The organism is Streptomyces sp. NPDC047974 (assembly GCF_040653375.1).
In the GTDB taxonomy this organism is placed as follows: Bacteria; Actinomycetota; Actinomycetes; order Streptomycetales; family Streptomycetaceae; genus Streptomyces.
The window spans coordinates 6,731-63,384 of sequence record NZ_JBEZNU010000011.1 but is presented as its reverse complement, the minus strand read 5'-3'; the positions used below and the strand labels follow the sequence as shown (position 1 = coordinate 63,384).

Annotated in this window: 52 protein-coding genes and 1 riboswitch (1 of these 53 cut by a window edge); of the genes, 21 read left to right on the top strand and 31 right to left on the bottom strand. The window is 72.4% G+C overall.

Features of this window, described 5'->3' with window-relative positions; translation table 11 throughout:
• A protein-coding gene (locus AB0E19_RS17700; RefSeq protein ID WP_362180692.1) for a globin domain-containing protein crosses the window boundary here: on the top strand, positions 1–1,097 show its 3' portion. 133 nt of this gene lie to the left of the window's left edge; 1,097 of the gene's 1,230 nt are visible here — the last part of the coding sequence; its start codon lies off the left edge, out of view; the stop codon is at positions 1,095–1,097.
• Here AB0E19_RS17700 and AB0E19_RS17695 read toward each other — a convergent pair.
• From AB0E19_RS17695 to AB0E19_RS17680, 4 genes are all read right to left on the bottom strand, one after another.
• Positions 1,029–1,508, bottom strand: coding sequence for an NUDIX hydrolase (locus tag AB0E19_RS17695; protein WP_362180306.1), 480 nt, complete (start codon positions 1,506–1,508; stop codon positions 1,029–1,031). The genes AB0E19_RS17700 and AB0E19_RS17695 overlap by 69 nt on opposite strands.
• Before the next feature lie 126 nt (positions 1,509–1,634).
• A complete protein-coding gene (locus AB0E19_RS17690) occupies positions 1,635–2,807 on the bottom strand; it encodes a cystathionine gamma-lyase (RefSeq protein WP_362180303.1) in 1,173 nt (390 codons plus the stop codon).
• Positions 2,804–3,322 carry a low molecular weight protein-tyrosine-phosphatase gene (locus AB0E19_RS17685; protein WP_362180300.1) on the bottom strand — a complete coding sequence of 173 codons (519 nt, stop codon included), beginning with the start codon at positions 3,320–3,322 and terminating at the stop codon, positions 2,804–2,806. Before AB0E19_RS17685 ends, AB0E19_RS17690 begins: the two co-directional genes overlap by 4 nt.
• Before the next feature lie 9 nt (positions 3,323–3,331).
• Positions 3,332–3,715: a phage holin family protein gene (locus tag AB0E19_RS17680; protein WP_362180297.1), complete on the bottom strand. Its 384-nt coding sequence runs from the start codon at positions 3,713–3,715 to the stop codon at positions 3,332–3,334.
• Between the two features lie 50 nt (positions 3,716–3,765).
• Here AB0E19_RS17680 and AB0E19_RS17675 point away from each other — a divergent pair, with 50 nt between their 5' ends.
• The 4 genes from AB0E19_RS17675 to AB0E19_RS17660 all read left to right on the top strand — a co-directional run bounded on the left by AB0E19_RS17675 (position 3,766) and on the right by AB0E19_RS17660 (position 6,102).
• Positions 3,766–4,083 carry a cupin domain-containing protein gene (locus tag AB0E19_RS17675; protein WP_362180294.1) on the top strand — a complete coding sequence of 106 codons (318 nt, stop codon included), beginning with the start codon at positions 3,766–3,768 and terminating at the stop codon, positions 4,081–4,083.
• 170 nt (positions 4,084–4,253) lie between these two features.
• On the top strand, positions 4,254–4,472 hold the full coding sequence (locus tag AB0E19_RS17670; protein ID WP_360604272.1) for a DUF5326 family protein: 219 nt from the start codon (positions 4,254–4,256) through the stop codon (positions 4,470–4,472).
• A 286-nt stretch (positions 4,473–4,758) separates the two neighbouring features.
• Entirely contained in the window at positions 4,759–5,523 is a 765-nt protein-coding gene (locus tag AB0E19_RS17665; RefSeq protein WP_362180291.1) for a helix-turn-helix domain-containing protein, read from the top strand.
• Between the two features lie 138 nt (positions 5,524–5,661).
• Complete coding sequence (locus AB0E19_RS17660) at positions 5,662–6,102, top strand: SsgA family sporulation/cell division regulator (RefSeq protein WP_360604671.1); 441 nt, start codon at positions 5,662–5,664, stop codon at positions 6,100–6,102.
• Between the two features lie 166 nt (positions 6,103–6,268).
• On the opposite strand, the gene AB0E19_RS17655 is transcribed toward AB0E19_RS17660, so the two are convergent.
• Positions 6,269–7,651 (bottom strand): YibE/F family protein, encoded by a 1,383-nt coding sequence (locus AB0E19_RS17655; RefSeq protein ID WP_362180288.1) that lies wholly within the window; start codon positions 7,649–7,651, stop codon positions 6,269–6,271.
• 71 nt (positions 7,652–7,722) lie between these two features.
• Positions 7,723–7,859, top strand: a riboswitch (TPP riboswitch).
• Between AB0E19_RS17655 and thiC the strand changes: the two genes are divergently transcribed.
• On the top strand, positions 7,854–9,629 hold the full coding sequence (gene thiC / locus AB0E19_RS17650) for a phosphomethylpyrimidine synthase ThiC (RefSeq protein ID WP_362180285.1): 1,776 nt from the start codon (positions 7,854–7,856) through the stop codon (positions 9,627–9,629). (Overlaps the previous riboswitch by 6 nt.)
• A 66-nt stretch (positions 9,630–9,695) precedes the next feature.
• Here the strand turns inward: thiC and AB0E19_RS17645 are convergent, their stop codons facing one another.
• The 3 genes from AB0E19_RS17645 to AB0E19_RS17635 form a co-directional block, all read right to left on the bottom strand.
• Positions 9,696–10,334, bottom strand: a complete 639-nt coding sequence (locus AB0E19_RS17645; RefSeq protein ID WP_362180282.1) for a hypothetical protein — start codon at positions 10,332–10,334, stop codon at positions 9,696–9,698.
• Positions 10,335–10,495: 161 nt separating this feature from the next.
• A complete protein-coding gene (locus tag AB0E19_RS17640) occupies positions 10,496–11,854 on the bottom strand; it encodes a metallophosphoesterase (protein ID WP_362180687.1) in 1,359 nt (452 codons plus the stop codon).
• A 448-nt stretch (positions 11,855–12,302) separates the two neighbouring features.
• Entirely contained in the window at positions 12,303–13,409 is a 1,107-nt protein-coding gene (locus tag AB0E19_RS17635; RefSeq protein ID WP_362180279.1) for a LacI family DNA-binding transcriptional regulator, read from the bottom strand.
• 393 nt (positions 13,410–13,802) lie between these two features.
• On the opposite strand from AB0E19_RS17635, the gene hisC reads away from it, so the two are divergent.
• Entirely contained in the window at positions 13,803–14,900 is a 1,098-nt protein-coding gene (gene hisC, locus AB0E19_RS17630) for a histidinol-phosphate transaminase (RefSeq protein WP_362180276.1), read from the top strand.
• 48 nt (positions 14,901–14,948) lie between these two features.
• On the opposite strand, the gene AB0E19_RS17625 is transcribed toward hisC, so the two are convergent.
• On the bottom strand, positions 14,949–15,323 hold the full coding sequence (locus tag AB0E19_RS17625) for a cyclophilin-like fold protein (protein ID WP_169094032.1): 375 nt from the start codon (positions 15,321–15,323) through the stop codon (positions 14,949–14,951).
• 202 nt (positions 15,324–15,525) lie between these two features.
• Between AB0E19_RS17625 and AB0E19_RS17620 the strand changes: the two genes are divergently transcribed.
• The 4 genes from AB0E19_RS17620 (at position 15,526) to AB0E19_RS17605 (ending at position 23,423) form a co-directional block, all read left to right on the top strand.
• Positions 15,526–17,043, top strand: coding sequence for a cytochrome ubiquinol oxidase subunit I (locus AB0E19_RS17620; protein WP_362180272.1), 1,518 nt, complete (start codon positions 15,526–15,528; stop codon positions 17,041–17,043).
• An 18-nt stretch (positions 17,044–17,061) separates the two neighbouring features.
• A complete protein-coding gene (cydB, locus tag AB0E19_RS17615; RefSeq protein ID WP_362180269.1) occupies positions 17,062–18,063 on the top strand; it encodes a cytochrome d ubiquinol oxidase subunit II in 1,002 nt (333 codons plus the stop codon).
• Between the two features lie 81 nt (positions 18,064–18,144).
• Positions 18,145–21,690: a thiol reductant ABC exporter subunit CydD gene (gene cydD / locus AB0E19_RS17610; protein WP_362180266.1), complete on the top strand. Its 3,546-nt coding sequence runs from the start codon at positions 18,145–18,147 to the stop codon at positions 21,688–21,690.
• Positions 21,691–21,710: 20 nt separating this feature from the next.
• Positions 21,711–23,423, top strand: coding sequence for a GAF domain-containing protein (locus tag AB0E19_RS17605; RefSeq protein ID WP_362180263.1), 1,713 nt, complete (start codon positions 21,711–21,713; stop codon positions 23,421–23,423).
• Here AB0E19_RS17605 and AB0E19_RS17600 read toward each other — a convergent pair.
• On the bottom strand, positions 23,420–24,301 hold the full coding sequence (locus AB0E19_RS17600) for an HAD hydrolase family protein (protein WP_362180260.1): 882 nt from the start codon (positions 24,299–24,301) through the stop codon (positions 23,420–23,422). The genes AB0E19_RS17605 and AB0E19_RS17600 overlap by 4 nt on opposite strands.
• A gap of 169 nt (positions 24,302–24,470) precedes the next feature.
• On the opposite strand from AB0E19_RS17600, the gene AB0E19_RS17595 reads away from it, so the two are divergent.
• Positions 24,471–25,373 (top strand): LLM class flavin-dependent oxidoreductase, encoded by a 903-nt coding sequence (locus AB0E19_RS17595; protein ID WP_362180257.1) that lies wholly within the window; start codon positions 24,471–24,473, stop codon positions 25,371–25,373.
• Positions 25,374–25,389: 16 nt separating this feature from the next.
• Here AB0E19_RS17595 and AB0E19_RS17590 read toward each other — a convergent pair whose 3' ends face one another.
• The 5 genes from AB0E19_RS17590 to AB0E19_RS17570 form a co-directional block, all read right to left on the bottom strand.
• Complete coding sequence (locus tag AB0E19_RS17590; RefSeq protein ID WP_362180254.1) at positions 25,390–25,842, bottom strand: hypothetical protein; 453 nt, start codon at positions 25,840–25,842, stop codon at positions 25,390–25,392.
• 67 nt (positions 25,843–25,909) lie between these two features.
• Positions 25,910–26,452 carry an RNA 2'-phosphotransferase gene (locus tag AB0E19_RS17585; protein ID WP_362180251.1) on the bottom strand — a complete coding sequence of 181 codons (543 nt, stop codon included), beginning with the start codon at positions 26,450–26,452 and terminating at the stop codon, positions 25,910–25,912.
• 96 nt (positions 26,453–26,548) lie between these two features.
• On the bottom strand, positions 26,549–27,490 hold the full coding sequence (locus AB0E19_RS17580; RefSeq protein WP_362180248.1) for a MerR family transcriptional regulator: 942 nt from the start codon (positions 27,488–27,490) through the stop codon (positions 26,549–26,551).
• A gap of 88 nt (positions 27,491–27,578) precedes the next feature.
• Positions 27,579–29,378: an SDR family oxidoreductase gene (locus tag AB0E19_RS17575; RefSeq protein WP_362180245.1), complete on the bottom strand. Its 1,800-nt coding sequence runs from the start codon at positions 29,376–29,378 to the stop codon at positions 27,579–27,581.
• Positions 29,378–30,223: a M24 family metallopeptidase gene (locus tag AB0E19_RS17570; protein WP_362180242.1), complete on the bottom strand. Its 846-nt coding sequence runs from the start codon at positions 30,221–30,223 to the stop codon at positions 29,378–29,380. Before AB0E19_RS17570 ends, AB0E19_RS17575 begins: the two co-directional genes overlap by 1 nt.
• Positions 30,224–30,471: 248 nt before the next feature.
• On the opposite strand from AB0E19_RS17570, the gene AB0E19_RS17565 reads away from it, so the two are divergent.
• From AB0E19_RS17565 to AB0E19_RS17550, 4 genes are read left to right on the top strand one after another with little or no spacing between them, the layout of a single operon-like run.
• A complete protein-coding gene (locus AB0E19_RS17565; RefSeq protein ID WP_360604675.1) occupies positions 30,472–31,437 on the top strand; it encodes an ABC transporter ATP-binding protein in 966 nt (321 codons plus the stop codon).
• Entirely contained in the window at positions 31,434–32,336 is a 903-nt protein-coding gene (locus tag AB0E19_RS17560; RefSeq protein WP_362180239.1) for an ABC transporter permease, read from the top strand. Before AB0E19_RS17565 ends, AB0E19_RS17560 begins: the two co-directional genes overlap by 4 nt.
• Positions 32,333–33,244, top strand: a complete 912-nt coding sequence (locus AB0E19_RS17555; protein WP_362180236.1) for an ABC transporter ATP-binding protein — start codon at positions 32,333–32,335, stop codon at positions 33,242–33,244. Before AB0E19_RS17560 ends, AB0E19_RS17555 begins: the two co-directional genes overlap by 4 nt.
• Before the next feature lie 16 nt (positions 33,245–33,260).
• Complete coding sequence (locus AB0E19_RS17550) at positions 33,261–33,980, top strand: ABC transporter permease (protein ID WP_360604312.1); 720 nt, start codon at positions 33,261–33,263, stop codon at positions 33,978–33,980.
• A 19-nt stretch (positions 33,981–33,999) separates the two neighbouring features.
• Here AB0E19_RS17550 and AB0E19_RS17545 read toward each other — a convergent pair whose 3' ends face one another.
• Entirely contained in the window at positions 34,000–35,271 is a 1,272-nt protein-coding gene (locus AB0E19_RS17545) for an MFS transporter (RefSeq protein ID WP_362180232.1), read from the bottom strand.
• On the bottom strand, positions 35,268–35,966 hold the full coding sequence (locus AB0E19_RS17540; RefSeq protein WP_362180229.1) for a GntR family transcriptional regulator: 699 nt from the start codon (positions 35,964–35,966) through the stop codon (positions 35,268–35,270). The genes AB0E19_RS17545 and AB0E19_RS17540 overlap by 4 nt, the downstream gene beginning before the upstream one ends.
• Positions 35,967–36,123: 157 nt before the next feature.
• Between AB0E19_RS17540 and lpdA the strand changes: the two genes are divergently transcribed.
• Positions 36,124–37,527 carry a dihydrolipoyl dehydrogenase gene (gene lpdA, locus AB0E19_RS17535; RefSeq protein ID WP_360604318.1) on the top strand — a complete coding sequence of 468 codons (1,404 nt, stop codon included), beginning with the start codon at positions 36,124–36,126 and terminating at the stop codon, positions 37,525–37,527.
• 107 nt (positions 37,528–37,634) lie between these two features.
• Entirely contained in the window at positions 37,635–38,252 is a 618-nt protein-coding gene (locus tag AB0E19_RS17530; protein ID WP_362180225.1) for a rhomboid-like protein, read from the top strand.
• 144 nt (positions 38,253–38,396) lie between these two features.
• On the opposite strand, the gene AB0E19_RS17525 is transcribed toward AB0E19_RS17530, so the two are convergent.
• From AB0E19_RS17525 to AB0E19_RS17485, 9 genes are all read right to left on the bottom strand, one after another.
• Positions 38,397–39,203, bottom strand: a complete 807-nt coding sequence (locus AB0E19_RS17525) for an HAD family hydrolase (RefSeq protein WP_362180222.1) — start codon at positions 39,201–39,203, stop codon at positions 38,397–38,399.
• Positions 39,200–40,489 carry a serine--tRNA ligase gene (gene serS, locus AB0E19_RS17520; RefSeq protein ID WP_362180219.1) on the bottom strand — a complete coding sequence of 430 codons (1,290 nt, stop codon included), beginning with the start codon at positions 40,487–40,489 and terminating at the stop codon, positions 39,200–39,202. Before serS ends, AB0E19_RS17525 begins: the two co-directional genes overlap by 4 nt.
• A gap of 466 nt (positions 40,490–40,955) precedes the next feature.
• The gene (pheA, locus tag AB0E19_RS17515; RefSeq protein WP_360604326.1) at positions 40,956–41,891 is read right to left on the bottom strand and encodes a prephenate dehydratase; all 936 of its coding nucleotides are present in this window, start codon (positions 41,889–41,891) and stop codon (positions 40,956–40,958) included.
• 171 nt (positions 41,892–42,062) lie between these two features.
• Positions 42,063–43,385, bottom strand: a complete 1,323-nt coding sequence (gene efeB, locus AB0E19_RS17510) for an iron uptake transporter deferrochelatase/peroxidase subunit (protein ID WP_362180214.1) — start codon at positions 43,383–43,385, stop codon at positions 42,063–42,065.
• Positions 43,386–45,392 (bottom strand): copper resistance protein CopC, encoded by a 2,007-nt coding sequence (locus AB0E19_RS17505; RefSeq protein ID WP_362180683.1) that lies wholly within the window; start codon positions 45,390–45,392, stop codon positions 43,386–43,388. It lies immediately after the preceding gene.
• A 57-nt stretch (positions 45,393–45,449) separates the two neighbouring features.
• Complete coding sequence (locus tag AB0E19_RS17500) at positions 45,450–45,902, bottom strand: copper chaperone PCu(A)C (protein ID WP_362180211.1); 453 nt, start codon at positions 45,900–45,902, stop codon at positions 45,450–45,452.
• Entirely contained in the window at positions 45,899–46,633 is a 735-nt protein-coding gene (locus tag AB0E19_RS17495) for an SCO family protein (protein WP_362180208.1), read from the bottom strand. Before AB0E19_RS17495 ends, AB0E19_RS17500 begins: the two co-directional genes overlap by 4 nt.
• Positions 46,634–46,769: 136 nt before the next feature.
• A complete protein-coding gene (locus AB0E19_RS17490; RefSeq protein WP_362180205.1) occupies positions 46,770–47,522 on the bottom strand; it encodes a YcnI family protein in 753 nt (250 codons plus the stop codon).
• Between the two features lie 145 nt (positions 47,523–47,667).
• Complete coding sequence (locus AB0E19_RS17485) at positions 47,668–48,441, bottom strand: hypothetical protein (RefSeq protein ID WP_362180202.1); 774 nt, start codon at positions 48,439–48,441, stop codon at positions 47,668–47,670.
• A 204-nt stretch (positions 48,442–48,645) separates the two neighbouring features.
• Between AB0E19_RS17485 and AB0E19_RS17480 the strand changes: the two genes are divergently transcribed.
• The gene (locus AB0E19_RS17480) at positions 48,646–49,095 is read left to right on the top strand and encodes an ATP-binding protein (protein WP_362180199.1); all 450 of its coding nucleotides are present in this window, start codon (positions 48,646–48,648) and stop codon (positions 49,093–49,095) included.
• 48 nt (positions 49,096–49,143) lie between these two features.
• On the opposite strand, the gene AB0E19_RS17475 is transcribed toward AB0E19_RS17480, so the two are convergent.
• Together AB0E19_RS17475 and AB0E19_RS17470 are read right to left on the bottom strand one after the other, a co-directional pair.
• Entirely contained in the window at positions 49,144–50,601 is a 1,458-nt protein-coding gene (locus tag AB0E19_RS17475) for an aminopeptidase P family protein (protein WP_362180196.1), read from the bottom strand.
• Between the two features lie 124 nt (positions 50,602–50,725).
• The gene (locus tag AB0E19_RS17470) at positions 50,726–52,219 is read right to left on the bottom strand and encodes a PP2C family protein-serine/threonine phosphatase (protein ID WP_362180193.1); all 1,494 of its coding nucleotides are present in this window, start codon (positions 52,217–52,219) and stop codon (positions 50,726–50,728) included.
• A gap of 492 nt (positions 52,220–52,711) precedes the next feature.
• Here AB0E19_RS17470 and AB0E19_RS17465 point away from each other — a divergent pair, with 492 nt between their 5' ends.
• Positions 52,712–53,563 (top strand): bifunctional DNA primase/polymerase, encoded by an 852-nt coding sequence (locus tag AB0E19_RS17465; protein WP_362180190.1) that lies wholly within the window; start codon positions 52,712–52,714, stop codon positions 53,561–53,563.
• Between the two features lie 160 nt (positions 53,564–53,723).
• Positions 53,724–54,434: a hypothetical protein gene (locus tag AB0E19_RS17460; protein ID WP_362180680.1), complete on the top strand. Its 711-nt coding sequence runs from the start codon at positions 53,724–53,726 to the stop codon at positions 54,432–54,434.
• A 218-nt stretch (positions 54,435–54,652) separates the two neighbouring features.
• Here the strand turns inward: AB0E19_RS17460 and AB0E19_RS17455 are convergent, their stop codons facing one another.
• The 3 genes from AB0E19_RS17455 to AB0E19_RS17445 form a co-directional block, all read right to left on the bottom strand.
• On the bottom strand, positions 54,653–55,630 hold the full coding sequence (locus AB0E19_RS17455) for a DUF5926 family protein (RefSeq protein ID WP_362180186.1): 978 nt from the start codon (positions 55,628–55,630) through the stop codon (positions 54,653–54,655).
• Positions 55,631–55,847: 217 nt separating this feature from the next.
• The gene (locus tag AB0E19_RS17450) at positions 55,848–56,453 is read right to left on the bottom strand and encodes an ATP-binding protein (RefSeq protein ID WP_362180183.1); all 606 of its coding nucleotides are present in this window, start codon (positions 56,451–56,453) and stop codon (positions 55,848–55,850) included.
• A 77-nt stretch (positions 56,454–56,530) separates the two neighbouring features.
• A partial coding sequence (locus AB0E19_RS17445; RefSeq protein WP_362180677.1) for a glycerophosphodiester phosphodiesterase family protein occupies positions 56,531–56,654 on the bottom strand: 124 nt, incomplete at its 5' end.

Sequence of the window (56,654 nt, the reverse complement as noted above, 5' to 3'; positions counted from 1 at the left end):
CGCTGCTCTTCATCCGGACCCCGGCCCTGCGCGAGCTCTTCCCCGCCGCGATGGACACCCAGCGGGACCGGCTGCTCAAGGCCCTGCTCACGGTCGCCGAGCGGATGGACGACAGCGCCTTCCTCGTCGACTACCTGGGCCATCTCGGCCGGGGACACCGGAAGTACGGCGTCGAGGCGTCCCACTATCCGGCGGTCGGCGAGGCGCTGATCGGCGCGCTCGCGCGGTACGCGGAGCGGCGCTGGGACGCGGAGACCGAGGCGGCCTGGGTCCGGGCGTACACGGCGATCTCGCAGATCATGATCGACGCGGCTGCCGAGGACGGGACGAAGGCGCCGGCCTTCTGGCAGGCCGAGGTGGTCTCGCACGATCTGCGGACCCCGGACGTCGCCGTGCTCACCCTGCGGCCCGACGCGCCCTACCCGTTCCTCGCCGGGCAGTTCACCACGTTGGAGACGCCCTGGTGGCCGCGCGTCTGGCGGCACTACTCCTTCGCCTCGGCACCCCGGCCGGACGGACTGCTCACCCTCCATGTGAAGGCGGTCCCGGCGGGCTGGGTCTCCGGGGCGCTGGTCCACCGGGCCCGGCCCGGGGACGTGCTCCGGCTCGGCCCGCCGGCCGGTTCCATGACGGTCGACCACGCCACCGACACCGGGCTGCTCTGCCTGGGCGGCGGGACCGGCATCGCGCCGATCAAGGCGCTGGTCGAGGACGTCGCCGAGCACGGTGACCGCAGGAAGGTCGACGTGTTCTACGGCGCCCGCAGCGGCCACGACCTCTATGACATCGACACCCTGCTGCGGCTCCAGCGGACCTTTCCGTGGCTCGCCGTCCATCCCGTCACCGGGGCGCAGGGCCCGCTGCCGCGGGCCGTCCGCGCGGCGGGTCCCTGGACCGAGCGGGACGCGTATCTCTCGGGCCCGCTCGGCATGGTGCGGGAGGGCATCGACGTGCTCCGCGGCTCGGGGGTCCCCACCGAGCGGATCCGCCATGACTTCCTGGCGGAGCTCGCCACGGTGGGGGCCGGGTCAGCCGAGGTCGGGGGCGTGCATGGCGCGGACGCCCTCGATGTTCCCGTCGAGGTAGTGGCGCAGTGAGAGCGGCACCAGGTGGACGGCGGCGATCCCGACGCGGGTGAAGGGCACCCGGACGATCTCGTACTCGCCGACCGGTTCGTCCATCTCGGGGCCGTGCCGGAGGCCGAGGTCCATCGACTCCAGGCGGCAGACGAAGAAGTGCTGGACCTTCACGCCGGAGACCCCGCCGTCGACGATGTGCTCGACGGTGTCGACGAAACAGGGGACCACATCGACGATCTTGGCGCCGAGTTCCTCGTGCACCTCGCGGTGCAGGGCCTCGACGACGGTGGAATCGGAGGGCTCGACGCCGCCACCGGGCGTCACCCAGTAAGGATCCATCCCCGGTTTGGTGCGCTTGATGAGGATGAGGTCGTCTCCGTCGAGCAGGATGGCGCGTGCGGTGCGCTTGACCACGGGCCGTTCGGTCATGGGAAGAAAATGGCCCGTTCCCGTCGGGCTGAAACGCACCGCTCCCCCGCGATCCGGAACCGGCGCCGCACACCGTGACGCGGATGCGCGGCGGAGCCGGTCCCGGTTCCGCTTCCGGACACGCCGCTAACCGACGGCCTTGCGCGTCGCGTCGAGGGCGCGCAGCACGTCGGCGATCAGGTCCTCCGGGTCCTCGGCGCCCACGGAGAAGCGGATGAAGCCCTCCGCGACGGCGTCCCCGCCCCAGCGCCCGCGCCGCTCGGCCGAGGAGCGCACCCCGCCGAAGCTGGTGGCGTCGTCGACCAGGCGCAGTTCCTCCAGGAAGCGTTCGGCCCGCGCGCGGTCGGCGAGCTCGAAGGAGACGACCGAGCCGAAGCGGCGCATCTGCCGCGAGGCGATCGCGTGCGAGGGGTCCTCCGGGAGCCCGGGGTGGCGCAGACCGGTCACGTCGGGGTGCTCGGCGAGGACGCGGGCGAGCTCCAGGGCCGTGGCGCACTGGCGGTCGATCCGCAGGTGGAGCGTGGCCAGCGAGCGATGGGCGAGCCAGGTCTCCATGGGCCCGGGGATCGCGCCGACGACCTTGCGCCAGCGCCGTACCTCCGCGGCCCGCAGCGGGTCGCGGCAGCTGACGTGGCCGAGCAGCACATCGCCGTGGCCGGTCATGCCCTTGGTGTCGCTGGCCACGGAGAAGTCCGCGCCCAGTTCGAGCGGGCGCTGGCCGAGCGGCGTGGCGAGGGTGTTGTCGACGGCGACGAGCGCCCCGCCGGCGTGCGCCGCGGCGACGAGCCGGCGGATGTCGCAGACGTCGAGCCCGGGATTGGACGGGGTCTCGATCCACAGCAGCCGGGCGCCGTCGAGCACGTCGAGCTGGGCGTCGCCGCCGGTGGGCGCGGTGCGCACCTCGACCCCGAACGCGCGCAGCTGTTCGTGGAGGAGCGGCAGGGCCTGGTAGCCGTCGGACGGCAGGACGACGGCGTCGCCGGCGGAGAGCTGGGAGAGGAGAACGGCGGAGATGGCGGCCATGCCGGAGGCGAAGACCACGGTCTCGATGCCGGTCTCGCCGGGCGCCTCCAGGGTCCCGATGGCCCGCTCCAGATGGGTCCAGGTCGGGTTCTCGTCGCGGCCGTAGGTGTACGGGCCGGTGGGTTCGCCCGGCAGGTGGAAGTGGGCGGCGAAGACCGGACCCGGAAGGGTCGGCTCGTGCTTCACGGGCTCGGGCAGCCCGGCCCGCACGGCGAGCGTCCCGTCGCCGGGCCCCTCGTCGGGGTGGCGCCGGTCCTGAGGGATCAACGGGTTCACGTGGTCCTTTCCATGCTCTCGTCCCCCTGACGTCTCTCCCCGATTGCGGCGCGGACGGCGGCGAGGAGTCCCTCGCTCGCGGCCTCGGCCATCTCCAGGCATTCCTCGAAGCCCTCAGGCCCGCCGTAGTAGGGGTCGGGGACGTCGAGCGCGTTCCCGGCGGCGGGGTCGTACGAGCGGAGCAGCCGGATCTTCGCCGCCTCGTCGGGGGTGCGGGCGAGGCGGCGGAGCTCCCGGACGTGGCCCTCGTCGAGCGCGATCACCAGATCGAGGTCGGGGAACCAGGAGGCGCGGAACTGCCGGGCGGTGTGGGCGGAGGTGTAGCCGTGCTCCTCCAGGACGGCGACGGTGCGCGGGTCCGCCGCGTCGCCCTCGTGCCAGCCGCCGGTGCCCGCGCTGTCCACCTCGACCGCCCCGCCGAGGCCGGCCTCCTCCACGCGCGCGCGGAAGACGTGCTCGGCCATCGGGGAGCGGCAGATGTTGCCGGTGCAGACGAAGCAGACGCGGTAGGTCATGGCGGTCGCTCAGTCGCCGTCCGGGAGGAGCACGTTGAGCGCCCAGGAGACGACGGAGATGACCAGGCCGCCGAGGACCGCGGTCCCGAAGCCGTCCACGTGGAAGCTGAGGTCGAACTGCTCGGCCAGCCACGAGGTGAGCAGCAGCATCAGGGCGTTGACCACCAGGGTGATCAGGCCGAGGGTCAGGATGAAGAGGGGCAGCGTCAGCAGCTTCACGATCGGCTTGACCAGGAAGTTGACGAGGCCGAAGACGAGGGCGACGAGCAGCAGGCTGCCGATCGCCTTGCCCGTGATCTCGTCGTCACCGGTCAGCGTGATGCCTTCGAAGAGCCAGATGGCCACGGCGAGGGCGCCCGCGTTGGCGAGCGTCTTGACTAGGAAATTCTTCATGTGTCTGATCGTGGCAGAGACCATCGGGCTGAGGGCAGGGGCGAACGGCAGTGAAGGCATTCCGGCTGGACGAACTCGAGGCGGAGCGCCTCGCCAACCAGGGGGCGTACCTCCAGTTCCTGCGTGAGCGGAACATGTCGGTGGGGTTGTACGCGCTCGACGCGGGCGAGCTGGACCCGCAGTCGCCGCACGCTCAGGACGAGGTGTACTTCGTGGTGTCCGGGCGGGCGGCGATCACCGTCGGGGAGGAGACGACGCAGGTGGCGCGGGGCAGCGTCGTCTATGTGCCGGCGGGGGTGCCGCACCGCTTCCACCACATCAGCGAGGACCTGCGGGTCCTGGTGGTCTTCTCCCCGCCGGAGGCGTGAGGGCGCCGGCGGCTCGCGGACTCTCCGGGCCGGACCCCTGGTTCCCCTAGGGGGTGGATCAGGGGAGAGCCCGGGCTTCCGGGGCCCCGCCGGGCCGAGTGCCCCGCCTAGCCTTGAAGCGTCGGGGACGAAGGGTTCCGGACAGGGCGTCGAGAGCGAAGGAGCGAGCCATGGCCGTACAGGAGATTCTCGCGGGGCTGCCGTGGTGGGTGAAGTGGGTCGCCATACCCGCTCTGGTCCTGCTCGTCTTCGGCGGCGTCATCACCAGCATCCTGACCTTCGTGATCAGCGTGCTGTTCAAGGTGCTGCTGTTCGTCGCGCTCGTGGCCGGACTCATCTACGCCGTACGGAAGTTCGGCACCCCGTCGAAGTCGGATCGCGACTGGTAGCACAAGCTACTCATCGGTATTCAGCGTCTGCCGGGCGTTAGCCCGGCAGAGGGAACGCGCTGGTGGAAACAGGGTGGGGGGCGAGGACAAGCCACTAGAGTGGCAGATCTCCGCCGAGTCGGGGACTACGGGCGTAGATCTCCGGCAGACCAGCGGTTTCCCGCTCGTCCCTGAGGGGTCCGTCCATCGGACCCCATAGGCGTCCCAGGCCCGGCGGGTGCGCGGGGGCGGCCCCCGCGAACGGATGCAGCGCATCCGTTGTCACGCCTGGGGGTGACCTTTGGCCATGGCCACGCAGACAGCTGCGCCGACCCTGATCGGCTCGGTGCAGCGGGCGCTGAGACTTCTGGAGGCCGTGGCCTCCCACGCGGACGGTGCCCCCGCCAAGCAGCTCGCCCGGGAGACCAACCTCCCGCTGCCCACGACGTACCACCTTCTCCGCACCCTGACGCACGAGGGCTATCTGCTCCGCGACAAGGGTGCGTTCTATCTCGGCGAGGCAGCCGCCAGGTTGGCCGGTGGCGGAGCTGTGCAGAATCGTCGCACCAAGATCGAGGACTCCCTTGCCCACTGGCGGGACGAGATCGGTGTACCCGTCTATTTCGCGCTCTACCGCGACGGCGAGATCGAGCTGGTCTCCGTGGCGGACACCCCCAACTCCCCCGCGGTGGAGGAGTGGGCCGACTTCCGGGAGACCGGACACGCCCACGCGATCGGCCAGTGTCTGCTCAGCCAACTCGATCTGAAATCTCGTCAAGACCACCTTGACCGGCACCCCGTGGAAGCCATCACTCCGTACACGGTGCGTAATCGGCGGCTGCTTTTGGAGCGTTTGGGCGGTTTGGGGCGAATGGAGCCCCTGGTGGAGCGTCAGGAATATGCGCTCGGCACGGTTTGCGCCGCCATCCCCCTCACGGTGGGCAACACAGCGGCCACTCTGGCCATTTCTCTACCGCTTCACCAGGAAGAACGGTTGCTCCCAGCAGTCGAGCGGCTACAGACGGAGATCGGAAAGCTCTTCAGTTCGCTCGCCTTCTCTATCAGTATCTGAAAAATCACTCCTTGTGATCCGCTAGCGCGTACAGCACGATTGCGTCAAGAGGGCCACGGGGGATCATTCCTGGCCGTTTCGGTCACAGCTTTCAGCAGCTGTGTTTACACAACTGCTCCATCTACTGCGGGGTACATGATGCGAGAGTCGGTTCAGGCCGAGGTCCTGATGAGCTTCCTCGTCTCCGAGGAGCTCTCCTTCAAGATCCCAGTCGAACTGCGATACGAGACCCGGGATCCCTACGCGGTGCGGATGACCTTCCACCTTCCCGGAGACGCGCCCGTGACCTGGGCGTTCGGCAGAGAGCTGCTGCTCGACGGGATCAACCGCCCCAGCGGCGACGGCGACGTCCACATCGCCCCGACCGACCCCGAGGGCCTGTCGGACGTCTCCATCCGGCTCCAGGTGGGCGGTGACCGCGCCCTCTTCCGCGCCAGCGCCCCGCCGCTGGTCGCCTTCCTCGACCGCACGGACAAACTGGTGCCGCTCGGTCAGGAACAGGCACTGGGCGACTTCGAGGACAGCCTGGAGGCCGCGCTCGGCAAGATCCTCGCCGAGGAGAGCGCCGGCCCCGCCTGACGGAACCCGCTCCGTACGCCCGACACCGGCGCCCCTCCCCTCCGTCCGACGCCGGGACCCCTTTCCGTACCGCCGACGCCGGTCACCCCTCCTGCACGGCCGCCGCAGGCGCCCCGCTCCGCCCGGCCGCCGACGCGGCCCGCCCCGTACGGCCGCCGCGCACGCGTCACTTCGCGCGGCGCCGCCGTCCGCCGCGGCTCGCCGCCCGGCCGCCGGCCTCCGCCGCCGAAGGACGGTCGGCCGAGACCACGAGCGCCGCGAGTGCGGTCGTGACCGGCACCGAGGCGACCAGGCCGATCGAGCCGACCAGCGTCCGGACGATCTCCTGCGCCACCAGCTCGCTGTTGGCCACCGTCCCCATGCTGCTCTCCGCGATGGTGAAGAGCAGGAGCAGCGGGAGCGAGGCACCGGCGTAGGCCAGGACCAGCGTGTTGACCACCGAGGCGATGTGGTCGCGGCCGATCCGGATCCCGGCCCGGTACAGGGCGCGCGGCCCCATGCCGGGGTCGGCCTGGTGCAGTTCCCAGACGGCCGAGGTCTGGGTGACGGTGACATCGTCCAGGACACCGAGCGAACCGATGATCACGCCGGCGAGCAGCAGGCCGGACATGTCGATCTCCGGGTAGAGACCGTGGATCAGCCCGGTGTAGTCGTCGGTGTTGCCGCTGAGCGAGGCCCAGCCGATGAAGAAGGAGCCGAGCAGTCCGATCAGCAGCAGCGAGATCAGCGTGCCCAGGACCGCGACCGAGGTCCGGGCCGACAGGCCGTGGCACATGTAGAGCGCGAGCAGCATGATCGCGCTCGATCCCACCACCGCCACGATCAGCGGGTTCGACCCCTCCAGGATCGCGGGCAGGATGAAGAGGGTGAGTACCAGGAAGCTCACGGCGAGCGCGATCAGCGCCATCACGCCCCGCATGCGGCCGACGAGCACGACCGCGAGCGCGAAGATGCCGGCGAGGACCGCCATCGGCACCTTCCGGTTCACGTCCGTCACCGAGTACTGCAGGTCCTTCGGAGCGTCGGGGGCGTAGGCGACCACCACGCCCTGGCCCTCCTCCAGTTGGCGCGGGGCGTCCGGCTGGACGATCTCGGTGAACTGCCGCCCCTTGTCCGGACCGCTGGTGACCTCGATCGTCGCCTTCTCGCACTGCCCCTGCTGTGCGTCGACCGCCTCGCGGCCCTGCGGAGTGGAGGTGTCGCCGGTGGGCGGCACCTGCGCGGCGTTCACGTCCTTGCAGTCCACCTGCTCGACCGCCACGACCTTGCCCTGCTCGGTCTGCCGGTCGAAGCCGACCCCGGTCCGCTCGTGCGCCGGAGTGCCACCGGGCCAGAGCACCACGAGGCCGACGACCACGGCGGTGGCGAAGGGGATGAGGACGGCCGCGATGACTCTTCGCAGATGGCGCGAGACGGGCGCGGCGGGCCCGTGGCTGTGGCTGTGCCCGTGGCCGGAGCCGTGGTCCGGACCGTGCTGGCCGAAACCGTGCCCGTGCTCGTGACCGTGCTCGTGGCCGTGCGGATCGGGGGACTGCTGGGGGGAAGTCACCACCCGATCATCGCAAGAACGGTGGGGGCCCACTGTTCAGCACGCCCGGGAGGGCGCTAGCCTCGTGACACCTTTGCACACGCGGGAGCTCGGAGCACCGGGCTGAGAGGGCGCTGATCACCGTACGCACACGTACGGGAGGAGGCTGCGCCGACCGCCGAACCTGTTACCGGGTAATGCCGGCGTAGGGAGATTCGGTCACATGACCCTTCAGGATGCACGCACGCCTGCTTCCAGCCAGGACGAGCGCACGCCGGGCTGGCACAAGGGATACGTCGAGGGCTCCCGCCCCGACCTCCGGGTGCCGGTCCGCCAGGTGCACCTCACCAACGGCAAGGACGTGACGCTGTACGACACGTCCGGCCCGTACACCGACCCCGCCGTCGACACCGACGTGCGCCGGGGCCTGCTCCCGCTCCGCGAGAACTGGATCATCGCGCGCGGCGACACCGAGGAGTACCCGGGCCGCCCGGTCCGCCCCGAGGACGACGGCATCAAGCACACCTCGCCGCGCGGCGGAGGGCTCAAGAACCTCGACGCGGTCTTCCCCGGCCGTCCGCGGCTGCCCCGCCGGGGGCGCGCCGGGCAGGCCGTGACCCAGCTCGCGTACGCCCGCCGGGGCGAGATCACCCCGGAGATGGAGTACGTGGCGATCCGGGAGAACGTCTCCCCCGAGGTCGTCCGCGAGGAGATCGCGGCGGGCCGCGCGGTGCTGCCGGCCAACGTCAACCACCCGGAGATCGAGCCGATGATCATCGGCAAGCGGTTCCTGGTGAAGGTCAACGCCAACATCGGCAACTCCGCCGTCACCTCCTCCATCGAGGAGGAGGTGGAGAAGATGACCTGGGCGACCCGCTGGGGCGCCGACACGGTCATGGACCTGTCCACCGGCCGCAACATCCACACCACCCGCGAGTGGGTGCTGCGCAACTCCCCCGTGCCGATCGGCACCGTGCCGCTCTACCAGGCCCTGGAGAAGGTCGACGGCAGGGCCGAGGAACTGACCTGGGAGATCTACAAGGACACGGTCATCGAGCAGGCCGAGCAGGGCGTGGACTACATGACCGTGCACGCCGGCGTGCTCCTGCCGTACGTGCCGCTCACCGCGCGCCGCAAGACCGGCATCGTCTCGCGCGGCGGTTCGATCATGGCCGCCTGGTGCCTCGCGCACCACAAGGAGAACTTCCTCTACACGAACTTCGAGGAGCTCTGCGAGATCCTCGCGGCGTACGACGTCACGTACTCGCTCGGCGACGGTCTGCGCCCCGGCTCGATCGCGGACGCCAACGACGACGCCCAGTTCGCGGAGCTGCGCACGCTCGGCGAGCTGAACACGATCGCCAAGCGCCACAACGTGCAGACGATGATCGAGGGCCCGGGCCACGTCCCGATGCACAAGATCAAGGAGAACATCGACCTCCAGCAGGAGATCTGCGAGGAGGCGCCGTTCTACACGCTCGGCCCGCTGACCACGGACGTCGCGCCCGCCTACGACCACATCACCTCCGGCATCGGCGCGGCGATGATCGCCTGGTGGGGCACCGCGATGCTCTGCTACGTGACGCCCAAGGAGCACCTGGGCCTGCCGAACCGCGACGACGTGAAGACCGGTGTCATCACGTACAAGATCGCGGCGCACGCGGCGGACCTGGCCAAGGGGCACCCGGGCGCGCAGGAGTGGGACGACGCGCTCTCCGACGCGCGCTTCGAGTTCCGCTGGGAGGACCAGTTCAACCTGGCCCTCGACCCGGACACCGCCCGTGAGTTCCACGACGAGACGCTGCCGGCGGAGCCCGCGAAGACCGCCCACTTCTGCTCGATGTGCGGTCCGAAGTTCTGCTCGATGAAGATCTCCCAGGACATCCGCCGCGAGCACGGCGGTGACCTGAAGAAGGAGGAGATCGAGGCCGGCATGGCCGAGAAGTCGGCGGAGTTCGCCGCCTCCGGCAACCGCGTCTACCTGCCGATGGCGGAGTAGCGGCCGCCTGCCGTACGAGACCCACCCCGGCCCGCGGTCCACGGGGGGATCGCGGGCCGGGGTGCGTCACGGAGGCGGCCCCGGGCCCCGGTCGGGGTCGGTGGCCGTGGCCGTGAGGGCGGCCTGGAGGAAGGGGACGACGCCGCGCTCCAGGAGGGCGTGGCGCCAGGCGGCGCGGGCCCGGGCGAGTTCGTCGTCGGGGGCGCCGGTCTCGGCGGGGCTGTTGCGGAGGGCGGTCAGGAGGAGTCCGGCGCCCGCGCAGAGCAGTCCGGCGGCGGCGAGGGCGCCGAAGACCAGGCCGGCGGTGAGCAGCGTGGTGCCGAGGGCGGCGTCCGGGGCGAGCCAGCGGACCACGGCGCCGACCAGGAGGAAGATCGCGGCTGCGGTGCCGGCGAGGACCGGGACGAGGACGGTGAGGACCGCGACGGCGCCCGGGGACTCGTCGGGGGCGGGGGTCCGGGGGCGGTTGGAGGCGGCGCGGTCCGCTTCGCGGACCTTGGTGAAGTGCTCGTACTCGCCCGCCGCCGCCGCGGTGATCAGCGCTGTCGCGTTCAGGGCCATCGCGCGCAGCTGACCGGTGGTCAGCCGGGTTCCCGCTCCGGCGAGTTCCGGCCGCTGCGGAGCGGTGCGCAGTGCGTCGTCGAGGACCCGCTCGTACTCGGCGCGGTCCTCGGTCAGCAGGTGCGGAGCCACGTTCATGTGCATCCCCCGATGCTGATGGGCCGGGACCGGCCGTGCGGAACGGCGGTCCGGGCGGAAGCGGAGGAGAGCCTGCCTAACTGGGGAGACCGATGGTAGGGCCGTGAGCGTGCGCGCTGACAGGGGGTTTCCGGAATTCGCCCGCTCCGGATGCGCAGGGTGAGGGGTCAGTCCCCCAGCGGGAGTTGGACGACCAGCAGCTTTCCGGCCATGGTGACGCCGCCGTCCATGGCGATGGCGAGACCGTCGGCGTAGACGTGCGGTCCGTCGACGACCGGGCGGGACTCCTCCTCGCCGTCCTCCGTACCGACCTGGCCGAGGAGGTACGGGATCGGGCTGTGGCCGTGCACGATCCGGGAGCCGCCGTAGGTGCCGAGCAGCTCCTGGACGGCCTGCGGGCCGTCCTCGTCGCGGAAGGCGAAGCGCTTGGTGAACTTCCGGAAGAGGTCCCAGACCTCGTCGGCGTCGTTGCGCGTGAGGACCTCGTGGACCGTGTCGTTGACGTCCTCGATCGTCTGGCCGTATTCGAGGTACGCGGTGGTGTCCGAGTGCAGCAGGAGGTGGTCGTCCTCGCGGACGACGGCGTCGAGCCGGGACATCCACTGGAGGTGGACGTCCTGGAGGCGGTCCATGTCGTGCTTCTGGCCGCCGTTGAGCAGCCAGGCGGCCTGGAAGGTGGCGGTGCCGGCCCCGGAGTTGACGGGCGTGTCGCCGAAGCGCTTGGCGCCGATGAGGAGCAGCTCGTGGTTGCCCATGAGCGCCTTGCAGTAGCCGCCGGCGGCGGCGGCCTCGGCGGAGAGCCGCATGACGAGGTCGATGACGCCGATGCCGTCGGGTCCGCGGTCGGTGAAGTCGCCGAGGAACCAGAGCCGGGCGTTGCCCGCGGCCCAGCCGCCGTTCTCGTCCACGAGGCCCTGGGCGCGGAGGGCGGCGAGGAGCTCGTCGAGGTAGCCGTGGACGTCGCCGACGACGTACAGCGGCCCGGGGCCGTCGCCGGTGGGCGCGGGCGCGGGAGCGGCGGCCGGGGCGACGGGGACCTGGACGGTGTCGCCGCGCTGGATGACCGGGAGGTCGCGCTCGGTGGGCGTGTACCCGTCCGGGAAGTCGTCGGGGAAGCCGCCGCCACCGGGGTGGGCGGAGGCGGCGACGGGGGCGGCGGCCGGGGCCGCGGCCAGGGGGTGGGCGGCACCGGCGTGCGCGGCGGCCGGGACCGGAGGCTCGGGGTACGCGCCCGGCTCGGGGCGTACGGGGGCCTCGGGGTACGCGGCGGGTTCGGGGCGCGCGGCGGCCTCGGGGTACGCGGGTGCCCCGGGCCCTGCCGGAGGCTCCGGGAACGCGACCGGCTCGGGGTACGCGGCCGGGCGGGTGCCCAGGTGGAGCGTGGGGTCGGCGGGCGGGGCGGGCGGCTCGCCCGCGTGGCCCTGCACGGGCACCCGGGCGTACGGAGGTACGCGGAAGTCACGCAATGTCGCCGTGCGTTCCACGGGATCCTGCCCGGCCCCCTGAGTCATCGACCCCTCCACCACCGTCGCGATGCCCTGCACATCGCGGACCGGCCTGGTCGGGGGGTCCGCGGTGTCGTGCGCCCATCATAGGAATGAGGGTCCGCCTGTGTGACGCACCAGGGGTGGTGAATCCGGGTTCGCTCCGGGTTCACCGGTTGTTTCGCCCGAATTGAGAAGGTCCAGTCCAGGGTCGGGTCCGGTGGGGGGCCCGGTTTCGCCGTCTCCGCCCACGGGCAGGGACGGGACGGCGCTCGTTCTCGGGGTCGTGCTGGATCGTGCCGGGGCGCGCTCGCCTCGTGCTGCGCTCGCCCCTGGGGGTGGTGCTCGGGTGGTGCTCGGCCGTACTCGGGTGGTGCGGTCGTGCGGTGGTGCGCGGGTGGTGCGGTCGTGCTCGGGTCGTTCGTCCGGCCGCTCTTTCGGCGCGGCCGGAGTCCGGAGGGTGACGTCGGTCGTCCGGGCCTGCGGCCCGTCAGTCCTTCGCGGGTGAGCGCGGCGGGCTCACCGTCGTCCGCGGCGACCGGCGCTGCGAGGAGGTGCGGACGATCAGCTCGGTCGGTATCACCTGCTCGAGCGGACCGTCGCCCTCGATCCCTTCGATGGCGTCGATGAGGAGCTGGACGACGGCGGTGCCGATGCGCCGCGGTTTGAGCGAGAGCGTCGTGATGGGCGGTTCGGTGGTGGCGTAGACGGTGGACTCGCTGCAGCACACGATCAGCAGGTCGTCCGGGACGCGCAGCCCGTAGCGGCGGGCGGCGGCGAGGAGGTCGGTGCCGTTGGGGTCGAAGAGGCCGTAGACGGCGTCGGGACGGTCGGGGCGGGCGAGCAGCCGGTCGGCCGCGACGGCGCCCGCGCACGGGTCGTGCGCCGGGTAGGCCTCGTAGACGGGGTCCTGTCCGACCCGCTCGCACCAGTTGAGGTACGCGGTGGTGGAGAGGCGGGTGTAGGTGTCGGTGGTGGTGCCGGTGAGGAGGCCGATGCGGCGTGCGCCGGCCTCGGCGAGGTGGTCGAGGAGGGCGAGGACGGCGGCCTCGTGGTCGTTGTCGACCCAGGCGGTCACCGGGAGCGTGCCGGCGGGGCGTCCGTCGGAGACGACGGGGAGGCCCTGGCGGACGAGCTCGGTGACGACCGGGTCGTGGTCGGAGGGGTCGATGACGACGGTGCCGTCGAGGGCGACGTTCGACCAGACGTCATGGCGTGATGTCGCGGGGAGGATGACGAGGGCGTAGCCGCGGGCGAGCGCGGCCGACGTGGCGGCCCTGGCCATCTCCGCGAAGTAGGCGAACTCCGTGAAGGTGAAAGGTTCATCCCCGTATGTCGTCACGGTCAGGCCGATGAGTCCCGACTTGCCGGTGCGGAGCGTGCGGGCCGCCGCGGAGGGCCGGTAGCCCAGCCGGTCGGCGACCTCGCGGACGTGCCTGCGGGTGGCGTCCGGGAGTCGGCCCTTGCCGTTGAGCGCGTCGGAGACAGTCGTGATGGAGACCCCGGCGGCGGCGGCCACGTCCCGGATGCCTGCCCGGCCCTGCCGGCTTCCCCGGGTCTGTGCCCGGCTCACCTGGTGCTTCCCTGCTGCTGTCATGGCGAGCCGATAGTAGGGCGATGTGGGGTGGGCGGGACGGTCGCATATGCAGGCATTGACAGGCACGTTTCTGCATGGTCGAGCAGGCCCAAATAGGTGAGAATCCAAGGTAGTTGAGGGGTTCTCCATGCGACTTGATGTCGTCCGGAGGGATGGGCCTGGTGTGGGGGCGAGGTCTCGAAGAGGTCTCAACTCACCTCTACGGGGGACGCGCGCCACGGCGCTCGCCACCGGCGCGCGCCACCCGTCCGCGCGCCCCCTTGCTCGGGGCGGACCGGCGGACCGGGTTTTCCACAGCGTTGCAGGGCTGTTGTCCACAGCCCATTCGCAGCGGGCCGGAATCCTCATAAAGTGAGAAGCATTGGCGGTACGGACGGTCGAGGAGGCCACACTGTGAGCGAGACCAGCGGGACGAGCGCGTCCACCCCTAAGCTCCGCGCCGAGCTGGACGGCATCCCCACCTACAAGCCGGGCAAGCCGGCCGCGGCGGGCGGCCCGGTCGCCTTCAAGCTGTCCTCCAACGAGAACCCCTACCCGCCGCTGCCGGGTGTGATGGAGAGCGCGCTGGCCGCCGCCGCGAGCTTCAACCGGTACCCGGACATGGCCTGCACCGCGCTGTCCGCGGAGCTGGCCGACCGCTTCGGCGTCCCGGTCTCCCACATCGCCACCGGCACCGGCTCGGTCGGCGTCGCCCAGTCGCTGCTCCAGGCGACCTCGGGCCCCGGCGACGAGGTGATCTACGCCTGGCGCTCCTTCGAGGCCTACCCGATCATCACCCAGATCAGCGGCGCCACCTCGGTGCGGGTGCCGCTGACCGAGGACGAGACGCACGACCTCGACGCGATGGCCGAGGCGATCACCGACCGCACCCGGCTGATCTTCGTCTGCAACCCCAACAACCCCACGGGCACCGCGGTGCGCCGAGCGGAGCTGGAGCGCTTCCTGGACCGGGTGCCCTCCGACGTCCTGGTCGTGATCGACGAGGCGTACAAGGAGTTCGTCCGTGACGCCGACATCCCGGACGGCGTCGAGCTCTACCGCGACCGGCCGAACGTGGCGGTGCTGCGCACCTTCTCCAAGGCGTACGGCCTGGCGGGGCTGCGGGTCGGCTTCGCGATCGCCCACGAGCCGGTGGCGGCGGCGCTGCGCAAGACGGCGGTGCCGTTCGGCGTGAGCCAGCTGGCGCAGGACGCGGCGGTGGCCTCGCTGCGCGCCGAGGACGAACTGCTCGGCCGGGTCGGTTCGCTGGTGGCGGAGCGCGAGCGGGTCCGCGCGGGGCTCGTGGCCCAGGGCTGGACGGTGCCGGACGCCCAGGCGAACTTCGTCTGGCTGCGGCTCGGCGAGCGGACCATGGAGTTCGCGGCGGAGTGCGAGCGGCACGGTGTGGTGGTGCGGCCGTTCGCGGGGGAGGGCGTGCGCGTCACGATCGGCGAGACCGAGGCGAACGACCTGTTCCTCAAGGTGACGGAGGGCTTCCGTCAGGGAGCCTGACGGCTCGGGCGGTGCCTCCGGGAGCCTGACGGCCCGGGGGCGTGCCGCTCAGGCGAGTTCCACGCGGATCGGGTCGCCGTCGCGGACGGTGGCCAGGATCCGCGGGTCCTCGTCGAGCGAGCCCAGCAGATTGCACGGGCTCGCCAGCCGGCACTCCTCGCCCCGTGAGATCGGGGTCGGCCCGTAGGGGAGGGCGAGGGCATCGCCGTCGGTCCAGAAGGCCACCGTGCCGGGGTCGACGACCTGGCGCGCCCCCTCCTCGCGCGGCACCGAGACCGGAGTGTCGAAGTAGACCTCCTCGCCCCAGGTGCGGGCGGTGGAGACGATCGGCAGTGCCCCCAGGAGCGCCGTGCTCGTGGGGGTCTCGTCGAGGGTGGCCGTGGTGTGACCGGCCGGCCAACTGAGGCGTATCCGAAGGGTCATGGGCCGAATTCAACAATATGTTGAAGGCCTTGGGAAGGTGTGACCTTCGGTACAGCCCCCCACTCTCCAGTACGGATTTCGTATGAGTCATAATGCTTGTGAATGTGAACGCGTTCACAAGCGTGTCCCGTTCGTCCCGTAACAGGGGGGATCAAAGGGGCAAACTGCCGATGTGACCACGGCGATGTAAGGAGAAGACGACGTGGACCTCGCTCTGGCGCCGGAGACCTTGGCGCGCTGGCAGTTCGGCATCACCACCGTCTACCACTTTCTCTTCGTTCCGCTGACGATCTCACTCGCCGCGCTCACCGCGGGGCTCCAGACCGCCTGGGTGCGGAGCGGGAAGGAGAAGTACCTCCGGGCCACCAAGTTCTGGGGGAAGCTCTTCCTCATCAACATCGCGATGGGTGTCGTCACCGGCATCGTGCAGGAGTTCCAGTTCGGCATGAACTGGTCGGACTACTCCCGCTTCGTCGGTGACATCTTCGGCGCCCCGCTGGCCTTCGAGGCGCTCATCGCCTTCTTCTTCGAGTCCACGTTCATCGGCCTGTGGATCTTCGGCTGGGACAAGCTGCCGAAGAAGATCCACCTCGCCTGCATCTGGATGGTGTCGATCGGCACGATCCTCTCCGCGTACTTCATCCTGGCCGCCAACTCCTGGATGCAGCACCCGGTCGGCTACCGCATCAACGAGGACCGGGGCCAGGGCGCCCGCGCCGAGCTGACCGACTTCTGGGCGGTGCTCACCCAGAACACCGCCCTCACCCAGTTCTTCCACACCATGACGGCCGCCTTCCTCGTCGGCGGCGCCTTCATGGTCGGCATCTCCGCCTTCCACCTGATGCGCAAGCGGCACGTCCCGGTGATGCGGACCTCGCTGCGGCTCGGCCTGATCACGCTGATCATCGCCGGCCTGGGCACCGCGATCAGCGGGGACATGCTCGGCAAGGTGATGTTCAAGCAGCAGCCGATGAAGATGGCCGCCGCCGAGGCGCTGTGGGACGGCGAGGCGCCCGCGCCCTTCTCGATCTTCGCGATCGGCGACGTGGACAAGGGCCACAACGAGGTCGCCATCGAGATCCCCGGGATACTGTCCTACCTCGCCAACGGCGACTTCCACTCGTACGTCCCCGGCATCAACGACGTCAACAAGGCCGAGCAGGAGAAGTACGGGCCCGGCGACTACCGGCCCAACATCCCCGTCGCCTACTGGGGCTTCCGGTGGATGATCGGCTTCGGCATGGCCTCGCTCGCCATCGGCGTCCTCGGCCTCTGGCTGACCCGCAAGAAGTTCCTGATCGCCCCCGGACTGAGGACCGGTGAGGACGAGGTGCCGAACCTCGTCCTCTTCAAGAACAAGGCGCTGAGCCCGAAGCTCGGCAGGTGGTACTGGATCGTGGCCCTCTGGACCATGCTCTTCCCGCTGATCGCCAACTCCTGGGGCTGGATCTTCACCGAGATGGGCCGTCAGCCCTGGGTGGTCTACGGCGTGATGCGGACCAGCGCCGCCGTCTCCCCCGGGGTCTCCCAGGGCGAGGTGCTCACCTCGATGATCGTCTTCACCACGCTCTACGCGATCCTCGCCGTCATCGAGGTCAAGCTCCTCGTGAAGTACGTGAAGGCCGGCCCGCCCGAGCTCACCGAGGACGACCTCAACCCGCCCACCAAGATCGGCGGGGACACCCGTGACCCCGACCGGCCCATGGCCTTCTCGTACTGAGGCTCAGGAGATCGAGGCATGGAACTCCACGACGTCTGGTTCGTACTCATCGCCGTCCTCTGGACCGGCTACTTCTTCCTGGAGGGTTTCGACTTCGGGGTCGGCATCCTCACCAAGCTGCTCGCCCGTAACCGGCCCGAGAAGCGGGTCCTGATCAACACCATCGGACCCGTCTGGGACGGCAACGAGGTGTGGCTGCTGACCGCCGGCGGCGCGACCTTCGCCGCCTTCCCCGAGTGGTACGCGACCCTCTTCTCCGGCTTCTACCTGCCGCTGCTGATCATCCTGGTCTGCCTCATCGTCCGCGGTGTCGCCTTCGAGTACCGGGCCAAGCGGCCCGAGGAGAACTGGCAGCGCAACTGGGAGCAGGCGATCTTCTGGACCTCGCTGATCCCCGCGATCCTGTGGGGCGTCGCCTTCGGCAACATCGTCCGCGGCGTGAAGATCGACGGGAACATGGAGTACGTCGGCACCTTCTGGGACCTGCTCAACCCGTACGCGCTCCTCGGCGGACTGGTGACGCTCACCCTCTTCACCTTCCACGGCACGGTCTTCGTGGCCCTGAAGACGGTCGGCGACATCCGGGTCAGGGCCCGGGCGCTCGCCCTGAAGCTGGGCCTTGTCACGGCGGTGCTCGCACTCGCCTTCCTGATCTGGACCCAGGCCGACTCGGGTGACGCCTGGAGCCTCGCGGCGATGCTCGTCGCGGCGGTCTCGCTGGTCGGCGCGATCGGCGCCATCAAGGCGGGGCGCGAGGGCTGGTCGTTCGCGCTCTCGGGCGTGACGATCGCCGCCGCGGTCGCGATGCTGTTCCTGGCGCTCTTCCCGAACGTCATGCCGTCCTCGCTCGACCCCGCGTGGAGCCTGACGGTCACGAACGCGTCGTCGAGCCCGTACACGCTCAAGATCATGACCTGGTGCGCGGCCATCGCCACGCCGCTGGTCCTGCTCTACCAGGGCTGGACCTACTGGGTCTTCCGCAAGCGGATCGGCACCCAGCACATCGCCGACGCCCACTAGGGCAGCCGCCGGCGCCTGCCAGTGCCGTCGTCGCCCGGGTCCGGGAGGGCCCGGGCGCTCATGCAGAGGGGCATGTTTCACGTGAAACCGATCGACCCGCGTCTCCTCCGGTACGCCCGGGCGACCCGTGTCTTCCTCGTCGCGGTCGTGGTGCTCGGCCTGGTCGGGGCGGGGCTGGTCGTCGCCCAGGCGATGCTCATCGCCGAGATCGTGGTGGGCGCCTTCCAGCAGGGCCTCTCGGCTTCCGCGCTGTCCACTCCCCTGCTGCTGCTCGCCGGGGTCGCGGTGGCCCGGGCGCTGGTCTCCTGGCTGACCGAGCTCGCGGCCCACCGGGCCGGCGCGGCGGTCAAGTCCGAACTCCGCGGCCGGCTCCTGGAGCGGGCCACCGCCCTCGGGCCCGGCTGGCTCGGCGGGCAGCGCACCGGCTCGCTCATCGCGCTCGCCACCCGGGGTGTGGACGCGCTCGACGACTACTTCGCCCGCTACCTGCCCCAGCTCGGCCTCGCCGTCGTCGTCCCGGTCGCGGTCCTCGCGCGGATCGTCACCGAGGACTGGGTCTCGGCCGCCATCATCGTCGTCACCCTGCCGCTCATCCCGGTCTTCATGATCCTGATCGGCTGGTACACCCAGGCCCGGATGGACCGGCAGTGGAAGCTGCTCTCCCGGCTCTCCGGCCACTTCCTCGACGTCGTCGCCGGACTGCCCACCCTCAAGGTCTTCGGCCGCGCCAAGGCCCAGGCCGCGTCGATCCGCGCCATCACCGCCGACTACCGGCGGGCGACCATGCGCACCCTGCGGATCGCCTTCCTCTCCTCCTTCGCCCTGGAGCTGCTCTCCACGCTGTCGGTGGCGCTGGTCGCCGTCACCATCGGCATGCGGCTCGTCCACGGCACCCTCGACCTCTACACCGGGCTCGTCATCCTGGTCCTCGCCCCCGAGGCGTATCTGCCGCTGCGCCAGGTCGGCGCCCAGTTCCACGCGGCGGCGGAGGGGCTGGCGGCCGCCGAGGAGATCTTCGAGGTCCTGGAGACCCCGGTGCGCGGCGGCGGTACGCGGGCGGTGCCGGCCGGGACGCGGCTGGAGCTCGACCGGGTGACGGTCCGCCACCCGGGGCGCGCGGCGCCCTCCTTGGACGCGGCGAGCCTCACCGTCGAGCCGGGGGAGACGGTGGCGCTCGTCGGGCCCAGCGGCGCCGGGAAGTCGACCCTGCTCGACGTCGTCCTCGGCTTCACCGAGCCGGAGGAGGGCAGCGTACGGGTCGGGGGCGTGGACCTGGCGGAGCTGGACCCGGAGGCCTGGCGCGAGCGGATCGCGTGGGTGCCCCAGCGGCCGTACCTCTTCGCCGGGACGGTCGCCGAGAACGTGCGGCTCGCCCGGCCGGGGGCCGATGACGAGCAGGTGCGGGCGGCGCTCCGGGACGCCGGGGCGGACGCCTTCGTGGACGCCCTGCCCGAGGGGGCCGGGACCGTCCTCGGCGAGGACGGCGCCGGGCTCTCGGCGGGGCAGCGCCAGCGGCTCGCGCTGGCGCGGGCCTTCCTCGCGGACCGGCCGCTGCTGCTCCTCGACGAGCCGACGGCGGCGCTCGACGGGGAGACGGAAGCGGGGATCGTCGACGCGGTGAGGCGGCTCGCCGCCGGGCGGACGGTGCTGCTCGTCGTGCACCGGCCGGCGCTGCTCGCCGTGGCGGACCGGGTGGTGACGGTCGGGGCGGTGGCCGTCCCGGAGGATGAGGGCGCCGGAGGCGCGGAGAGCGCGGACGGGCCCGCGGCGGCGGCCCCCGTCGTCGCCCCCGAGGCCGTGCCCGCCGCGGAGGCGGCCGGGCCGGTGTCCGTGCCGGAGCGAGGCGTGCTCGCCCGCGTCCGGTCCATGGCCGGGGAGCTCAAGGGGCGGATGGGGCTCGCGCTGCTGCTCGGGAGCCTCGCGCTCGGGTCGGCCGTGGGGCTCATGGCCGTGTCCGGATGGCTCATCTCGCGGGCCTCGGAGCAGCCTCCCGTGCTGCACCTCATGGTCGCCGTGACCGCCACCCGCGCCTTCGGCATCGGGCGGGCCGTCTTCCGGTACGCCGAGCGGCTGGTCTCGCACGACGCCGTGCTGCGGATGCTCGCCGAACTGCGGGTCTCCGTCTACTCCCGCCTGGAGCGGATCGCCCCGGCAGGACTGGGCCGCACCCGGCGCGGCGACCTGCTCGCCCGGCTCGTCCACGACGTCGACGCCCTCCAGGACTACTGGCTGCGCTGGCTGCTCCCGGCCGGTGCCGCGCTCGTCGTCGGGCTCGGCGCGGTCGGCTTCACCGCCTGGCTGCTGCCCGAGGCCGGCGCCGTGCTCGCGGTGGGCCTGCTCGTGGCGGGTGTGCTCGTGCCGCCGCTGGGCGCCGCGCTGGCCCGCCGGGCCGAGCAGCGGCTCGCCCCGGCGCGCGGGGCGCTCGCGACGGCCGTCGCCGATCCGCTGCGCGGCTGCGCCGAGCTGACCGTGGCGGGCGCGCTGCGGGACCGGCTCGACCGGGCGAGGGCCGCCGACCGGACCCTCACCGGCATCGCCTCCCGGCAGTCCGCCGCGGCCGCGCTCGGCGCCGGGCTCTCGGCCCTGGTGTGCGGTCTGACGGTGGTCGCCGCGGCCTGGGTCGGCGTGCAGGCCGTCCGGGACGGCAGGCTCGACGGCGTCGCGCTCGCGGTCGTCGTCCTCACCCCGCTCGCCGCCTTCGAGGCCGTGACCGGGCTGCCGCTCGCCGTGCAGTACCGCCGGCGGGTCCGGCACAGCGCCGAGCGGGTCTTCGAGGTGCTCGACGCGCCCGTCCCCGTACACGAGCCGGCGGTGCCCGCCGCTCCCCCGGCCGGGCCGTTCCCGCTGGAGCTCGCGGGGCTCTCGGCCCGGTACGCCGGGCAGGAGCGGCCCGCGCTCGACGGGTTCGCGCTCACCCTCGACGCCGGGCGCCGGGTCGCCGTCGTCGGCGCCTCCGGCTCCGGCAAGACCACGCTCGCCCAGGTGCTGCTGCGCTTCCTGGACATGGAGACGGGGACGTACCGGATCGGCGGGGTGCCCGCCTGGGAGCTGGACGGCGACGACGTGCGCCGCTTCGTCGGCCTGTGCGCGCAGGACGCGCACCTCTTCGACAGCTCGCTGCGGGAGAACCTGCGGCTCGCCCGGACGGGTGCGAGCGACGGGGAGCTGCGGGAGGCGCTGCGCCGGGCCCGGCTGCTGGACTGGGTCGACGGACTGCCCGACGGGCTCGACACCCTGGTGGGCGAGCACGGTTCGAAGCTCTCCGGCGGGCAGCGGCAGCGGCTCGCGCTGGCCCGTGCCCTCCTCGCCGACTTCCCGGTCCTCGTCCTCGACGAGCCGGCCGAGCACCTGGACCTGGCCACCGCCGACGCGCTCACCGACGACCTGCTCCGCGCCACCGAGGGCCGTACCACCGTCCTCATCACCCACCGGCTGCACGGGCTCGACGCGGTCGACGAGGTGGTGGTCCTGGACGGCGGCCGGACCGTGCAGCGCGGACCGTACGCCGAGCTCGCCGCCGAGGACGGGCCGCTGCGGCGGATGCTGGAGCAGGAGCGGGCGACCGATCTGCTCCTCGCCGGTGCCACGCCGACCCCGTCCGGCCGTCCGACTTTTCTCTCCAAATAGGACTAACTAGGCTCAGGGCCATGACCGCCGCCACGCCCGACTCCCCGGACCCCCTGGTCGCCGCCACCGAGGCCACCCGCAGCCTCCAGGGGCTCTCCACGGAGCTGACCGCCCGCGTGCCGCAGCTGCTCGAAGCGATGCGGTCGGTGGGCACCGGGCTCGAACTCCACACCACCCTCGACCGGATCTGCGAGACCGCGGCCGAGCTGGCCGGCTCCCGCTACGCGGCCATCGGGGTCGTCGACGAGGAGGGCAAGGGTCTCTCCGACTTCGTCACGTACGGCGTCGGCGAGGACGTGGCCCGGCGCATCGGACACCGGCCGGACGGGCACGCCGGGCTGCTCGGCGCGCTCATCCGCGAGCCCCGGACGATCCGGCTCGCCGATCTCTCCGCCGATCCGCGCTCGGCCGGCTTCCCGCCCGGCCACCCGGTCATGCGGACCTTCCTCGGCGTGCCCATCCGCGTCCAGGGCGAGATCTTCGGCAACCTCTACCTCGCGGAGAAGCGGGACGGCGAGGAGTTCAACGACTACGACGAGCACATGGTCCGGGTGCTCGCCACCGAGGCGGGCATCGCCATCGGCAACGCCCGGCTCTACGAGGCCGCCCGCCAGCGCGAGCGGTGGATCGACGGTTCCGTCGCCGTCACCACCGCCCTGCTCTCCGGCGGGGACGCCGACGACGCCCTCGCCGTCGTCGCCGAACAGGCCCGGCGGCTCGCGGACGCGGACGCCGGGATCGTGCTGCTGCCCGCCGAGGAGGGCGGCCTGGAGATCGTCGCCGTCTCGTCGGCCCGCGCCACCAAGTCCCTGGGCATGGTGATCCCGCCGGAGAGCCAGGTCGTGGAGCTCCTCCTGGAGGGCGAGGCGGTCTTCGTCCAGGACGCCTCCACCGATCCGCGCATGATCAGCCGGCTGACCTCCCTGTACGGGCCGAGCATGCTGCTGCCGCTGCAGAGCGGCGGCCGGGTGCTCGGCGCGCTCGCGATGCCCCGGGCCAGGGGCGCCCGGCCCTTCTCCGAGGCGGAGCGGACCCTCGCCACCCAGTTCGCCTCGCAGGCCGCGCTCGCGCTGATGATGGCCGAGGCGCAGCGCGACCGGGAGCGGCTCGCGGTCTTCGAGGACCGCGACCGGATCGCCCGTGACCTGCACGACCTCGTCATCCAGCGGCTCTTCGCCACCGGGATGATGCTGGAGAGCGCCCAGCGGAAGGCGGTGGTGCCGGCCGTCCAGGAGGGCGTCGGCAAGGCCGTGGACGAGCTGGACGTGACCATCCAGGAGATCCGCACGGCGATCTTCGCCCTCCAGCAGGGACCGGCGGAGGCGCCGTCCGGGCTGCGCACGCGCGTGCTGCGGGAGATCAACATGGCGGCCGTGCCGCTGGGCTTCAAGCCCGCGCACCGCTTCCTCGGCGCGGTCGACGCCACCGTCGGCGAGCTGACGGGCAAGAACCTCATCGCCGCGCTCCGCGAGGCGCTCTCGAACGCCTTCCGGCACGCCTCGGCCGGCCGCATCGAGGTCGTCGTCGACGCGACCGTGACGCTGCCGGACGGGTCGCCCGGGGTACGGCTCACGGTCGCGGACGACGGCGTCGGCCTGCCCGAGGGCGGCCGTCGCAGCGGACTGCGCAACCTCGCCCGCCGCGCCGAGTCCCTCGGCGGCGCGAGCTGGTGCGGACCGGGCCTCGCCGAGGACGGCGGCGGCACGACGGTGGTGTGGGAGGCGCCGCTCTAGAGTGCGTCGCCCGCGCGCCGTGCCGCGACCGCTTCGGCGACGAGCTGTTCGATGACGACGGCGACGCCGTCGTCGTTGTTGCCGACGGTCCGGCCGGAGGCGGCGGAGACGACGTCGGGGTGGGCGTTGCCCATCGCGTACGAGCGGCCGGCCCAGCTCAGCATCTCGATGTCGTTCGGCATGTCGCCGAAGGCCACCACCTCGTCCGGAGCGATGCCGCGCTGCTCGCAGCAGAGGGCGAGCGTCGACGCCTTGGAGACGCCGAGGGCGCTGATCTCGATGAGCGCGGTGGGGCTGGAGCGCGTGAAGGAGGCCAGGTGGCCGGCGGCCTCCCGGGCCGTCGCCAGGAACACGTCGGGGTCGAGCTCGGGGTGCTGGGCGAGCAGCTTGAGGACGGGTGCGGCGGCGTCGGGCGCCTCCTCGTAGAGCAGTTTCTCGGCGGTGGCGACGGTGGCGCCGGGGTCGAGGAAGAACGGCGGGTACAGCGGCTCGTAGTGGATCCCGGTGGTCATCTCGACGGCGAAGCTGGTGCCGGGGGCGGCGGCCCGCAGGGCGCGTACGACGTCGAGGGCGGCGGGCCGGGGCAGCGGGCGCACCTGCTGGAAGGCGCCGCCCGCGTGCAGGTCCACGACGGCCGCGCCGTTGGCGCAGATGGCGAGGCCGTGGCCGTGGACGTGGGCGCTGACCACGTCCATCCAGCGGGCCGGGCGGCCGGTGACGAAGAAGACCTCGATCCCCGCCCGCTCGGCCGCGGCGAGGGCGGCCACGGTCCGCTCGGAGACGGACTTGTCGTCGCGCAGGAGGGTGCCGTCGAGGTCGGTGGCGACGAGACGGGCGGGCCGGGAGGAAGCACGGGAGGAGAGGTGGGGAGAGGTCACCTCCTTATGGTGCCGCACCGGACGCACGGGCGTGCGTGTCCCCGCACATTTGAGTGGCCGGGCGGGGAGGGAGCGCGTGAGCTGGACGTCCTCGGGGCGGGGTGTGCTCGACCGAGGCGGCCGGGGCCGCGGAAAGGCCCGTGTCGCGGGGGCGACGTACGCTCGGGGCATGAGTCTGCGTCTGAGCACCGTGATCCTTCCTGTCGACCGCTGGCACGAGGGGGGCCGGGCCACCTGGCAGCGGGCCGAGGAGCTCGGTTTCCACGCCGCGTACACCTACGACCACCTGTCCTGGCGCACCTTCCGGGACGGCCCGTGGTTCGGCGCCCTGCCGACCCTGACGGCCGCCGCGACCGCCACGGACCGGCTGCGCCTGGGCACCCTCGTCACCTCGCCCAACTTCCGGCACCCGGTGACGCTGGCCAAGGAGCTCATCTCGCTCGACGACGTCTCGGGCGGCCGGGTCACCCTCGGCATCGGAGCCGGCGGCAACGGCTTCGACGCCACCGCGCTCGGGCAGGAGCCGTGGACGCCGAAGGAGCGGGCCGACCGGCTCGCCGAGTTCGTCCCGCTGCTCGACCGGCTGCTCACCGAGGACGCGGTGACGGAGCGCGGCGCGTTCTACTCGGCCGAGGAGGCGCGCAACATCCCGGGCTGTGTGCAGCGCCCCCGGCTGCCCTTCGCGATCGCCGCGACCGGCCCGCGCGGGATGCGGCTCGCCGCCCGCCACGGGCAGGCGTGGGTGACGACGGGCGACCCGAAGCTGTACGAGTCGGGTACGGCGGCCGAGTCGGTGGACGCCCTGCGCGGTCAGGTCGAGCGGCTGGGCAAGGCGTGCGCGGACGCCGGCCGGGACGTCGCCGAGCTGGGCAAGGTCCTGCTCACCGGCTTCACCCCGGAGAAGAACGGGGTGCTCTCCTCCCTGGAGGCCTTCGTGGACTTCGCCGGCACCCACCGCGACCTCGGCTTCACCGAGATCGTGATCCACTGGCCGATCCAGGACTCGGTGTTCGCCGCGGACCGGGACGTCTTCGAGTCGATCGCCACGGAGGCCCTGGCGCGCCTCGGCTGACCGGGTGTCGGATCCGTCAGCGGACGCGGGAGCTCAGCCACGGGGTGAGCGCCATCAGCGGGATGAGCTCCTTGTACGTCGCGCCGCCCGGCACCGGGACGATCAGCCACTGGCCGGGCGGGAAGAACCGTCCCTTCACGTGGGCGAGACCGGTGTGGAGCGCCCGTACGAAGCCGGGGACGGCGTCCCTGGGCACGTCGGCGAACTCGACGCCGTCCACGATGATCCGGGCGTCGTCCTCGGGGTAGAGCTGCACGGAGACGGAGGGCGAGCCGCCGAGCTCGACGTAGGCCTCGTGCGGCAGCGAGCCGTTCTCGTCCAGCACGCGGAAGGCGCCTGCGGCGGTGCGGCGCGAGGTCTGGTCCGCGCCGATGTCGTCGGTCACGGTGATCTCCAGGCCGAACTCCCGGGCGAGGGCGCGGACGGCGTTGACGGCGGCCTGGGTGCTGGGCAGATGCGGGTGCGACATGACCCGATCATGCCCCAGTCGTGCGGGAGGCCCGCGGGGGGACGGGTCCGGGCGGTGGCCGCCCGGTTCAGTCGGGGAAGCGGATGAACTCCGCCGGTACGGCCGCCGTCAGCCAGACCCCGTTGGCGCTGACCCGGAACTCGTGGCCCGCCCGGTGCATCGCCCCCGCGTCCACGCTCAGCACCACCGGCCGGCCCCGTCGCGCCCCGACCCGGGTCGCCGTCTCGCGGTCGGGGGAGAGGTGGACGTCGTGGCGGGCCATGGGCCGCAGGCCCTCCGCCCGGATCGCGGGCAGCCGGTCGGCGACCGTACCGTGGTAGAGGTACGCGGGCGGTTCGGCGGCCGGCAGGTCGAGGTCGACGCTGATCGTGTGGCCCTGGTTGGCCCGGATCCGGGTGCCCTCGACGGCGAACCGCCGCTTGTCGTTGGAGGCGACCACGTGGTCCAGCTCCGCGCGGGAGATCGGGAAGCCGTGGGCGGCCGTGGCGGCGAGCAGCGCGTCGATCTCGGTCCAGCCGTGCGCGTCCAGGACCAGGCCGATCCGCTCCGGCTGGTGCCGCAGGTGTTTCGAGAGGTACTTGGACACCTTCACCGTGCGACGTTCGTCCATCGTTCTTCCCCGTTCAGGTTTGATCCACAGCCAACATGAGTTATCCACAAGCCAGTTGAGGATTCTGTGGACAACTGCCCCGCAGGATCAAGCGGTTTATTGAACAGTGGGGGAATTCAGGGCATTTAGCGTCAATGCGTCCAATGTCCTTTTGTTGACCTCGCGTTCCGCCGCCGCCGTCAGGAACGCCGCGACGGCCTCCGGGCCAACCAACGCCTGTACGGCCCTGATCGTGTCTGCCGGGATCGGCACGGGGCGCGGCTCGTCGTCCCTCGGTGGCGGCCCCTCGGGAGAGAGGTGGATCTGGAGGTGACGGGTCGCCAGGATCCGCATGGCGCGCGCCAGTTCGGCGTCCACCGTCTGCTGGGCGAGCGGGCGGAGCCGCCGCACCATCGTCGCCGCCTCGGCCGCGTCGGAGTCCGTCGGCGGCCGGTGCTCCAGATAGCGGGCGAAGACGTGCTCGGTGGTGAACTCCAGGAAACGGGACGCTATGTGCTCGACCTGCTCCCGAAGTTCCCTCAGATGACCGGTGATCGCGGAGAGCGGCACACCGGCCGCGTGCAACTCCACGGCCACCGCCAGCTCTTGGGGACTGGGCACCAGGTACTCCTCGGCCTCCCGGCCCGGCACCCGCTCCAGGACGCCGAGCTCGACCGCCTCCCGCACGGCGTCCTCGTCCGGGTCGCCGCCGAAGCGGGCGTCGAGCTCCGCGCGGGTGATCCGGGCCGCCTCCTCGTCCGTCCACGGCCCCTGGACCTCCGCGACGAGCCCGAGCACCCCGCCGAGCCCCCGGCCGGTGTCCCAGGCGTCGAGGAGCTCCTTGATCGAGGCCAGCGTGTAGCCCCGGTCCAGGAGGTCGGCGATCTGGCGCAGCCGGGCCAGATGGCTGTCCCCGTACACGTTCGCCCTGCCCCGCCGCTCCGGGCGGGGCAGCAGGCCGCGGTCCTGGTAGGCGCGGATGGTCCGGACCGTGGCCCCGCTGTGATGGGCGAGGTCCTCGATCCGGTACTCCGCTCGCACTGCTGACTGCTCGGACATCCCGCTCCCACCGGCCGATCGTTCCACCCCGCGCGGGGCCCCTGCTGCGAGGGATCGTACGACCGACCGCCCGCCCGGGCCCCCGCCGTTACGCCGGCGGCTGCCAGCGGGCCAGGGCGCGCAGCGCGCCCGGGGCCAGCCGGGAGAGGGCGTGGGCGCCCCGGGCCTCCGGGGTGACCGGCACGACCGCCCGGTCGTGCAGCACCGCGTCGAGGATCGCGTCCGCCACCTTCTCCGGCGGATAGTTCCGCAGGCCGTACAGCCGCGAGGCCTTCTGCTGCCGCCGCTTCTCCTCCGCCGCGTCCGTGACCCCGGCGAAGCGGGCGGTCGCGGTGATGTTGGTGTTGACGATCCCGGGGCAGATCGCGCTCACCCCGATGGAGCGGTCCGCCAGCTCGGCCCGCAGGCACTCGCTGAGCATCAGCACCGCCGCCTTCGAGGTGCTGTACGCCGGCAGCGCCCGCGAGGGCTGGAAGGCCGCCGCCGAGGCGGTGTTGACGATGTGGCCGCCCTGGCCGCGGGCCACCATCTGCGCCCCGAACACCCGGCAACCGTGGATCACGCCCCACAGATTGACGTCCAGGACCCGCTTCCACTCCTCGCCGGTCGTCTCGAAGAAGGAGCCGGTGAGGCCGATGCCCGCGTTGTTGACGAGGACGTCGACGATTCCGTACTCGTCGGCCACTCTGGCCGCCAGCTTCTCCATCGCCTGCTCGTCGGAGACGTCCGCCGCCTCGCCCCACGCCTCCGGGGCGCCGATCAGCCGGGCCATCTCGGCCGTCCTGGCCGCGCCCTCGGCGTCCCGGTCGACCGCGACGACCCGGGCACCGGCCTCCGCGAAGGCGAAGGCGGTGGCCCGCCCGATGCCGCTGGCGGCGCCGGTGACCAGCACCAGCTGGCCGCCGAACCGCTCCGCGTACTCCGGCTTCACGCCGCTCTTCGCGGTCGACTCCGCCACCGGCCGGGGCGCCCGCGTCTCCGGCTCCTCGTGGGTGCGGACGAAGTCCGTGATCCACGCCGCCAGCTGGTCGGGGCGGGTGCGCGGCACCCAGTGCTTCGCGGGCAGGGTGCGCCGGGTGAGCTCCGGCACCCAGGCGCCCAGGTCGTCGTAGAGCCGCTCGGAGAGGAAGGAGTCCCCGGTCGGGGTGATCAGCTGCACGGGCGCGTGCGCGAAGGCGTCGGGGCGGGGCCGGGAGAGGCGCGCCCGGACGTTGTCCCGGTAGAGCCAGGCGCCGGTGGCCGCGTCGTCGGGCAGCGAGGCCGTCGGGTAGTCGCCGGCCGGGACCTTCTCGATCCGCTCCAGGACCTTCGGCCAGCGCTTGCCGAGGGGGCCGCGCCAGGCCATCTCCGGCAGCGCCGGGGTGTGCAGCATGTACACGTACCAGGACTTCGCGCCCTGGCCGAGGAGCTGCCCGACCCGGCGCGGGGTGGGGCGGGTCATCCGGCTCTTGATCCAGTGCCCGAAGTGGTCGAGCGACGGGCCCGACAGGGAGGTGAAGGAGGCGATCCGGCCCTCGGTGCGCGGCACGGTGACGAACTCCCACGACTGCACCGAGCCCCAGTCGTGCCCGACGAGGTGGACCGGCCGGTCAGGGCTGACCGCGTCGGCGACGGCGAGGAAGTCGTCGGTCAGCTTCTCCAGGGTGAAGCCGCCGCGCAGCGGCGCCGGCGCCGTCGAACGGCCGTGGCCCCGCACGTCGTAGAGCACGACGTGGAACTCCTCGGCGAGCCGCGCCGCGACCTCGGACCAGACCTCCTTCGAGTCCGGGTAGCCGTGCACGAGCAGCACCGTCGGCCGGTCGGTGTCGCCGAGCTCGGCGACGCACAGCTCGATCCCGCCCGTACGGACCCGGCGCTCCCGCGCCCCCTTGAGTCCCGCGCCCGCCATCAGACCGCTCCTTCGTTCCACCGCCGCACGTGCGGCAGGTCGTCGTCCAGCCAGAACGCGCTCTGCTCGGGGTCCCTGGAGTCGGTGACGACCAGGATCTCCTCGAACTTCGCGCCCGTCCCCCGGAATCCGAGGTGCGGCTCGACCGCCCAGAGGCCCGGCGTGGGCGGGTGGTCGGAGAACGTGTAGGGGGACCACAGCGGCGACCAGCCGTCCCGGTGGCCGTGCACGGCGTCGCTCAGCAGGCCCTTGAGGGACTGGGTGCCGAAGCCGAACAGGGTGGGGGCGAACCGCCGCTCCTTCACCCGGTCGATCTTGTGGGCGATCACGCCGAAGGGATAGGCCCGGTGCCGGTTGGCGTACCCCTGGCGGACCATGAGCCGGTCCACGTCCTCGTATATCTCGCGCAGGCTGCGGCGCTCGCGCACCTCGCGGAGGATCAGCTCGCGGTGCTCGCGCAGATCGGCGAGGAGCTTGTCGTGCAGCGGATTGAGCCCGAGGCAGCCGCTGTAGCCGACGTCGGCCGTGTACCCCTTGTAGACGGGCGCCATGTCGAGGATGAAGGGCATCCCCGGCTCCAGGCGCTTGTCGGTGGGGAAGAACTGCAGGGGGATCCTGAAGTCGACGAACGCGGTGCGGTCCCCGAACCAGGCGAAGGGGCGGTGGAACCAGTCCTTCACACCGCGCTCGTACAGCCACTCGCGCTGCATCCGCGCCGCCTCGCGCTCGGTCACGCCCGGCCTGAGCTGGGCCGCGACCGCTTCCGCGCAGGCGTAGGAGAGCTGCTGTACTTCCTTGAACCCCCGCAGTTCCGCGGTCAGTTCGCTTGCCACTGCTGAGGTCATGCCACCCGCCCGTCCCGTGTGAGCGCTTGGTCGCCCTACGCGTCCGTAACTTGACACCGATGAATGTGACAATGCTCGGCGGCTACGTCAAGGGGTGTGCACGAGACCCTGTGGAAAACCCCGTCCCCGAGACCGCGGCGACTTTCGTCGCGAACCCTCTCGGGGTTCGTACGCCAGAAGTCGGAGAGGGATCGATCCGTAGGGCTGACGACGGCTGTGGCGCGCGCCACTACCGTCGAAACGTGACTGTGATCGCCACCGAAAGCCTCAGCAAGCGGTTCCCCCGGGTGACCGCTCTCGACCGGCTCTCCCTGGACATCGGGCCCGGTGTGACCGGACTGGTGGGTGCCAACGGAGCCGGCAAGTCCACGATGATCAAGATCCTGCTCGGCCTCTCCCCCGCCACGGAGGGCCGCGCCGAGGTCCTGGGCCTCGACGTCTCGACGCACGGCCCCGAGATCCGCGAGCGCGTCGGGTACATGCCCGAGCACGACTGCCTGCCGCCGGACGTCTCGGCCACCGAGTTCGTCGTCCACATGGCGCGGATGTCCGGCCTGCCGCCGACCGCCGCCCGCGAGCGGACGGCCGACACCCTGCGCCACGTCGGCCTGTACGAGGAGCGCTACCGCCCCATCGGCGGCTACTCGACCGGCATGAAGCAGCGGGTGAAGCTGGCCCAGGCCCTGGTCCACGACCCCAAGCTGGTCCTCCTCGACGAGCCGACCAACGGCCTCGACCCGGTCGGCCGGGACGAGATGCTCGGCCTCATCCGACGCGTCTGGACCGACTTCGGCATCTCCGTGCTCGTCACCTCCCACCTCCTGGGCGAGCTGGAGCGGACCTGCGACCACGTCGTCGTCATCGACGGCGGCAAGCTGCTGAGGTCCAGCTCCACCAGCGACTTCACCCGCACCACCACGACCCTGGCGGTCGAGGTCACCGACTCCGACGCCCACCCGGACGGCACCGCCGCCCTCCGCGCGGCGCTCACCGCCGCCGGCGTCACCCTGCACGCGGGCGTGGAGGACGGCCTGCCCGGCGCCGGCCACATCCTCCTCCTGGAGGCCCCCGGCGAGGAGACGTACGACCTGGTGCGCGACACCGTCGCCGGCCTCGGGCTCGGCCTGGTCCGCATGGAGCAGCGCCGCCACCACATCGCCGAGGTCTTCCGTCCCGAGGCAGCCGCGCAGCACGAGGAGGTCAAGGCCCGATGAGCACCCCCGCCCCCGGGGCCGCCCCCGACACCACCCGGATCCACAACATCGGATACCGGTCCTACGACGGCCCGAGGCTCGGCCGCTCCTACGCCCGCCGCTCGCTCTTCTCGCAGTCCCTGCGCGGGGCGTACGGCCTGGGCCGCAGCGCCAAGTCGAAGGTGCTGCCGATGCTGCTCTTCGGCGTGATGTGCGTGCCGGCGCTGATCGTCACCGCGATCGCGGTGTACATGAAGAACGAGAAGCACATCATGGAGTACACCCAGTACGCGGTCTACCTCCAGCTCGTCATCGCCGTCTACCTGGCGTCCCAGGCCCCGCAGTCGGTCTCCCGCGACCTCAGGTTCCGGACGGTCCCGCTGTACTTCTCCCGCCCCATCGAGCGCGCCGACTACGTGCTCGCCAAGTACGGGGCGATGGCCTCGGCGCTCTTCATCCTCACCGCCAGCCCGCTGCTCATCATGTGGATCGGTTCGATGCTGGCCAAGATGGACTTCGCCGAGCAGGCCAAGCTGTTCGGCCAGGGCCTCGTCTCCGTCGCGCTCCTGTCGGTGCTGTTCGCCGGCCTCGGCCTGGTCATGGCCGCGCTCACCCCGCGCCGCGGCTTCGGCGTCGCCGCCGTGATCGCCGTCCTCACCATCACCTACGGCGCGGTCTCCACCCTCCAGGGCATCTCCTACGCCACCGAGAACACCGGAGCCATCCCGTGGCTCGGCCTCTTCTCGCCCCTCACCCTGATCATCGGCCTGCAGAACGCCTTCCTCGGCGCGCCCGCCTCCTTCCCCGGCGAGGTACCGGTCGGGACCGGAGCCGGCGTGGTCTACCTCGTGGTGGTCCTCGGCCTCATCGCCGGCTGCTACGGCATCCTGATGGCCCGCTACCGGAAGGTCGGCCTGTGAGTACTCTGCACATCGACCACGTCTCCCGCTGGTTCGGCAACGTCGTCGCCGTCAACGACGTCACGATGTCGATCGAACCCGGCGTGACCGGCCTCCTCGGCCCCAACGGCGCCGGGAAGTCCACGCTCATCAACATGATGGGCGGCTTCCTCGACCCCTCCACGGGCAGCGTGACCCTGGACGGCGAGCCGGTCTGGCGCAACGAGTCGGTCTACCGCTCCATCGGCGTCGTCCCCGAGCGGGAGGCGATGTACGACTTCCTCACCGGCCGCGAGTTCGTGGTGGCCAACGCGGAACTCCAGGGCCTCGGTGCCGCGGAGGCCCGGAAGGCCCTCGCGACCGTCGAGATGGAGCACGCGCAGGACCGGAAGATCGCCACGTACAGCAAGGGCATGCGGCAGCGCGTGAAGATGGCCTCGGCCCTCGTCCACGAGCCGTCCGTGCTGCTGCTCGACGAGCCGTTCAACGGCATGGACCCGCGCCAGCGGATGCAGCTCATGGAGCTGCTGCGCCGGATGGGCGCCGAGGGCCGCACGGTCCTGTTCTCCTCGCACATCCTGGAGGAGGTCGAGCAGCTCGCCTCGCACATCGAGGTGATCGTCGCCGGCCGGCACGCCGCCTCCGGCGACTTCCGCCGGATCCGCCGCCTCATGACCGACCGGCCGCACCGCTATCTGGTCCGCTCCAGCGACGACCGGGCGCTCGCCGCCGCGCTGATCGCCGACCCGTCCACGGCCGGCATCGAGGTCGACGAGGTGGAGGGCGGACTGCGGATCCAGGCAGTCGACTTCGGACGGTTCACCGAGCTGCTGCCGCAGGTGGCACGCGCGCGTGGGATCCGGCTGCTGACGGTCTCGCCGTCCGACGAGTCCCTCGAATCCGTCTTCTCGTATCTCGTCGCGGCCTGAAAGGAGCACGACCCCGATGTACGACCCCACGGTCGCCCGGCTCACCTACCGGGCCCTCCTCGGCCGCCGCCGGGCGGCGATCCTCTTCCTGCTGCCCGGGCTGCTCCTGCTCATCGCCACGGCCGTCCGCGTCATCAACGGCGCGGACGACCAGGTCGCGGCCGACCTCCTCGGAGGCTTCGCGCTCGCCACGATGGTGCCGCTGATCGGCGTCATCGCGGGCACGGGCGCGATCGGCCCGGAGATCGACGACGGCTCCATCGTCTATCTGCTCTCCAAGCCGGTGAAGCGCCCGACGATCATCATGACCAAGCTGATCGTGGCCATCGCCGTGACCATGGCCTTCTCGGCCGTGCCCACCCTGATCGCCGGCTTCATCCTGAACGGGAACGGCCAGCAGGTCGCCGTCGCCTACACGGTCGCCGCGCTCGTCGCCTCCATCGCCTACAGCGCGCTGTTCCTGCTGCTCGGCACGATCAGCCGGCACGCCGTGGTCATCGGCCTCGTCTACGCCCTGGTCTGGGAGGCGCTCTTCGGCTCCCTGATCGCCGGCGCCCGCACGCTCAGCGTCCAGCAGTGGGCGCTGGCGCTCGCCGAGAAGGTCACCGGCGACGGGCTGATCAGCTCGGACGTGGCCCTGCCGACGGCGACGGTCCTCCTGGTCGCCGTCACCCTCGGCGCCACCTGGTTCGCCGGCCACAAGCTGCGCACGCTGACACTGGCCGGCGAGGAGTAGACGCCCTCCGGACGGAGCGTCAGACGGTACGGTCGCGGGCGGCGAGCAGGCCGACGCCCGCGGCCGCCGCGCACACCCCGAGGACCAGCGCGATCGGCACCGTCCACGAGCCGGTCGCCTGGTGCAGGGCCCCGGCCGCGAGCGGCCCGGCGGCCGCCAGCAGATAGCCGACCGTCTGCGCCATCCCGGAGAGCCGGGCGGCCGTCGGGGCGTCCCCGGTCCGCAGCACGATCAGGGTCAGGGCCAGTCCCAGGGCGCCGCCCTGACCGATGCCGAGGACCGCGGCCCAGAGCCAGGCACCCTCGGCCGGGGCGACGAGCAGCCCCGCGTACCCGGCCGCGACCATCGCCGTCACCAGCACCACCAGCGGGCGCTGGCTGCGCCTGCGGCCCGCGAGCAGCGGCACCACGAAGGCCCCGGCGACCTGGATCAGGTTGTTGAAGGCGAAGACCACGCCGGCCTCGGAGCGGCTCATCCCGTGGTCGGTGAAGATCGTCGGCATCCAGGCGATGAGCACGTACGACCAGAGCGACTGCAGGCCCATGAAGAGGGTCACCTGCCAGGCGAGCGCCGAGTGCCACACGCGCGTGGGCGCCGCGCCGGGGGCGGGGGCGGCCCGTACCTCGTGCCCGGTACGGCCCCGGGCGATCAGCACCTGCGGCAGCCAGCCCACCGCCGCCACGACGGCGAGCAGCGACCAGAAGCCGAGCGAGCCCTGCCAGCCGCCGCCGAGGGCCTCCTCCAGGGGCACGGCCGCCGCCGCGGCGACCGTGGCTCCGGCGACCATCGCCCCCGTGTAGACGGAGGTCATCGCGGCCGCCCGGTGCGGGAAGTCCCGCTTGACGATCCCGGGCATCAGCACGTTGAGCAGGGCGATCGCGGTGCCGACGAGGACTCCGCCGCCGTACAGCGCCAGGACCGACGGCAGCAGGCGCGCCAGGATGCCGACGGCGAGCAGCAGCAGCGCGGCGAGGACCGTCCGCTCGGCGCCGAAGCGGCGGCCGAGCCACGGGGCGACGAGCGCGCCGAGCCCCAGGAAGAGCACCGGGATCGAGGTGATGAGGGAGCCGGCCGTGGACGACAGGTCGAACTTCTCGGCGATCTCACCGACCAGCGGCGCCACGCTCGCCAGCGCGACCCGCATGTTGAGCGAGGCGAGCACGATGCCGACCAGCAGCAGCACCGGATGGGCGAGCAGCGCCCGCCGGGCGGCCGCCCCCGCCGCCGAGGGCCGTACGTCCGCCTCGGCGTCGACGAGCACGCGCGCGTGGTCCGTCTCCGTGCCCCTCATGCCCGCGTCCCGTCGGCGCGCTCCGCCATGAGCGCCGCCACGGTCTCCGCCGGTATCCGCAGCAGCTCGCGGGCCTGACGTTCGGCGGCGTCCGCGTCGCCCGCCTCGACGGCGGCGATCAGGGCCTCGTGGGCGTCGATGTCGACCGGCGGCATCGCGCGGTCGCCGAGCGCCTCCACCAGCACCTCGTGGACCTGGGTGGAGAAGAAGCGGTAGACCTCGATGAAGGCGGCGTTGTGGGTGGCGCCGACCACGGCGAGGTGGAAGGCGAGGTCGGCGTCGGCGTCCCGGTCGCCCTCCTCGCGCAGGGTGGTCAGGGAGGCCCGCAGCCGCAGCAGGTCGTGGGTGTCCCGCCGCTCCGCCGCCAGCCTGGCCGCCTCCGCCTCCAGGGCGGTCCGCAGCTCCAGCACGTCCCGGGCGCCCGCGTGCCGGACTCCGCGCAGGACCGCGGCCGGGTCGGCGGTGGAGCGGACGAAGGTGCCGTTGCCCTGCCGGGACTCCAGGAGCCCGGCGTGGACGAGGACCCGGATCGCCTCGCGGACGGTGTTGCGGCCGACGCCGAGCTGCTGGGCGAGCTCGTGCTCGGTGGGGATGCGGTCGCCGACCGACCACTCGCCCTCGGCGAGCTGCGCCCGCAGCTGCTCCACCGCGGAGTCCACCAGCGAGGTCCGCCCCGCCGCTCTCAGTGCCGCCATCCGTCCCGTACCTCCCGATCCGATCGATCACCCGGTTGCCCAGTCATCCTACAACTCGTCCACAGGTGTGGCGGATCTCCCCGGCCGCTCCACGGAGACCGGACTACTGTGGGCTCGTACGTGCACCGAACACCCTCATCACCCTCGGGAGTCAGTCATGTCAGACCGCTTCGACGTCGTCGTACTCGGAGCTGGCCCCGGCGGCTACGTCGCCGCCATCCGCGCCGCCCAGCTGGGCAAGCGGGTCGCGGTCGTCGAGGAGAAGTACTGGGGCGGTGTCTGCCTGAACGTCGGCTGCATCCCCACCAAGGCGCTGCTCCGCAACGCCGAACTGGCGCACATCTTCAACCACGAGGCCAAGACCTTCGGCATCAAGGTCGACGGCTCGGTGACCTTCGACTACGGCGACGCCTACCGCCGCAGCCGCTCGGTCGCGGACGGCCGCGTCAAGGGCGTCCACTTCCTGATGAAGAAGAACGGCATCACGGAGTTCGACGGCCGGGGCACCTTCCTCGACGCGCACACCCTCCAGGTGGCGAAGGCCGACGGCACGACGCAGACGATCACCTTCGACAACTGCATCATCGCCACCGGCGCCAGCCCGCGTCTGCTGCCCGGCACCGCGCTGAGCGACCGCGTCGTCTCGTACGAGCAGCAGATCCTCGCCGAGGACGCCCCGAAGTCGATCATCATCGCCGGCGCCGGCGCGATCGGCATCGAGTTCGCGTACGTGCTCAACAACTACGGCACCAAGGTCACCATCGTCGAGTTCCTCGACCGGATGGCCCCGCTGGAGGACGAGGAGGTGTCGAAGGAGCTGGCGAAGCAGTACCGCAAGCTCGGCATCGACGTCCTCACCTCGACCCGCGTGGACGCCATCGACGAGTCCGGCCCGCAGGTCCGCGTCACCGTCACCGGCAAGGACGGCGCGAGCAAGGTCCTGGAGGCCGACAAGGTCCTCCAGGCCATCGGCTTCGCGCCGAACGTCACCGGCTACGGCCTGGAGGCCGCCGGTGTCGCCCTCACCGAGCGCGGCGCCATCGACGTGGACGGCCGCAGCCGCACCTCGGTCCCGCACATCTACGCCATCGGCGACGTCACCGCGAAGCTGATGCTCGCGCACACCGCCGAGGCCATGGGCGTCATCGCCGCCGAGACCATCGCGGGCGCCGAGACCATGGAGCTCGACTACGCGATGATCCCGCGCGCGACCTACTGCCAGCCGCAGATCGCGAGCTTCGGCTACACCGAGGCGCAGGCCCGCGAGAAGGGCTACGACGTCAAGGTCGCCAAGTTCCCCTTCATGGCGAACGGCAAGGCGCACGGCCTCGGCGACTCCACCGGCTTCGTCAAGATCGTCGCCGACGCCAAGTACGGCGAGATCGTCGGTGCCCACCTGATCGGCCCGGACGTCACCGAGCTGCTGCCCGAGCTGACCCTGGCCCAGCAGTGGGACCTCACCGTCCACGAGGTCGCGCGGAACGTCCACGCCCACCCGACCCTGGGCGAGGCCGTCAAGGAAGCCGTCCACGGCATCGCCGGCCACATGATCAACTTCTGAGGTCCCGCCGGGCCTCACGGGGCCCCACGGCTTCAGGTGATAGGCACTGACGGGTGCCGAGCGAAACCACTCCGGGTGGCGAACCATCCCGACCGATCAGGTCGTGGGTGCGTTCGTCACCCGGTACGCATCTCTGGCTCGCGGTCATCGCGACCACCAGCCTCGTCCTCGCCCTCTCGCCCGACGGCTTCGAGACCTATCTGCTGCACCGCAACAGCAGCAACCTCTACCAGCTCGCCCGCCACCCGGTCCGCGCGCTGCTCGGCAGCGCCTTCTGGATCCAGGACCCGGCCGCGCTGGTCTTCTACGCGATCCTCTTCGAGCTCTTCCACGCGCCCGTGGAGCGCTGGCTGGGTACGCCGAAGTGGCTCTTCACGGTGGCCACCGCCCACATCGCCGCCACCCTCGTCAGCCAGCAGGTCGTCCTCTACGCGATCACCCACCACGACGTGCCGCGGAGCATGGCGCACGTCGTCGACATCGGCGTCAGCTACGGCCTCGCCGCCTCCGCGGGGATCCTCGCCTACCGCATCGCCCGGCCCTGGCGATGGCTCTACCTGGCCGCCGCGGTGGCCTTCTTCCTCGTCCCGCTGCTCACGGACCGCACCTTCACCGACCTCGGGCACGCCCTCTCGCTCGCCATCGGCCTCGCCTGCTACCCGCTCACCCGGCATCCGGCGCACGGAAAACCGTTCGCGACCGAACGGCCTCCCGGCGCACACTAGTTGTGCGGGGGAAACGGGGGATCCCCCGGTGGCGGCCGCTTCGAGCGCGTGGATCTCCGGTCCGCGCGGGCCGCGACCGACGAAGGCCCGCTCCCTTGGGGGAGCGGGCCTTCGCACGGAATTCCCGGCGGTACGGGACGCGGGTCAGAGCGCCAGCAGACGCTCCAGGACGACCGCGATGCCGTCCTCCTCGTTGGAGTCGGTCACCTCGTCCGCGACCGCCCTCAGTTCCTCGTGCGCGTTGCCCATCGCGACCCCGCGCGCGGCCCAGCCGAACATCGGGATGTCGTTGGGCATGTCGCCGAAGGCGATGGTCTCCGCCGCCTTCACGCCCAGCCGGCGCGCCGCCAGCGAGAGGCCGGTGGCCTTGCTCAGGCCGAGTGGAAGGATCTCCACGATCCCCGGGCCCGCCATGACCACGTCGACGAGGCCGCCGACGGTGGCGCGCGCGACGGCGGTCAGCTCGTCGTCGCTCAGCGTCGGGTGCTGGAGGTAGAGCTTGGTGAGCGGCGCCGCCCACACCTCGGCCGGGTCCTCGTACGACACGAAGGGCAGCGGGCCCTCCTGGGCCCGGTAGCCGGGGCCCACCAGGACCTCGCCCTCCAGGCCGTCCCGGCTCGCGGCCAGCGCCAGCGGGCCGATCTCCGCCTCGATCTTGGACAGGGCGAGCCCGGCGAGCTGCCGGTCCAGGGTGAGGGAGGTCAGCAGCCGGTGCTCGCCGGCGTGGTAGACCTGCGCGCCCTGGCCGCACACCGCGATCCCCTCGTAGCCGAGGTCGTCGAGGATGTGCCGGGTCCAGGGCACCGCCCGGCCGGTGACGACGATGTGCGCGGCGCCCGCCGCCGTCACCGCGGCGAGTGCCTCCCGGGTGCGGTCCGAGACGGACTCGTCGGCCCGCAGCAGCGTGCCGTCGAGGTCCGTCGCGACCAGGCGGTAGGGGAAGGCGCTCACTTGGCGATCGGCTCCAGGACCTCGCGCCCGCCCAGGTACGGCCGGAGGGCCTCCGGGACGCGCACCGAACCGTCGGCGAGCTGGTGGTTCTCCAGGATGGCGACGATGGTGCGCGGGACGGCGCACAGCGTGCCGTTCAGCGTGGCGAGCGGCTGGACGGTCTTCTTGCCGCCCTGCTCCTCGCGCATGCGGACCGACAGGCGGCGGGCCTGGAAGCTGTCGCAGTTGGACGCCGAGGTCAGCTCGCGGTACTTGCCCTGGGTCGGGATCCACGCCTCGCAGTCGAACTTGCGGGAGGCGGAGGCGCCGAGGTCGCCGGTGGCGACGTCGATCACCTGGAAGGGCAGCTCCAGGGAGGTGAGCCACTGCTTCTCCCAGTCCAGGAGCCGCTTGTGCTCGTTCTCCGCGTCCTCGGGCGCGACGTACGAGAACATCTCGACCTTGTCGAACTGGTGGACGCGGAAGATGCCGCGGGTGTCCTTGCCGTACGTGCCGGCCTCGCGGCGGAAGCAGGGCGAGAAGCCCGCGTACCGCAGCGGCAGCTTGTCGGCGTCGATGATCTCGTCCATGTGGTACGCGGCGAGCGGGACCTCGGAGGTGCCGACCAGGTAGTAGTCGTCCTTCTCCAGGTGGTACACGTTCTCCGCGGCCTGGCCGAGGAAGCCGGTGCCCTCCATGGCGCGCGGGCGGACCAGCGCGGGGGTGAGCATCGGGATGAAGCCGGCCTCGGTGGCCTGCGCGATGGCGGCGTTGACCAGCGCGAGCTCCAGGAGCGCGCCGACGCCGGTCAGGTAGTAGAAGCGCGAGCCGGAGACCTTGGCGCCGCGCTCGACGTCGATGGCGCCGAGCGCCTCGCCGAGCTCCAGGTGGTCCTTGGGCTCGAAGCCCTCGGCGGCGAAGTCGCGGATGGTGCCGTGCGTCTCCAGGACGACGAAGTCCTCCTCGCCGCCGACCGGCACGTCCTCGTGGACGATGTTGCCGAGCCGGAGGAGGAGCGCACGGGCCGTCTCGTCGGCCTCGTTCTGCTCGGCCTCGGCGGCCTTGACGTCGGTCTTGAGCTGTTCGGCGCGCTGGAGGAGCTCGGCGCGCTCCTCGGGCGTGGCCTTGGGGATCAGCTTTCCGAGCGACTTCTGCTCGGAGCGGAGCTCGTCGAAGCGGACGCCGGACGACCTGCGCCGCTCATCGGCGGAGAGCAGGGCGTCGACGAGGCCGACGTCCTCTCCACGGGCGCGCTGGGAGGCGCGAACACGGTCGGGGTCCTCACGGAGCAGGCGAAGGTCAATCACCCCACCAGGCTACCGGTGTGCGCTCGCGCGCCCTCACCGGATTAAGGAGGGCGTGTTGGTATGCCCGAATTGGGGTTCTTGTTGGGGTCCGGGGAATTCCAGGGAATCAAGTTATCCACAGGGTGTGAGGAAGTTCTGTGGATTCCGGGTCCGCCACCTCTGAATTGCGTGATCAAACACGATTCCCGCACTCATTTCGAGGGGAATCGCTCGCTCCGGAGGGTGAGTGGGGTGGGCCTGCTCTGACGCGGACGGCCATGGGCCCTGTGGATGGAGGTCGTGCGCGCGAGGGGTGACGGGGGTGATTTGTCGACCTTGTCGGGGGCGGGTGTCGACTTGTCCCCAGCCTGCCTGCCAGGCCTGTGGATAACTGATGTGGGAAACCGAAAAATATGCAGGTAGGACTAACGATGCCTGCCTGTGGACGAACGAACGCACGAACCGCGCCGCTCGGTCACTATCGCGGTCAGGCCCTGCCGTCCTGGGCCCTCGCCAGCCAGTCGGAGGCAGCCGTGAACTCCTCGTCCGAGGTCCCCCGCCGCAGCGGCCTGACGTCTGCGCGGGACGCACCCGCCCGCGGATACGAACCGAGGAAGCGCACCTGCGGGCAGATCCGCTTCAGACCCATCAGCGCCTCGGCGACCCGCCGGTCCGAGACATGGCCCTCGGCGTCCACGGCGAAGCAGTAGTTCCCGATCCCCGCCCCCGTCGGCCGGGACTGGATCAGCATCAGGTTCACCCCACGCACCGCGAACTCCTGCAGGAGTTCCAGAAGGGCACCCGGATGATCGTCACCCAGCCACAGCACCACCGAGGTCTTGTCCGCGCCGGTCGGCGCCGCAGGCCGGGCCGGCCGGCCCACGAGCACGAAGCGCGTCTCCGCGTTCTCCGCGTCGTGGATCTCCTTGACCAGTGCCTCCAGGCCGTACGTCGCCGCCGCGAACTCACCCGCGAAGGCCGCGTCGAACCGCCCCTCCTGCACCAGCCGGGCGCCGTCCGCGTTGGACGCCGCCGACTCCCACACCGCCTCCGGGAGGTGCTTGCGCAGCCAGTTGCGCACCTGCGGCTGGGCCACCGGATGGCCCGTCACCGTCTTGATGTCCGACAGCGCGGTCCCGGGGCGCACGAGCAGCGCGAAGGTGATCGGCAGCAGCACCTCGCGGTAGATCATCAGCGGCTCGCCGGAGGCCAGCTCGTCGAGGGTCGCCGTCACCCCGCCCTCGACCGAGTTCTCGATCGGGACGAGCGCGGCGGCCGCCTCCCCGTTCCGTACGGCGTCGAGCGCGGCCGGGACCGAGACCATGGGGACGAGTTCCCGCGTGGCCGCCTCGGGCAGGCTCCGCAGCGCGGCCTCCGTGAACGTGCCTTCGGGACCGAGGTAGGTGTACCGGGTGGCGGACATACCGTCACCCTAATGCGCCCCGGCCCCGTGGCCCGCCCCGTCTCAGCCCTCGACCCGCCCCCGGCCCGGGCCCCCCGACCGCGCCGGGAGCCGGCCCCCGGGCAGCCTCGGCCGGCCTCCGGGTCTCGGCCGGCCCCCGGGTCTCGTCCGGTCTCCGGGTCTCGGCCGGTCTCAGGACTCCAGCAGCCGCTGGCCGACGTACTCGCCCTCGGCGGCCCCGCCCGGCACGGCGAAGAGACCGCTCGACTCGTGCCGGATGAAGGCCGACAGCGCGTCGCCCCGGTCGAGCTTCCGCTGCACCGGCACGAAGCCGCGCAGCGGGTCGGCCTGCCAGCAGATGAAGAGGAGCCCGGCGTCCGGGGTGCCGTCCGCGCCGATCCCGTCGTGGAAGGAGAAGGGCCGGCGCAGCATCGCCGCACCGCCGTTCTGTTCGGGGGCGGAGATCCGGGCGTGGGCATTGCCGGGGATGACCGGCTTCCCGTCCGGGCCCAGCTTGTCCAGGTCCGGCGCGGTGGTCTCCGAACCGCCCGAGAGCGGTGCCCCGTCCGCCTTGCGGCGGCCGATGACCTGCTCCTGCTTCTCCCGCGCCAGCCGCTCCCAGTCGTCCAGGAGCATCCGGATCCGCCGCACGACCGCGTAGGAGCCGCCCGCCATCCAGTCCTGGGCGCCCGTCGCCCCGGCCGGGACGAAGATCCGCCGGTCGAAGTCGGGGTCGGTGGTCTTCGGGTTGTTCGTGCCGTCGACCTGCCCCATCAGGTTCCGGGCCGTCATCGGGCGCGCGGTCGCCCCCGCCGAGCGGTTGAAGCCGTTCATCTGCCAGCGGACCCGGGCCGCGTCCCCGGCGTCCTTCTGGAGCGCGCGCAGCGCGTGGAAGGCGACCAGGGCGTCGTCCGCGCCGATCTGCACCCACAGATCGCCCTCCGAGCGCTTCGGGTCGACCGCGTCGGAGGAGAAGGCGGGCAGCGGTTCGAGCTGCGCCGGGCGCCGGGCGGCGAGGCCGGTCCGGTCGAAGAAGGTGCGGCCGAAGCCGAAGGTGACCGTGAGGGAGGACGGGCCCGCGTCCAGCGCGATCCCGGTGTCCTCGGCCGGGGCTTCCCCGGCCATCAGCGTCCGCGCCGTCGCCGACCAGCGGCGCAGCAGCGCGGCGGCCTCCCTGCGGCCCGCGCCCGGCGCGAGGTCGAAGGCGACCAGGTGGCCCCGCGACTGGAGCGGGGTGGTGATCCCGGGCTGATGGCGCCCGTGGAACCCCACCTCGGTGGCCCCCACCGAGGTGAGGGCGCCGGAGCCGCCGGCCCCGGGCGTGGCGGTGCCGTCCTCCGAGACGGCCGCCGCGATCCCGGCACCGCCCGCGGCGCCGATCACCAGGCCGGCCGCGCCCGCCGCGCCGACGGTGCCGAGCAGCCGGCGCCGGGAGATGTCGAGGTGGCCCCCGTCGGGGGCGGAGGCGGGGGTGCCGTCGGGCGTGGCGCCGGTCACGGGGTTGCTCACGGTCATTCAGCCGATCTTGACGTTCTTCTCGATGGTGGTCTGGTCGATGTCGGAGGTGCGGACCGTCACCTGGATCCGCCATTCGCCGGGGAGCGGGAGCTGGACGCCGCTCGCGCTCCAGTGCCCGGTCTGGATCCGGTCGGGGGCGACGGGAAGCGGACCGACCCCCTTCTCCTCCAGGGTGAGGTTCACCTTGATCTCGGGGACGTCCAGCGGCTTGCCGTTGGGGCGCTCCACATAGAGGTGCAGGGCGTTGGCGCCGGTGCGGCCCGGGTCGAGGCTGAGCCGGACGACGCCCTTGCCGTCCACGCCGCCGGTGTCGAAGGGGAGGCGGATGTCGACCGGGCGGTCGGGCACCGCGGCCGATCCGGCCGTCGTCCCGCCGTTCCGGGCGGCCTCCTCCTCGGTGCGGCCCGGCTCGGTGGAGGTGAGGACGGTGGTCACGGCGAGCAGGACGACGGCCACGGCGGCCTCGGTCAGCACCGAGCGGCGCAGGCCGGTCCGCTCGGGATCCGCGTCCCGCGCCTTCTTCCGGCGCGCGGTGGCCATGGCGGCCCGCTGGCGGGCGAGCTGGGCGGCCCGCTCGGGATCGGGCTCGTCCCCGGGAGCGGACTCCGCCGTGTCCGTCCCCTCCCGAAGGCCTTCTCCCTCGGGCTCTCCTCCCTCGCGCTCTCCCTCGAGCTCCTTCTCCGGCCCACCCTCAAGCCCGTCCTCAAGCCCGTCCTCAAGCCCGTCCTCGGGCTCCTCCTGAAGGTCCTTCTCAAGCTCCTTCTCACGCTCCTCTTCCTCGGTCTCCGACGCCGTTCGTTCCGCCAGGCGTCGGGTCCAGCGGCGGGATATCCAGGCGATGCCGACGAGTACGGCCATCAGGCCGATCTTCACCAGGAGCAGCTGCCCGTACCGTGTGCCGGTGAGGGCGGACCAGGAGCCGACCTGGCGCCAGGACTGGTAGAGGCCGGTGGCCACCAGGGCGGCGACCGAGACGAAGGCGACCCGGGAGAAGCGCTCGACGGCCGCGCGTTCCACGGAGGGCGCCCGGTAGAGGGCGACCAGCAGGGTGGTGAGCCCGCCGAGCCAGGCGGCGACCGCCAGGAGGTGCAGGATGTCGACGGGCATGGCGATGCCGGGCTGGATGCCGGTGGAGGCGTGTTCGGCGAGCGCCCAGGTGCCGGCGATGCCCGCGGCGACCACGGTGCCGCCGAGGCCCAGGCCGAAGGCGAGGTCCTTGCGCTCCTTGGGGTCGGTGCGCCGGGCGTACGCGCCGAACAGGACGGCGACGAAGAGCGCGGCCGCTCCGAGCAGCAGCAGCCGGGAGGTGAGCGCGGCGCCGGTCTTGGTCTGGAGCACGGCCTGGAGCCCGGCCAGGTCGAAGACGTCGGCGAGCTTGCCGGAGCCGGTGTACGGGCCGCGCAGCAGCAGCATGACCAGGGTGGCGCCGGTGAGGGTCAGCCAGCCCCTGACCACGGTCCGCTGCACGGGCCGGACGCCCGCGCCGCGCGGCCAGCACAGCAGCACGAAGGCGCCGCCGCCGACGAGGACGGCGAAGCCGGCGTACGACAGATAGCGCGCGATCCCGTAGAGGGCGCCGACGACCCCGCCGCCGGCCGTCTGCTCGGGCAGCGCGACCGAGGTGGCGGAGGGGGCGCCGATGGAGAAGGTGAAGGCCCCGGCGATCGGGTGGCTGTCGGCGGAGACGGTCTGCCAGGCGACGGTGTAGGTGCCGTCCGGCAGACCGGCCCGCAGGGCCACGCCGTACTTGACGACGGCGCCGCTGCACAGGTCGATGATCTCGCCGGTGTCGGCGCGCCGGCCCGAGGGGTCGAGGACCCGGATCGAGTCGGCGCTCATCGCGACCTGTTCCGAGAAGGTGAGGCCGACCTCCTTGGGGGCGGTGGCGACCACCGCCCCGTCGCCGGGGTCGCTCCCGGTCAGCGCCGCGTGCGCGGAGGCGGGGGCGGCGCCGGCGAGGAGCACGCCCAGGAGCGCGGCCGCGAGTACGAGCAGCCGGGCCAGGGCGGTACCGAGGCGGGGGGCGGTGGGTGTCGTCACTGTGTCACTCCGTCAACGAGCTCAGTGCTGCTGCGGGTTGTGGTTGGTGGCCTCGACGGGCAGCTCGACCGTGATCGGGTCCGCCTTCTCGAAGTGCAGCTCGACGCTGACCTTCTCGCCCTGCTTCGGCTTCTTCTTCAGCTCCATGAACATGAGGTGGTTGCCGCCCCGGGCCAGCTTCAGCTCCCCGTTGGCCGGGATGTCGAAGGCCTTCACCATCTGCATCTTCTGGTTCTTCGTCTCGTGCATCGTGACGTCGTCGGAGAGCGGGCTGGTGACCGAGGTGAGCTTGTCGGCGGTGTCGCCGGTGTTCTCGATGGTGAGGAAGCCGCCGGCCATGTCCATCATGGGCTGGGGCATGTAGGCGCCGCTGACCTTCAGCTCGGGCTTTCCGCTGTCGGACGAACACCCGGTGAGCGCGAGCGCGGCGGCGAGCGCCACGGAGGCGGACAGGGCGGTGGTGCGGCGGTTCACGGGTTCTCTCCCTTGATGATCTTCGGCAGGTCCTTGGCGTAGTCGTCGACGGTGGCGTCCTCCCCGTACAGGACATAGCCCTGGTCGGTGGTGGGGGAGAAGGCGACGACCTGGGCGCCGTGCATGGAGACGACGGTGCCGTCCTTCTCCTTCTTCGGCGGGTCGATGCCGATGCCGATCGAGCGGGCGCCCGCCTGGATCGTCGCGAAATCGCCGGTGAGGCCGGTGAAGGACGGGTCGCCGAAGCCCGGCAGCCACTTGGCCAGCGAGGGGGCCGTGTCCCGCTCGGGGTCGGTGGTGACGAAGACGACCTGGAGCTTGTCCTGGTCGGCCTTGGGGAGCTGCTTCTTGGCGATGGCGATGTTGCTCATCGTCAGCGGGCACACGTCGGGGCAGTTGGTGTAGCCGAAGTAGATGAGCGTCGGCTTGCCCTTGGTGCGCTCGCGCAGGTCGTAGCGCTCGCCCTTGGTGTCGGTGAGGACGAGGTCGGGCTTGGTGAAGGGCCGGTCGAGGACGGTCGCGGCCCGGGTCTTCTCGGTGACGCCCTCGATCAGGGCGACGCCGGAGGAGGCGGTGTCCTTCTTGTCGTCGCCGCCGAGGCCGACCGCGGCGGTGATGCCGAGGGCGGCGACGATCGCGACGGCCGCGATGATCAGCGGGGTGCGCCGTCCGGGGCGGCCTGTGGTGCCGTCCCCGCCGCTCTGCGACGGGGACGTCTTCTCTGTGGACATGCGGTGAGTGTCTTTCGGAGTGCGGGAGGTGCGGGACGTGCGGCTCTCACCGGGCGCCGGGAGCGCCTGGTGCGCCGGGCACACCAGGCGTACCAGGTGTGCCGCGGCGGGCCGGGTATGCCGACCGGGGTGAGCGTCAGGCCGAGCGGCGGCGGCCGGCGAGGACGCCGAAGGCGACGCCGGCGATGCCGACGAGGATGCCGATGACGCCGAGGACACGGGCCGTGGTGTCGCTGGAGGAGGCGGACGCGGTCTCGGTGTGGTCACCGGCCCCGGCGTCGTGACCGGCCTTCGCGTCCGTCGCGGCGGAGGCCGAGGCGGTGGGCGTGGCGCCGCCGCCGTGGTGGTCGGCGCCGGCGGCCGAGAGCTTCAGGACCGGGGCCGGGTTCTGCGGCTCCTCGGAGCCCTTCTGCTCCTCGATCCAGCGCACGACCTCGTCGTTGTCGTAGGTCTGGACGGCCTTGAGGACGAGCTGGTCGACGTCCTCCGGCAGCTGGCCGAGGGAGAGCGGGAACTGCTGGAACTGGCCGGGGCCGATCTTCGAGCCGTCCGCGGTCCAGGTCACCTTGGAGACGGCCTCGTTGATCTGCTTGCCGTGCAGCGTCAGCGGCTTGTCCAGCTTGGACTTGGTGACCTCGGCCTTCCAGCCGGGGACCGGCTGCGGCATGACGGAGGCGAGCGGGTGGTCGAGCGGGAAGTTGACCTCCAGCTTCACGGTGGAGGCGTTGTCGCGCTCGTTCGGGACCTTGATGTTCACGGTCGCGTAGCCGCCCTTGGCGGCCTCGCCCTGCGGCTGCACGCTCACATGGGCGAAGGCCGTGCCCGACAGGAGGACGACGGAGGCGGCGGCGGTGCCGGCGGCGGCGAGGACGACGCGGGACAGGTTCATGGAAGACACTCCGGCTCGGTGAAGGGACCCGTGGCGGGCCCGCGAGAGGGAAGGCGGTCCGGTCCGGCGGCCCGCGGCGCCACGGGTGGACCCGGGCGGAGGGGCGCGGACGGGCGCGGCCCCGCTCCCCCTGGAGCGGACCGCGTCAGGCTGCGAGGACGCAGGCGGCGGCCGGCGGGCCGCGGCGGATCACCGTGTGCTGGAGTGCCCCGGCCACCGGAGGCGGGGAGTCGAGGGCCGTGCGCGGCCGGCCGCCCGGACCGGCCGGGGCCAGCGCCGCCAGGCCGGCGAGCAGGGCCCGGACGAGGCGGAGCGCGGCGCGCAGGGAGCGCACGGTGACGCCCTCGGCGACCTCGCCGGCGCGCTGCTCGGAGAGCTCCACGAGTCGGACCAGGGCCAGGTCGCCCCGGCGCAGCAGCCAGCCGGCCACCAGCGCGGCGAGCAGGTGCCCGAGGGCCATCGGCAGGCTCGGCAGCAGCGCGTCGGCGGGTGCGGCGGCCCCGTGCGCGCCCGCGTGGGCGGACGCGGCGGCCGGGTCGATTCCGGCCCGGCCGAGGATCCCGGCGGCGTCGCCGGGGGTGAGGTTGGCCGCGCCCGAGCCGCAGACGAGCTTGGCCGCCATGCGGACGAGCGCGTCGTCGGCCTGGGCCATCGGCGCGAGCTGCCGCTGACCGAGGCCGAAGAGGAGGTGGAGCCCGAGCTGTCCGCCCGCGAGGGTGGCGACGACGAAGCCGAGCGAGCGCTCGCGCCCGGTGAGCAGGACCGTGGCCCCGAAGACGCCGAGGAAGCCGGCGAGGAGGGTCCACAGGGCGATGCCCGCGCAGGCGGCGAGGGCGTGTCCGAGCGCGGACAGCACGACGCAGACCGCGGTGAACACCGCGGCCCTCAGCAGCCGTGGAGCGAGCGCGGGGGCAGACATGGCGGCCCCATCATCGCACCAGGGCACCCGCCCGCAGGAGGCAGGTCCGCAAGGTCGGCCTTGGGGGTGTTCGGGCGGACATACACCGGGGTCCGACCGCCTCGCGTCCGCCGAACGGGCGCTCTTGACGCTTCAGGGCGCTTACGGACCGCCGCGCGCGGCAATAGCTAGGGGTATGTCGAGCCGCTGCCGGGAGGCTGGAGCATGAGCATCTGGTGGTCACTCCATCTGCGGCGCGAGGCCGCGAGCGTGCCGCTCGCCCGGCGCCTGTTCCTCGGCACCATGGAGACGGCCGGGGTGGATCCCGACGTCTCCTACGAGTTGTCGGTGGCCCTGACCGAGGCGTGTGCCAACGCGGTCGAGCACGGCGGCGGAACCGCCGCGGGCCGGGCCTCGGAGGCGTACCGGGTGACGGCCTTCCTCGACGGCGAGACCTGCCGGATCGAGGTCGCCGATGCGGGCCCGGGCTTCCCCGGGACGCCGGCGGCGCCCGCCCCGGCCGCCCGGCCGGACGCCGAGAGCGGCCGTGGCCTGCGCCTGATCGAGGAGCTCTCCGACCACGTCCACTTCGGCCGATCGGGCCGGGGCGGGGCGGTCGTCAGCTTCGACAAGATCCTGAAGTGGAAGGACAGCCCGTCCCTCCTGCTGGCATGACGGGGCCCCGCCGGCGAGGTCGCCGACGGGGCCCGTACGCGTGCGGGGTCAGCCCTTCAGGCCGGCCATCCACGCCTCGACCTCGTCCGACCGGCGGGGCAGCTGGTCCGACAGGTTCCGGTTGCCGTCCTCCGTGACGAGGATGTCGTCCTCGATCCGGACGCCGATGCCGCGGTACTCCTCCGGCACGGTCAGGTCGTCGGCCTGGAAGTAGAGCCCCGGCTCGACGGTCAGGCACATGCCCGGCTCCAGGGTGGTGTCGACGTACGCCTCGGTGCGCGCGGCGGCGCAGTCGTGGACGTCCATGCCGAGCATGTGGCCGGTGCCGTGCAGGGTCCAGCGGCGCTGGAGACCCAGCTCCAGGACGCGCTCGGCCGGGCCCTCGACGAGGCCCCACTCGACGAGCTTCTCGGCGAGCACCCGCTGGGCGGCGTCGTGGAAGTCGCGGTAGGCGGCGCCGGGCTTCACTGCGGCGATGCCCGCCTCCTGCGCCTCGTACACCGCGTCGTAGATCTTGCGCTGGACGTCGGTGTACCGGCCGTTGATCGGCAGGGTGCGGGTGACGTCGGCGGTGTAGAGCTCGGTGGTCTCGACGCCGGCGTCGAGCAGGAGCAGGTCGCCGGAGCGGACGGCGCCGTCGTTGCGGACCCAGTGCAGCGTGCAGGCGTGCGGGCCGGCGGCGGCGATGGTGCCGTAGCCGACGTCGTTGCCCTCGACGCGGGCACGGAGGAAGAAGGTGCCCTCGATGTAGCGCTCGCTGGTGGCCTCGGCCTTGTCGAGGACCTTCACGACGTCCTCGAAGCCGCGGGCGGTGGAGGCGCAGGCCTTCTCCAGCTCGGCGATCTCGAAGGCGTCCTTCACGAGCCGGGCCTCGGAGAGGAAGACCCGCAGCTCCTCGTCGCGCTCGGCGGTGACCTTGTCGGTGAGGGCGGCCTCGATGCCGGCGTCGTGGCCGCGCACGGCGCGGACCGGGCCGGTGGCCTCGGTGAGGGCGGCGGCCAGCTCGCGGACGTCCTTCGCCGCGAGGCGGAGCAGCTGCTCCGCCTCGGCGAGGGAGTGGCGGCGGCCGACCCACAGCTCGCCCATGCCGTCGAGCCAGAACTCGCCGTTCTCGCGGTCCGAGCGGGGCAGCAGGTAGATCGTGGCCTCGTGGCCGTCCGCGACCGGCTCCAGGACGAGGACGCCGTCGTGGGTCTGGTCGCCGGTGAGGTACGCGTACTCGGTGGAGGCGCGGAAGCTGTACTCGGTGTCGTTCGACCGGGTCTTCAGGCTGCCGGCCGGGATCACCAGGCGCTCGCCCGGGAAGCGGGCGGAGAGGGCGGCGCGCCGGGCGGCGGTCCGCTCGGCCTGCGGGATCGGCGCGAGGCCGGTCAGCTCCGTGTCGGCCCAGCCGGACTTCATGCTCTCGGCGAGCTCGTCGGATACGCCCTGGTACAGGCCGTTCTTCCGCTGCTTGATCGGCTCCTCGGCCTCGTCCGGGGTCTCCGGAGTGAGCTCTTCGGCCACGGGTCTGCCTCCTCTTGGTACGACACTGAACCCCCTCCATCGTACGGTCGTACGGAAGGGGGCCCAGGGCCGGAAGACCCGTTACCGAGCGGTCACCGGTCGGATCGAGCGGTGACCGGCGGGATCAGTCGAAGCGGGCGGCGAGCAGGACCACGTCCTCGCCCTCCACCGCCGGGTCGAGCCCGTCCGGAAGCACGGTCCGCAGGACGTGGTCGGCGACCGCGCCCGGATCGTCGCGTTCCGCCCGGGGCACGCTCGCGGCGGCCGCGTGGAGCCGGGCGAAGGCCCGGTCGATGGGGTCGCCGGTACGCCGCAGCAGCCCGTCCGTGTACAGCAGCACCGTTTCTCCTGGTGCGGGGGACAGCTCCACGCTGGGCGCCTCCCAGCAGGAGAGCATGCCGAGCGGTGCGGAGAGGGAGGTCTCCACGTACTCGGTGCGGCGCTCGCCGATCAGCAGCGGCGGGGTGTGGCCGGCGCCGGCGAGGACGAGCCGGCGGCGGGCCGGCTCGGCGTAGGCGAAGAGGGCGGTGGCCGAGCGGGCCGGCTCGGTGAGCCGGAGCAGCAGCTCCAGGTCGGAGAGGACGGCGACCGGGTCCTCGCCCTCCATGACCGCGTACGCGCGCAGCGAGGCGCGCAGCCGTCCCATCGCGGCCAGCGCGCTGGGTCCGGTGCCGGAGACGGAGCCGACGGAGAGCCCGAGGGCGCCCTCGGGCAGCGGCAGGGCGTCGTACCAGTCGCCGCCGCCCCGGGGGCCGGTGCGGTGGCGGGCGGCGAGCCGGACGCCCGGGACCCGGGGGAGCCGGCTCGGGAGCAGCTCCTCGGCGACCGTGGCGACCTGGACGTGGGCCCGCTCGATCCGGAGGAGGTGGGCGAGGTGCTCGGTGGCGAAGCGGCCGTAGAGGCCGACGAGGTGGCGCTGGCGGTCGGTGGGGGCGGCCGGCTCGTCGTAGAGCCAGACGCCGGCGCCGATCCGGCCGGTCTCCTCGGTGGCGAGGGGGAGGGCGTAGCTGGCGGCGTAGCCGAGGCGGGCGGCGACCTCGCGGTGGCGGGGGTCGAGGCCTTCCTCGGTGCGGACGTCGTGGATGGAGATGGCCTCCGGGACGCGGTCCGGATCGGACGGGTCGGGAAGCCCGTCGAGGAGGCGGCCGTAGCTGGTGGCGCCGCGGGGGACGGTCTCGATGGTGCCGAGGTCGGCGTGGGCGAGGCCGAGGCCGACGGTGGCGGTGGGGCCGAGGCCGTCGGCGGGTTCGAGGACGGCCATGCCGCGGCGGGCGCCGACGAGGGCGGCTCCGGCGCCGAGGAGCTCGTGCAGGGCCTCGTCGAGGGTGGCGGTCCTGATGAGCCGCTCGGTGAGTTCGTGGAGGGTGGTGAGGTCGGAGACCCAGCCGGCCAGGCGGTCCGTGATCTGGACGCCGGGTCCGGGGGCCGCGTCGGCCGGTGCCGCGGCGGCGGGGACGCCCGCGAGAGGCGCCTTAGTGTGCGGTGGCGCGGGAACCGTGGAGTCGATTCCGGCCACTTTCGGAAGGTGCTGCCGCAGGTGTTTCGGCAGGTGTGGGGAGCTCATCTCGGTCGGCTTTCCGACCGGTGCGTTTGACGCCATGGCATCGCAAACCCCCATGTCATATTGCGCCGCTCGATGTCTCCACATGTACACGCACCCGAGGAGCGATGTCCAGCATTGTCCCGATGGGACTTGTGGTGTCCGCGTGGCGTTCCGCGAGCTCGTGCGCAGGGGTTGAAGTGGGCGGGAAGTTGGCTGAAAATTGACCCTGCTGTGCACCATTTGCGGTCGACTGGCGTCGTTTGAAAGCGCGTCATTTTGAGCGTGTGGGGTACGTAATCGATGACAGGCAGGGGCAGTTGACACCGCCCCGGGATCGAGAAGCGGAACCCCGGCGTCGTACGTGCCGCAGGCCGCAGCCCCTCCCCGCGTGGCGGGGATCGTGCTCCGAACCGGCTTCGACCCGACTGTGACCCGGCCCCGTTCCGGCCGGCCCCGCCCCGGGCGGGGCGACGCACCGCCGACGCTGTACGCGCTGATACGCACGGTGAAGAGATCTGCACATGGTGTGATGTGGATTCGGCGTTCAACGGAAAGGAACGAGCGCTCATGCGCGAGATCCTCGGAAGGCGACGCAGGCTCCGGTTCCGGCGCAAGGCGAGGACCGCACGGCAGGACGCGGCGGTGACCTTCGCGGTCGAGTGGGACTGGCCCGTCCTGCCGGGAGTGGGCCTGGCCGAGCCCGCCGGCGGGGCGAAGACCTCCGGCCGCGGCGGCCGGAGGGCCGTCTCGGGAGCCGGCAGGGCGGAGCGGTCCGGCGCGGGCCGTGCGGAGCTGCCGGCCACCGGTGGCGCGGCCGGCCGTGCGGAGAGGGCCGGTGCCGGCCGTACGGCCGAGAGGTCCGGGGGCGGGCCGCGGACCGGCGGCGACGGCCCGGTGTGCGCCTGTCCCGACCCGGACTGCGTGGTCCCCGGCGCCCACCCCTTCGACCCGGGCCTGCTGGCCGCCACCACCGACGAGCGGATGATCCGCTGGTGGTGGACCCGGCGCCCGGACGCCCCCGTCGTGCTGGCCACCGGCGGCCGCGCCCCCTGCGCGGTGAGCCTCCCGGCGCTCGCGGGCGCCCGCGCCCTGCGGGACCTCGACGCGATGGGCATGCGGCTCGGCCCGGTGGTGGCGACGCCGACCCGCTGGTCGATCCTGGTCGCCCCGTACGGCCTCGAACGGCTCGGCGAGCTGCTGTACGCGAAGGACAGCGTGCCCAGCTCGCTGCGGTTCCACGGCGAAGGCGGCTACCTGCTGCTGCCACCGTCCACGGCCGGCACCGGGCAGGTCCGCTGGGAGCGGGAGCCGCTCGCCGGCTCGGCCCGCCCCTGGCTGCCGGACGTGGAGGCGGTCGTCGACGCCCTGGTCGCGGCGAGCACGGCCACCCCCGGCGGCGGGACCAGGCTCGCCTACTGACCGTTCACCCGAACGGGTGTGTCCCGGGCCGACGCGCAGGGGAATCCGGCGCGCGGCCCGCCGGGCGCCCGTCCGGCGCGGGTAGGTTCGGCCCACCGTCCGTGATCGTTCCCGGCCCGGGACCGGTCCCCGAACAGAGCAGGTGGGTCGCATGAGTCGGCTGAGCCCGGCGCACCTCCGCATGGCCGGCCTCGGCACCGCCGTCGCGATCGCCGTCCTCGTCCCGCTGGCCGCCAAGGCGGGCCAGCAGGGCGAAGCACCGCAGTCGAGGGCCCAGGCTCCGGCGCCCCACGCTCCGGCGGGCCAGGCTCCGGTGGCCCCGGCCCCGGTGGGCGACGCCAAGCCGGGCGGTGCGGCCGGAGGGCTGCTGGGCGATCTCGGGCTCGGCGAGGAGGGCCGTACCGGCGGAGAGGACCGTACGGGCGGGAGGGAGCGTGCCGGCGAGGGCGCACGGCCCGCCGTCCCGCAGCAGGCACCCCCGTCGGCGCGCGCCGACGCGGAGGCCGCGGGGGCGCCCGAGAGGGTCAGCCGCTGCGGTCCCGAACTCGCCTCGCCCGAGGGCGTCGAGGCGCAGACCTGCGTCCTGTCCGAGGGCCCGGACGTCTGGGCGCGGACCTACTACCGCAACGCCACCGGCCGCGAGATCGACGCGATTCTGACCCTCATGGCGCCCGGTGGCCGGACGATCCAGGTGCGGTGCGCGGTCCCCGCGCGGGACGAGCCGGATACCTGCGAGACCCCGAGGGAGCCGGGTACGGGCGCCGCTCGCGCGCATACGGCGGTGGCGGAATTCGCGGCGAGGGAAGAAGGCGGCGACGCACCGCTGCTGCTCCGCTCGGGTAGCAACACGGCCGAGGGCGAAGCGAGTTGAGAAAACGCCCCGGCGCGACGGCGGGGCGGACATGGAAACGCCCGGTCGCTGGCGACGGGGGATGCACCAGCGACCGGGCTTCCAGAACGGTAACAAGAGATCTGCGGTTCGCAAATTCGATCTCGGTTATTCGGACAGGGATTTACCGCTCCGTAGGTTCCGCTGTGGCGGAAGTCACCGACTGGTCGGTCTGTCAGTCACCGATACCACCTGGGGTATCAGCTGAGAGTCACCTGACGGTTCGTGAGGCCGCCGCGCGCGCGACGCTCCTCGGCGGTGAGCGGGGTGTCCGCGGCGAGCGCCTCGGCCAGTCGCCCGGCGAACTCGGCGGCGGGCTTCTCGCACTGCTCGGCGGTCATCGCCGACGGCAGGTCCCACACCGGGACCATCAGGCCGTGGGCACGGAAGGAGCCGACGAGACGGGTGTCCGGGCCGAGCGAGGTGGTGCCGGCGGCCTGGAGGCGGGCGAGCGCGTCGAGGAGCTTCTCCTCCGGGTGCGGCATGACCCAGCGCAGGTGGTTCTTGTCCGGGGTCTCGCACCAGTAGGCGGCGTCGACCGAGGCCAGCTTCTCCGTGGGGATCGCGGCGGCGTTGGCCCGCTCCAGGGAGGCGGCGACCTCGGGGTCGGCGCCGTCCGCCGACTTCGGGATCCAGAACTCGAAGCCGGTGTGGACCTCGGGCGCGAAGGGCGCGTCCGTGTCCAGCAGGTCCTGGAGGCGCGGGCCCTCGGGCTCGACGCGGCGCGGCGGCACCGGGTTGCCGGGCTCGGTCTCCAGCGCGCGCTGGAGGGTGTCGGCGAGGTCGCGGGACAGGTCGCCGGAGGTGCCGTCGTTCTGCAGGGCGAGCAGGACCGAGCCGTCGTCGCGGCGGAGCGCGGGCCAGGCCATCGGCAGGACCGTCGCCAGCGTCACCGACGGCACGCCCTCGGGCAGCCCGGCCTTGAGGGTGAGCGGCACGGTGGCGGCGGGCACCAGCTCGCGCAGCGCGACCAGGTCGCACTCGCCGGGCAGGCCCTCGAAGGGGCGCTGGACGTGCTCGGTCACGGCGTGCGCGGCCGCCCGGCCGTGGCACGCCTTGTAGCGGCGGCCCGAACCGCACGGGCACGGCTCGCGCGCGCCGACGACCGGGATCTCCCCGTTCGTGACCTGTGCCTGGCCGCTCTTGCCGGCCTTCGTCTGGGGGCGCTTCTTGGCCATGGTGTGGCTTTCTCCCGATCGCGGTGCTGTGTCGGGCGCGAGCCTAGCCGTCCGGACGCCGCGGCAAGCTCAGCCGTGCCATGACCACCCGACGGATCGGATCCGGTCCCCGCCCGCGGATCGGTCACGGGCTCCGCCGAAGCGGCCGCCGGCCCCGGAGCCGTATCCGCGAACCGGCCGGAAACGCACCCCCGCATGCCTGTTCGGGGGTGTCGCGTCAGTCCAGGTCGTCGTACGCGTCGAGGAGGTCGAAGCCGGAGCCGCCGGCGCCGACGCGGGTCGCGAAGTCCTCGCGGCGGTGGCCCTCCGTGACGATCGCCCAGACCGTGACCTCGCCCGCCGCGCTGTCGCGCACGCCCCAGTCCTGGGCCAGGGCGCCGATGATGTTGAGCCCGCGTCCGCCGCGTGCCGTGACCGAGGGCGTCGACGGGACGGGTCTCGTGGGACCGCCTCCGTCCGTGACCTCGACCGTGAGCCCGCCCGACGGATCGAGCCGCCAGGCCGCCAGCACGTCGCCCTCTCCCCGGTCCGCCCGGCCCAGCGGCCTGCCGTGCCGGTAGGCGTTGCTGAGCAGTTCGGACAGGATCAGGACCGCGTCGTCGACGACCGATTCCGACACCCCGCCGCGGTACAGCTCGTCCCGCATCCGGTGTCGTGCTTCCCCCACGCCCGCAGGGCCATGGGGTACGGCCATGCTCGACGACGTGGGCACCTTCTGTGCCACCACCAACGCCACCCCCGAGACCTCCTTCGCCCCACGCCACCGTGTGGATGCCCCGGTGACCGCGACCGGAAACCGCCTGTTCCGGGTGGGGTGGAGCACAAGTGACGATCGCGTACGTGCCGAACGCGCCGGTGCACACCCCCCGGCCGCCCCGGCGGGGCGCCCGGGGGTGTGGATCAGGAGCGTCCGAGCTGTTCGAGAACGGCCTTGGGGCGGTTGGTGATGATCGCGTCGACGCCCAGGCGCAGACAGAGCTCGACGTCCTCCGGGTCGTCCACCGTCCAGACGTGGACCTGGTAG

Coding starts and splice junctions, on each gene's coding strand:
- AB0E19_RS17695 (WP_362180306.1), bottom strand. CDS start 1,508: ATGACCGAACGGCCCGTGGTCAAGCGCACCGCACGCGCCATCCTGCTC.
- AB0E19_RS17685 (WP_362180300.1), bottom strand. CDS start 3,322: ATGACCTACCGCGTCTGCTTCGTCTGCACCGGCAACATCTGCCGCTCC.
- AB0E19_RS17680 (WP_362180297.1), bottom strand. CDS start 3,715: ATGAAGAATTTCCTAGTCAAGACGCTCGCCAACGCGGGCGCCCTCGCC.
- AB0E19_RS17670 (WP_360604272.1), top strand. CDS start 4,254: ATGGCCGTACAGGAGATTCTCGCGGGGCTGCCGTGGTGGGTGAAGTGG.
- AB0E19_RS17665 (WP_362180291.1), top strand. CDS start 4,759: ATGGCCACGCAGACAGCTGCGCCGACCCTGATCGGCTCGGTGCAGCGG.
- AB0E19_RS17660 (WP_360604671.1), top strand. CDS start 5,662: ATGCGAGAGTCGGTTCAGGCCGAGGTCCTGATGAGCTTCCTCGTCTCC.
- thiC (WP_362180285.1), top strand. CDS start 7,854: ATGACCCTTCAGGATGCACGCACGCCTGCTTCCAGCCAGGACGAGCGC.
- AB0E19_RS17645 (WP_362180282.1), bottom strand. CDS start 10,334: ATGCACATGAACGTGGCTCCGCACCTGCTGACCGAGGACCGCGCCGAG.
- AB0E19_RS17635 (WP_362180279.1), bottom strand. CDS start 13,409: ATGACAGCAGCAGGGAAGCACCAGGTGAGCCGGGCACAGACCCGGGGA.
- AB0E19_RS17625 (WP_169094032.1), bottom strand. CDS start 15,323: ATGACCCTTCGGATACGCCTCAGTTGGCCGGCCGGTCACACCACGGCC.
- cydB (WP_362180269.1), top strand. CDS start 17,062: ATGGAACTCCACGACGTCTGGTTCGTACTCATCGCCGTCCTCTGGACC.
- AB0E19_RS17605 (WP_362180263.1), top strand. CDS start 21,711: ATGACCGCCGCCACGCCCGACTCCCCGGACCCCCTGGTCGCCGCCACC.
- AB0E19_RS17595 (WP_362180257.1), top strand. CDS start 24,471: ATGAGTCTGCGTCTGAGCACCGTGATCCTTCCTGTCGACCGCTGGCAC.
- AB0E19_RS17590 (WP_362180254.1), bottom strand. CDS start 25,842: ATGTCGCACCCGCATCTGCCCAGCACCCAGGCCGCCGTCAACGCCGTC.
- AB0E19_RS17585 (WP_362180251.1), bottom strand. CDS start 26,452: ATGGACGAACGTCGCACGGTGAAGGTGTCCAAGTACCTCTCGAAACAC.
- AB0E19_RS17580 (WP_362180248.1), bottom strand. CDS start 27,490: ATGTCCGAGCAGTCAGCAGTGCGAGCGGAGTACCGGATCGAGGACCTC.
- AB0E19_RS17575 (WP_362180245.1), bottom strand. CDS start 29,378: ATGGCGGGCGCGGGACTCAAGGGGGCGCGGGAGCGCCGGGTCCGTACG.
- AB0E19_RS17570 (WP_362180242.1), bottom strand. CDS start 30,223: ATGACCTCAGCAGTGGCAAGCGAACTGACCGCGGAACTGCGGGGGTTC.
- AB0E19_RS17560 (WP_362180239.1), top strand. CDS start 31,434: ATGAGCACCCCCGCCCCCGGGGCCGCCCCCGACACCACCCGGATCCAC.
- AB0E19_RS17550 (WP_360604312.1), top strand. CDS start 33,261: ATGTACGACCCCACGGTCGCCCGGCTCACCTACCGGGCCCTCCTCGGC.
- AB0E19_RS17545 (WP_362180232.1), bottom strand. CDS start 35,271: ATGAGGGGCACGGAGACGGACCACGCGCGCGTGCTCGTCGACGCCGAG.
- AB0E19_RS17540 (WP_362180229.1), bottom strand. CDS start 35,966: ATGGCGGCACTGAGAGCGGCGGGGCGGACCTCGCTGGTGGACTCCGCG.
- lpdA (WP_360604318.1), top strand. CDS start 36,124: ATGTCAGACCGCTTCGACGTCGTCGTACTCGGAGCTGGCCCCGGCGGC.
- pheA (WP_360604326.1), bottom strand. CDS start 41,891: ATGTCCGCCACCCGGTACACCTACCTCGGTCCCGAAGGCACGTTCACG.
- efeB (WP_362180214.1), bottom strand. CDS start 43,385: ATGACCGTGAGCAACCCCGTGACCGGCGCCACGCCCGACGGCACCCCC.
- AB0E19_RS17495 (WP_362180208.1), bottom strand. CDS start 46,633: ATGTCCACAGAGAAGACGTCCCCGTCGCAGAGCGGCGGGGACGGCACC.
- AB0E19_RS17490 (WP_362180205.1), bottom strand. CDS start 47,522: ATGAACCTGTCCCGCGTCGTCCTCGCCGCCGCCGGCACCGCCGCCGCC.
- AB0E19_RS17485 (WP_362180202.1), bottom strand. CDS start 48,441: ATGTCTGCCCCCGCGCTCGCTCCACGGCTGCTGAGGGCCGCGGTGTTC.
- AB0E19_RS17480 (WP_362180199.1), top strand. CDS start 48,646: ATGAGCATCTGGTGGTCACTCCATCTGCGGCGCGAGGCCGCGAGCGTG.
- AB0E19_RS17470 (WP_362180193.1), bottom strand. CDS start 52,219: ATGGGGGTTTGCGATGCCATGGCGTCAAACGCACCGGTCGGAAAGCCG.
- AB0E19_RS17465 (WP_362180190.1), top strand. CDS start 52,712: ATGCGCGAGATCCTCGGAAGGCGACGCAGGCTCCGGTTCCGGCGCAAG.
- AB0E19_RS17455 (WP_362180186.1), bottom strand. CDS start 55,630: ATGGCCAAGAAGCGCCCCCAGACGAAGGCCGGCAAGAGCGGCCAGGCA.